Genomic DNA, 56,015 nt, shown 5'->3' on the forward strand with positions numbered 1-56,015 from the left:
CCCCCCCCCCCCCCCCCCCCCCCCCCCCCCCCCCCCCCCCCCCCCCCGCCCCCCCCCCCCCCCCCCCCCCCCCCCCCCCCCCCCCCCCCCCCTCCGCTCAGGCGAGCAGGTCGCGGGTGACGGCGGACTGCTCGGTCAGCACGCCGCCGATCACCTGCTGGGTCTCGTTGATGCTCTCGACGAGCGCGCTGATCGCCGCCAGGGCGGCGACCACGCGGTCGACCTGCTGCTGGATCGCCGTCACCCGGCCGTCGACGTCGGTGGTCGCCCGGGCGGTCTCGGTCGCCAGATCCTTGACCTCGTTGGCGACGACGGCGAAGCCGCGGCCGGCCTCCCCGGCGCGGGCGGCCTCGATCGTGGCGTTGAGCGCCAGCAGGTTGGTCTGGTCGGCGATCCCGCGGATCACCTTCACCACCTTCCCGATGTCCTGGCTGGACGCGCCGAGGCCGGCGACCTCCTCGTTGGCCTGCGCGGTCAGCCGCTGGCCGTCGGCGGCCACGGTCGTCGCCGACAGGACGTTGCGCTCCACCTCGGTGATCGACTCCAGCAGCTGCCGGCCGGCCTCCGCGAGCCGCTCGGTGGCGGCGAAGCGCTCCAGCGCCTGCCCGAGCAGGAAGGCGGCGCTGCGCAGCGCGGCGGCGCGGCCCGGGGCGAGCACGAGGGTGCGGGTGGCGAAGAAGTCCATCGTGCCCACGACCTCCCCGCCGACCAGGATCGGCAGGCAGACGCCGCTCTTCACCCCGGCCCGGCGGGCGGCCGGCGCGCGGACGCAGTCGGTCATCTCGGCGAGGTCCTCGACGAAGAACAGGTCCCGGGTCTTCCAGGCGCGGCCGGAGAGCCCCACGCCCTCCCGGAAGGACGCCGCCAGGGTCACCTCGCGGAACTCCCGGCCGGCGCTGCCGGACTCCAGCACGAAGTGCAGCGCCCGGTCGGCGGGGTCGACCGCCCAGTAGGAGCCGTACTCCCAGCCGAAGCCGTCGCGGATGGTCGACAGGGCCCGCCGCACGGCGTCCTCGCGGGTCGTCGCCGCGGTGACCTCGCGGAGCAGGTCGGTGACGGCCCGGGCGTCCTCGGCGGCCTCCGCCTGCCGGACGGCGGCGCCCATCCGCTCGAGGGCCTGGGACACCAGCACGCCGACGGCGCGCAGCGTGCCCAGGCGGGCGGGCGAGAGCTCGAGCGTCCCGGTGGTGGAGAAGTCCATGGCCCCGGTGACGACGCCGTCCTCGGTCAGCGGGATGCAGACCCCGCCGCGGACCCCGGCGCGCTGCGCGGCCGGAGCCCGGACGCAGTCGCCCAGCTGGCCCAGGTCGGCGACCGCGACGAGGTCGCGCTGCCGCCAGGCGCGGCCGGCCAGGCCCACCCCCTCGCGGAAGGTGGCCGCGCGGGTGGCCTCGCGGAACTCCGGTCCGGCGTCGCCGGACTCCTGCGCGAAGCGCAGCACCCGCTCGGCCGGGTCCACGCGCCAGTACGAGGCGTAGGCCCAGCCGAAGCGGCTGCGGACGAGGTCGAGGGCGGTGGCGACCGCCTGCTCGAGGGTGGCGCTGTCGCGGAGCGCGGTGACGACCTCGGTGACCGCGTCGACGTCGGCCTGCGCCTCCACGACGGACGGGTCGACGACGGCGGGACGACGGGCGAACGGCATGGCGAGACTCTCCTGTGAGCTGCCGGGAGGCCGGGCACACTGGTTGACCCGACACCGGGACCTTCGGCTCTGGCGCCCGCGGAGTTGAGTCCGAAACGGTTCGACTTCGCGCAGGAGAGTTGGGCGCAATGTAACGGGTACGGGCTCGTTTCGCCTGGTCAGCGCTCCGGGCGGAGGCCGGCCAGCCAGGCGCCGGCGCGCGCCACGACGCTCGTCGTCGCCCCGGCGTCGTCCCCGCCGGAGAGCTCGTCGGCCCGTGAGCCGACCGCGGTCCACCAGTCGACCGCCGGCGGCGGGGCGAGCGCGTCGAGGCGCTCGCCCGGCCGCGGGACGGCGACGCGGGCTCCCGAGCGCTCGGCGGCGGCGCACAGCCGCTGCACCGGCTCGGCCCAGCGGTGGAAGCCGAGGTTGAACGTCGCCCAGTGCACCGGCACGAGCAGGCCGCCGCCCAGGTCCCCGTGCGCCCGCACCGCCTCCTCGGGCGTCATGTGGATGAGCTTCCACGCGTCGTTGTAGGCGCCGACCGGGAGCAGCGTGAGGTCGAAGGGGCCCAGCCGGGCGCCGATGGCGGCGAAGGCGGGGGTGTAGCCGGTGTCGCCGCCGAAGAAGACCCGGTGCCGCGGGCCGGCGACCGCCCAGGAGGACCACAGCGTGGTGTCCCGGGTGAGGAAGCGGCCGGAGAAGTGCCGCGCCTCGGTGCAGGTGAGGGTGAGCCCGGCGACCTCCACCTCGCCGTCCCAGTCCAGCTCCACGACCCGGTCCTCCGGGACGCCCCACCGGCGCAGGTGGGCGCCGATGCCCAGCGGGACGACGAACGGCGCGCTCTGCTGCCGCAGCAGCTCCCGCACGGTGGGCAGGTCGAGGTGGTCGTAGTGGTCGTGGCTGATCAGGACGGCGTCGACCGGCGGGAGCTCCGCGAGCGGGGTCGGCGCCGGGTGCAGCCGCTCGGGCCCCACCAGCGGGGACGGCGACACCCGTCGTCCCCAGACCGGGTCGACCAGCACCCGCCGGCCGTCGACCTCCAGCAGCGCGCTGGAGTGGCCGAACCAGGTGACCGCCAGCTCCGCGGCCTCGGCCGGCAGGGGCGTGGGCGCCAGCGGCACCGGCCGCGCCGGGATGCCCTTGAGCCGGTCCTGGCGCACCTGGCGCAGCAGCAGCCGGCGCTCCTCGGGGCCGGGCACCGACGAGGTGGTCAGCGTGTTGCGGAACCGGCCCTCGGAGAAGTGCGGCGAGCCGGCGACGTGCGGCCGCAGCGCCCGGCGGCTCGCGCCGAGGGCCACGGGGAGGCCCCAGGCGGCGCGGGCGACCCAGGCCGCGGGGGCGGCGAGCAGGGCGGTGGTGACCAGGCGGCGGGCGCGGGGAGGCACGTCCCGAGCATCCCAGGCCTCGCGGGCCGCCGTCGGGGCATGCTGGACAGGTGCGGGAGGACGACGCCGAGCCGGCAGGCGACCCCGTCTGCTGGCTGCACCTGGTGTGCCCGGCCTGCGGACGGCTGGCCGAGGAGCAGCCGCGCCCGGAGCGCTGCCCGGAGTGCGGGGAGCCGCTGCCGGAGGAGTGACCGCCCGGTTGCTGTCCGGTCTCAGCGGGTGCCGCCGTCCCGCCGCCTACCTACAGTGACCTCGATCACATCCTGCTGATTGGAGGCCGACGGTGACAGAGCCAGAGGAACGCCGGATGCTCACCCCGGAGGAGTACCGGCAGGCGCAGGACTCCCCGGAGTTCACCGAGCTCCGGCGCCGCTTCCGCCGCTTCGCGTTCCCCATGACGGTGGCCTTCTTCGCCTGGTACCTGCTCTACGTCCTGCTCTCCACCTACGCGGACGACTTCATGGCCGAGGAGGTGTTCGGCAACGTCAACGTCGGCATCCTGCTGGGGCTCGCGCAGTTCGTGACGACGTTCCTCATCACCCAGCTCTACGTGCGGCACGCCGGGCGCAACACCGACCCGATCGCCGACGAGATGCGCGACCGGCTGGAGCACCACGAGTACGCGCGGCACACCGCCGGCGGCGCCCCCGAGGGGGCGACCCGTGCCTGAGACCGTCCTCGCGGCCGACTCCACGATCGGCGAGCCCGCCGTCAACATCTCCATCTTCGGCGCCTTCGTGCTGGTCACCCTGGTCATCACGTTCCGCGCCAGCCGCAACAACCGGACCGCGGCCGACTACTACGCCGCCGGCCGCAGCATCAGCGGCACCCAGAACGGCCTGGCCATCGCCGGTGACTACCTGTCGGCGGCGTCCTTCCTCGGCATCGCCGGTGCCATCGCGCTGTTCGGCTACGACGGCTTCCTGTACTCCATCGGCTTCCTGGTGGCGTGGCTGGTCGCGCTGCTGCTGGTCGCCGAGCTGCTGCGCAACACCGCCCGCTTCACGATGGCCGACGTCCTGGCCTTCCGGATGCGGCAGCGCCCCGTGCGGATGGCCGCCGCGATCTCCACGCTCGCCGTCTGCCTCTTCTACCTGGTGGCGCAGATGAGCGGCGCCGGCGGGCTGGTCACCCTCCTGCTCGGTGTCACCGGCGAGGCCGCCCAGGCGCTCGTCGTGATCCTGGTCGGTGCGCTGATGATCATCTACGTGCTCGTCGGCGGCATGCGCGGCACCACCTACGTGCAGATCATCAAGGCCTCGCTGCTCATCGCCGGTGCGCTGGTCATGACGCTGTGGGTGCTGACGGAGGTCGGCTTCAACCTCTCGACCCTGCTCGGCGACGCCCAGGAGAGCGCGAACACGGCGGCGGAGCCGGTGAACGTGCTCGCCCCGGGCGCCCAGTACGGCGCGACGGGGACCAGCCAGCTCGACTTCGTCTCGCTCGGCCTGGCGCTGGTCCTGGGGACGGCGGGCCTGCCGCACGTGCTCATGCGCTTCTACACGGTGCCGACGGCGAAGGACGCCCGCCGCTCGGTGGTCTGGGCCATCTGGCTGATCGGCATCTTCTACCTGTTCAGCCTGGTCATCGGGTACGGCGCCGGCGCCCTCGTCGGCCCGGCGGAGATCGCGGGGGCGCCCGGCGGGCAGAACTCCGCGGCCCCGCTGCTGGCGTTCGAGCTCGGCGGCACCGTGCTGCTGGGCATCATCGCCGGTGTCGCGTTCGCCACGATCCTCGCCGTCGTCGCCGGGCTGACCATCACCGCGTCGGCGTCGTTCGCGCACGACGTCTACGCGTCGGTGATCAAGAAGGGGGCGGTCTCGCCCAACGGCGAGGTGCGGGTCGCCCGGATCACCGCGGTCGTGATCGGCGCGATCTCGATCGGCCTCGGCATCCTGGCGCTGCAGGCCGGGCTGAACATCGCCTTCCTGGTGGCGCTGGCCTTCGCCGTCGCCGCCTCGGCGAACCTGCCGACGATCCTCTACACGCTGTTCTGGAAGCGGTTCACCACCCAGGGCGCGCTGTGGTCGATCTACGGCGGGCTCATCGTGTGCGTCGGGCTGATCTTCTTCTCGCCGGTGGTCTCCGGCCGCGGCGAGGACCACCCGAAGCCCTCGCTGTTCCCGAACGCGGACTGGTCCTGGTTCCCGCTGGAGAACCCGGGGATCGTCTCCATCCCGCTGTCGTTCTTCCTCGGCTGGCTGGGCACCGTGCTCTCCAAGGAGAAGGCCGACGTCGACAAGTACGCCGAGCTGGAGGTCCGGTCGCTCACCGGGATCGGCGCCGAGAAGGCCGTCCAGCACTAGGCCCACGGGGCCGGCGAGGCGCGCGTCCCCCGGGGGCGCGCGCCTCGCGCGTTCACGCGGCCCGGGCGGGGGCGGGGACGGCGTCCAGGGCGGCCGGGACGGGGTCGGGGACGGCGGCGAGGCGCACCGCGGGCGCGGGAGCGGCGGCCGGCGTGCGGCGGTGGCGCAGGAACCACCGGGCGGTGAGGCCGCCGAGGACGAGCAGGCCGGCGACGGCGTGCTGGCCCAGGTCGGTCACGGCCACCGCCAGCGCGGCGGCGTAGACGACCGAGAGGAGCAGGGCGGGGACGGAACGGGGCACGGCTGGGACCTCCTGGGAGTGCGTCCCGCCGGCCGGCGGCCGATCGCTTCGGACCGGCCGCCGGCGCGGCGACGGAGCGCGGGTGTGCTGAGAGGTCAGGCCCTCACGTGAGCATGTCCTTCATCTTCTGCAGCGTGGACTGGCCGGGCTGCTGCGGCGTCGGGAACAGCCGCGGGTCGCCGGGCGGGAGGATCGGCGCGTCGGCGGTCGCCTCGATCGGCCGGGCGGCGAACTCGGCGCGGCCGTCGATCGACGGACCGGAGGCCCACTTGCCCGCGGCGGCCTCGGGGCCGTCGGAGGCGTCGATGAAGGTGTAGCCCAGGTCGCCGACCTCCTCCTCGATCGGGAAGGCCTCCGGCACCGGGATGCCCTCGAGCCCGTCCTCCTTGAGCTGCTCGATCGCGGCGAGCCACATCTGCTGGTGGTAGTGGTCGCGGGTGATGAGGAACCGCAGCATGTCCTTGACGCCGGGGTCGTCGGTCATGTTGTAGAGCCGGGCGACCTGCAGCCGGCCCTGCATCTCGGCGGTCACGTTGTACTGGAAGTCGGCCATGAGGTTGCCGCTGGCGGTGACGTACGCGCCGGTCCACGGGTTGCCCATGCTGTCGATGTAGGAGGCGCCCGCGCCGTTGACGATCGGGTGCTGCGGGTTGTGCTGGCCGTAGCCGGCGGCGGCCTCCTTGGTGCGGTCGGCGGCGTCGGGCTTGAGCGGGATGTGGTCCAGCAGCCGGTCGATCATCGTCACGATCATCTCGACGTGGGCGAGCTCCTCGGTGCCGACGGCGAGGAGGAGGTCCTTGTACTTGCCGGGCAGCCGGCAGTTCCAGCCCTGCAGCAGGTACTGGGTGGCGACGGTCATCTCGCCCCACTGACCGCCCAGGACCTCCTGCATCTTGCGCGCGAAGTCCGGGTCGGGGCCGTCGGGCTTGGCCTCGTACTGCAGGGCGTGGGTGTGCGTGAACATCGGGCTCTCCCTCACTCGTCGCGACCACCGCCGATGCGGTGACACCAGGGATCTGCCCGCCCCGGGTGGCCCGCCCGTGCCGTCCCCTGGCCCCCGGGTGCCAACCTCCCGACCGCCGTGTGGCCCCCGTGCAGGGGCCCGCCGCGAGCGACTCCGCTCAGCGGTCGGGGAGCTGGACGGTGAGGGTGAGCGAGCCGTCGCGCTCGGCCGCCACGACCCGGCCGCCGAGCTCCCGGGTCTGCCGCTGCACCGACCACAGGCCCAGCCCGGTCAGGTCGACCGGGGGCACCGCCGTCCGCAGGTGGCCGACCACCCGGTCGGCGGGCACCCCGGCCTGGGTCAGCGCGAGGTCGACCCAGCCCGGCCGGCAGGAGATCGCGAGCAGCACCGGCTCGCCCCGGCCGTGCCGGTGGGCGTTCTCCAGGAGGTTGGTGAGGATCCGCTGGACGCGGGCGTCGGCGACGGTGACGTCGGCCGCGCAGCCGCTCATCCGGGTGGTCAGCTGGGCGTCGGGCAGCCCCGAGGCGGCGATCGCCGCGCGGACGACGTCCACCAGCCGCCGGCGCACGGGGCCCCGCCGCTGCGCGCCCCCGGTGGCGTCGGCGGTGCGCAGCATCGAGGACAGGTGCGCGGTCTGCGCGCGGGCCAGCTCCAGGACCTCCGCCCGCGCCGGGTCGCCGGCCCCGCCGGTGCCCAGGTGGTCGAGTGCGGCCTCCAGCGAGGCCAGGGGGCTCCTCATGTCGTGGCACATCGCCCGCAGCAGCGCCTCGCGCGGGTCGGGGGGCTCCTCCGCCGTGGGCCGGCGGCGGCGGGCGAGGTGGCTGCGCAGCACGCGGCCGAGGTCGGTGACGAGGCGGACGGGGGAGGGCGTGGTCGGGGGGTTGGCGATGACGGTCATGGGCACCTCCGGTGTTGCGGCCCGGTCAGCCCCGCCGGCCGCTGACGACCGTGTGGAGAGCCCGGGTGGATGACGCCGTTGCTGGACGTCAGGTGGAACTGGACGTCGTCCTGGTGGACGACCACCCCCTGTTCAGCCGGGGTCTGGCGCTGCTCCTGCCGGGGCTGAGCGGGGGACGCGTCCGGGTGGTGGGGACGACGGAGGACGCCTCGGCGGCCGCGGCCCTCGTGCGCCGGCACCACGCGGACGTCGCCGTCGTCGACCTGCACATGCCGCCGCCGGGCGGGACGCGCGCGATCGCCGCGATCCGCCGGGCCGACCCGATGGTCCGGGTGGTGGCGCTGTCCGGGCTGGCCGAGGCCGACGCCGCGCTGGAGGCCCTGCGCGCCGGCGCGGTCGGCTTCCTGCCCAAGACCGCCGACCCCGAGGCGCTCGTGCGGCCGCTGCTGGCGGTGCTCGACGGCTGGTCGGTGCTGCCCGAGGAGCTGCTGCGCCAGTTGCTCGACCAGTCCGCGCCCACCGGCGAGCAGGGCGTCGCCGAGCGGCTGAGCGCCGACGAGCGGCGGCTGTGGCGCCTGGTGGCCGACGGCGCCCCCACCGTGGACATCGCGACGACGCTGCACGTCTCCGAGCGCACGGCCAAGCGGCTGGTCGCCTCGCTGCTGCGGTCGCTCGGGGTCTCCACCCGCGTGGAGGCCGCGGCGCTGGCCGGCCGCGTCGGCCTCGACAGGGGCGGCAGCCCGTGACCGGGCGGACCGGTCCGTCTCAGAACGCATCGCGGGCTGGGCTACCCGGCGCAGAGATCACCACGCCGGGCGGCAGGTGAACTTCTGGAACGGTCTAGTCCGTGAGGGCGCCGGCCCAGGTCCCCGACGCCGCCCGGGTGAACGGGGCGACGTCGTCGGCGGCCAGGTCCACGGCGGCGTAGCCACCGCGGCCGGCACCGACGCAGGCGGTCACCGTGGCCACCCCGGCCCGGCGCTGGAACGGCGACTGCCGCACCTGCCAGCCGACCACCGCCCGCCGCTGCAGCACCGCCCGCTCCTGCACCAGCCAGCCGCTGCGGACGGCGAACGAGCGGGGCCCCGCCGCGTGCCCCAGCGCGGCGTAGCGGCCGAGCCCGACCGGCACGCCGAGCACGGCCAGACCCGCGCCGGCCACCAGCAGCGGCCACCAGCCGGCCAGGACCGTGGCCACCGCCCCGGCCGCGGCGAGCGCCAGCCCGGGGCCGACCGCCCGCACCAGCCGCCGCCGGCGCGCCGCCGGCGGGTGCGGCCGCAGTGGGCCGGGGTCGTCGACCAGCCGGCCGGTCAGCTCCTCGGCGGTCGCCCGGGGCCCCAGCGGCAGCAGCTGGCCGGGCCGCTGGGCGGCGCCCAGGCCGGTCACCAGCGCGCTCACCCGGGCGGCGCCGACCCACCGCATGCCCAGCCCGGCCGACACGGTGCACCCGCGGATGCGGTCGATCTCGAGCTCGGTGTGCCGGCGGGTGACCAGCCCGCGGTCGGCGATCAGCGAGCCGGCGCGCCGCACCAGCCGGAACCGCCAGTTGACCACCGCCGCGCCGACCACCGACCCGGCGGCGAGCAGCACCAGCGCCACGGGCAGCGCGACGAGGAGGACCCGCGGATCACCGAGGTCGGGCCCGGGCAGGTCCGGCCGCAGGGCGCGGGGGAGCTCCTGCGCCAGCCGGGTGAGGGCACCCACCGCGGCCAGCGGGACGGCGAGGTAACTGCCGACCAGCGGGGCGTAGAGCAGCCACCGGTGGTCGAAGCGGGCGACGACCTCCTCGGGCGCCGGCTCCGCGTCGGCGACCTCGGCGGCGGTGCCGTCGGGTAGGGCAGCGGACGGGACGGCGGGCCTGCGCCGGTCCAGCAGCGCGGCGCGCAACCGCTCGCCCTCGGCCCGCGGCACCCCGTCGAGGACGACCTCCTCGCCCTCGCCGGTGGCCGCGCCGGCGGCGGCGTCCACGCGGACCCGCACCAGCCCGAGCAGCCGGTGCAGCGGCGGGGCCTCGACCTCGACGCCGCGGACGCGGTCGCGCGGCACCGTCCGCACCGAGCGCGCCAGCAGGCCGCGGGTGACCACCACCGCCGTCGGCCCGTCGGCGTAACCGAACCGCCACCAGGACAGCGCGGCGAACGCCAGGGAGGCCAGCGTCACCGCCACCACGAGCACGACGACGGTGACCACGCCGCCGCCGAGGCCGACGGCCGCCGCCAGGGGCAGCACGACCGGCACGAGCTGCCGCGCCTGCTTGAAGGTGACCGTGTGCACGAGCACGACGCGCGGCGAGGTCCGGCGGACCGCCGGGGCCGGCACGCGCACCGGCTCGCCGGCCGGCCGGCCGGCGGGCTCGCCGGCGGGCGGGCTCACGTCGCCTCGTCGCGGACCTGGTCGGCGCGGCGCACCAGGTCGGCGGCGACCTCCTGCGCGACGTCGGCCGGCAGGTGCTGCACCCGGACGGTGCCCTGGGACGACGCGGTGAGCACGGCGATGGTGGCCAGGCCGTAGACCTGCTGCAGCGCGCTGCGGGTGACGTCGACGGTCTGGATGCGCGCGATCGGCACGAGGGTCCAGGTGCGGGTCAGCCAGCCGGCCAGCGCGTAGACCGCGTCCCCGGTGACCTCCCAGCGGTGCACGCGGTAGCGGATCCAGGGCTCGAGCCCGATCGACACCAGCGCGTAGAGGGCCAGCAGCGCAGGTCCGGCCCACGGCAGCACGGAGAACGGGGCGTCGTCGGTGGGCACGAACCGCAGGACGACGGCGAGCACGACCCCCCACAGGAGCGTCCCCGCCACCCCCTGGGTCACCCACAGCCAGATCGCCGAACGGGACAGCGGCCAGGCCGGCTCGCGCACCGGGGCGCCGGGAGGGGCGGTCATCGGTGTCATCCTCCCAGGCCGGCCGGGGTGCGCCGCCGTGCCACGATGGATGCGTGATGCCGCAGCAGGTGCCGACCGTGTCCGCCGCCGACGTCCCCGAGGACGCCGTCCTGCTCGACGTGCGCGAGGACGACGAGTGGGTGCACGGCCACGTCGACGGCGCCACCCACATCCCGATGGGCCAGGTGCCCGCCCGGCTGGACGACGTCCCCGAGGCCGACCCGCTGTACGTGGTCTGCCGCGGCGGCGGCCGCTCGGCGCGGGTGGCGGCGTGGCTCAACCAGAACGGCTACGACGCGGTGAACGTCGCCGGTGGCATGGGCGAGTGGGAGGCCGCCGGCCGGCCCATGGTGAGCGAGACCGGCCAGCCCCCCTTCGTGCGCTAGCGGAGTGCGGGAGCGCAGGGATCCTGCACTCCCGCACTCCACTCAGCTCTCGAGCTGGTACTCGGCGAACTTCGAGCGCAGGTCCTTCTTGGAGAACTTGCCGACGCTGGTCTTGGGCACCTCGTCGATGAACTCGACGGCGTCGGGCATCCACCACTTGGCCACCAGCGGCCGGATGTGGTCGAGGATCTCCTCCTCGGTGGCGTCCTCGCCGTCCTTGAGCACGACGCAGGCCAGCGGGCGCTCGTCCCACTTCGGGTGCGGGATGCCGACGACCGCGGCCTCCTTCACCTTCGGGTGGCTCATGATCGCGTTCTCGAGGTCGACCGAGCTGATCCACTCGCCGCCGGACTTGATGAGGTCCTTGGTGCGGTCGGCGATGCGGATGGAGCCGAAGTCGTCCAGCGCCGCGACGTCGCCGGTCTTCATCCAGCCGTCCTCGGTGGTGAGCGTGACGCCGGCGTCGGGGTTGTAGTAGTCCTGCGCGCACCACGGGCCGCGGACCTGCAGCTCGCCGGTGGCCTTGTCGTCCCAGGGCTGGGCCTCGAGGGTGTCGGCGTCGACGATCCGGGCCTCCACGCCCAGCAGCGGGATGCCCGCCCGGGCCCGCTGGTCGGCCTTGGTGGCCTCGTCGGCGTCGGCGTAGCGCAGCGGCAGGACGCCGGAGGAGGCGACCGGGTGGGTCTCGGTCATCCCCCACGCCTGCAGGATCGCCAGCCCCACCTGCTCGCGGTAGGCCTCGCTGAGCGCCTTGGGCACCGCCGAGCCGCCGCAGCCGATCTCCCGCAGCTTGTGCGGCTTGCCGGCCAGGTGGGGCAGCACGCCCTGCCAGATGGTCGGGACGCCGGCGGTGAAGGTGACGCCCTCCTCGACGATCAGCTTCGCCAGCGCCTCGGGCTGCATCATCGGCCCGGGCATGACCAGCGAGGCGCCGGCGGCCGGGGCGGCCTGCGCGATGCCCCAGGCGTTGGCGTGGAACATCGGCACGACCGGCATGGCGACGTCCTGGATGCCCAGGCCGAAGGCGTTGGGCTGCATCACGCCCATGGTGTGCAGGTAGGTCGAGCGGTGCGAGTAGACGACGCCCTTGGGGTTGCCCGTGGTGCCCGACGTGTAGCACATCGAGGCGGCCGAGTTCTCGTCCGTGACGTGGAAGTCGACCGGCTGCGCGTCGGCCAGCAGGGCCTCGTAGTCCAGCACCCGCGGGTCGTCGGGGATCTCGTTGTCACCGCCGTCGTCCATCACCACCACGTGCCGGACGGTGGTCATCGTGTCGACCAGCTTCCAGAACAGCGGCAGCACCGAGCGGTCGACGAAGACGACCTCGTCCTCGGCGTGGTTGGCGATGTAGGTCAGCTGCTCGGGGAACAGCCGGATGTTGAGCGTGTGCAGCACCCGGCCGGTGGACGGCGCGGCGAAGTACAGCTCCAGGTGGCGCTGGCTGTTCCACCCGAAGGTGCCCACCCGGCCGTCGGCGCTGATGCCGAGGGTGTCGAGCACCCCGCCCAGCCGCCGCGTGCGGTCGGCCCACTCGGCGTAGGTGACCCGGTGGACGCCGCCGGGGCCGGCGGTGGCGATCGTCCCGTCGCCGTAGTGCTGCTCGACGTGCCGGAAGATCGCGTCGATCGTGAGGGGGTAGTCCTGCATCAGGCCACGCATGGCGTGGATCGTGCCAGTGACCGCCCTCACCTTCTACCCGTGGGTAGCCGGTCAGCCGTAGATCTCCTCGACCGCCTCCACCAGCACGGTCAGGGCGTCGGCCGGGGAGCGCCCGGTCTGCGGCTGGACCCTCGCCGACAGCACCCAGACGCCGGCGTCGCGGGCGTCGCGGACGGCCAGCAGGAGGCGGAGGCCGATGTGCCCGTCGTCGTCCGGGCAGCCGATGAGCGCGCCCCCGCCGGGCAGCTCCGCCGCCGGGCAGAGGGCGCGGGTACCGGGGCCCCCGGGGGCGAAGGTGGTCCGCAGCGTCTCGATCGACGTCCCGTCCCGGTCGTGCACGAAGCCGACGCTGAGCACGTACGGGTAGTCGTAGGGCCCGCCCGCCGACAGCGGCGCCGGCGACGGCACCCAGGTGCAGCCGACCGGTCCCCGGGGGAGCGCGCCGGTCCAGTAGCCCATCGGTGCGTCGAGGGCGGCGGTGAGCCGGTCCGACAGCGGGGGACAGGTGCCCTCGTCCTCCTGGCCGGTCGTCCCCTGGGGAGGTCGCCCGCGGGGCAGCCACTGGTCCCACTCGGCCGGGGAGGTGAGCGCCGGCGCCGCGCCGACCCGAGCGGCGGCGTCGTCCAGCTGGGCCCGCAGGGCCGTGGCCTGCTCCGGGGTCGGGACCTCCGCGGTCGGCGCCGCGGCCGGCTCCGTGCCGGTCCCCTCGTCGCGAGGCGCCGGACCCAGCGCGGCGGGGACCCCGACCAGCAGCGCCGCGGCGGCCAGGGCCGCCCCCGAGTACGCCGTCCGGGTCCGCCGCTGCCGGCGGGCCCGGGTGGTGACCTCCTCGGCCGGCACCGTCGGGTCGAGCCAGGTCAGCTCGTCGGCGAGGGCGTGCAGGCGGGTGCGCAGCTCCTCGGTGTCGTCGTCGGGCCGGTGGGTGGCCCCGGGGGCGGGTCGGCGCAGCAGGGGCCGCAGCGCGACCACCGCCCCGCGGACGTCGGCGTCGACGCTGCCCGGCTCCGACCGGACCAGTCGCGCGGTCTCCTCGGCGGCCAGGCCCTCCGCGACGCGCAGGACGAGGGCGGCGCGCGTGCGCGGCGTCAGCCGGAGCAACGCCGTCCGCAGCGCGGCGGCCCGCGCGTACCCGGTCTCGCGCTCGGCGCCGCCGGGGGGCGCGCCCTCGACCACCTGCTCGGTGGCCAGGAGCCGCCGGCGGCGGCTGAGGTGGGTGCCGACCAGCAGCGCCCGGAGGGCGGCGGCGGGGTCGTCGGCCGACCGGACCCCCCGCCGGGCCCGGAGGACGGCGGTGAGCACGAGGTCCTCCGCCGACGCGCGGTCGCCGGTGAGCAGGACGGCGGTGCGCAGCAGCGCGGGCCCGTGGTCGCGCACGAGGTCGGCCGGGCCCCGGTGCCGCTCCCGCTCCACCCGCGCTCCCCGGTCGCCGGCCCCCGCCGGCCGCGGCGCGGGATCTGGTCCCAGTGTGCGCCGGAGCCGGCGACTCCCGCCCGGTCCGGGTGCCCCGGCCGCTACGGCGCGAGGACGACGGGCAGGTCGGCGAGGCCGCGGATGACGAACTCCGGCCGGCGCCGGGCCGGGCGGCCGAGCTCCAGGCGGGAGGTGCGCTCCAGCAGCGCGCCGAAGGAGGCCTGCAGCTCGACGCGGGCCAGCGGCGCCCCGATGCAGAAGTGGACGCCGGCGCCGAAGGAGATGTGCGGGTTGTCGGTGCGGCCGACGTCGAGGGTGTCGGGGTCGCCGAACACCGCGGGGTCGCGGTTGGCGCTGCCGAGCAGGGCGGCGACCTTCTGCCCGCGGGCGACGGTCACCCCGCCGACCCCGACGTCCTCGGTGGCGGTGCGCTCGAAGAGCTGCAGCGGCGAGTCGAAGCGCATCAGCTCCTCGATCGCCGTCGGCAGCAGGCCGGGGTCCTCGCGCAGCCGGGCCAGCTGGCCGGGGTGCTCCAGCAGGGCCAGCAGGCCGTTGCCCGACACGTTCACCGTGGCCTCGTGGCCGGCGTTGAGCAGCAGGATGCAGGTGGTGACCAGCTCGTCCTCGGTCAGCCGGTCGTCGTCGGTGTCGCGCACCGACACCAGGTGGGAGAGCAGGTCCTCGCCGGGGGAGCGGCGGCGCGCGGCGGCCAGCTCGCGCAGGTAGGCGACGAACTCGGCGGCGGCCCGTTCGGCGGCGTCCTCCACGGCCGTCGTCCGCCCGTACTCGTACATCTTCACGATGGCGTTGGACCACGGCCGCAGCAGCGGCCGGTCGGCGTGCGGCACGCCGAGCAGCTCGGCGATCACCGCGACCGGCAGCTCCTCGGCCATGCCCGACAGGACGTCGACGGGCTCGCTGCCGGCCGACCGCTCGACCAGCCCGTCGACCAGCTCGCGGGCCAGCTCCTGCACCCACGGCCGCAGCCGCTCCACGTGCCCGCGCGCGAACGCGGTGCTGATCAGCCGGCGCAGCCGGGTGTGGTCGGGCGGCTCCATCTCCAGGATCGCGTTGCGGTGGATGAGGTTGAACGCCTCGAACCGCTCCCCGGGCTCCCGGTCGCGCCAGATGCGGCCCAGCCGCCGGTCGCGCAGGACGGCGTTGGACTCGGCGTGGGTGAAGGCCAGCCACAGCCCCAGGCCCTCGTGCCACTGCACCGGCGCCTGCGCCCGGGCCGCGGCGAAGGCCGGGTAGGGGTCGGCGACGACGGAGGGGTCGGCGAGGTCGAGGGGGGTCACGACCGGAGCCTAAGGACCAGCGGCGGCCGCATAGCCTTGTCCCCATGGCCCGCTCCGCGACCCGCCGCAAGCCCAGCTCCGCGCCCGCCGCCGAGGGTGGCGTCAACCCGAAGGCGCCGTGCCCCTGCGGTTCCGGCCGCCGGTACAAGCACTGCCACGGTTCCGGCTACGCCCCGCCGGTGTCCCGCCCGTTCGAGGGCCTGCCCGGCGAGCCGGACTGGGTGGCGCTGCGCGAGCTGGTGCCCTCGGCGACGGCGCCGCTGAAGACCGCCGACGGCCGCGACGTCACGCTGGCCAGCGTGCTGCCCGGCGGTGCGCCGGCGCTGGTGCGCGCGAACGGGGAGATCCTGCTGGGCGTCCAGCTGCCGACGTCGTCCGACGACGTCAGCCGCGACCTGGGGACCGCGCTCGCCGCCGCGCTCGAGGCACCGAAGGGCGCGCCGGTGGACCCGGGCCCGGTGGGCGCCGCCGGCTCGGCCGGGCCGCGGCTGCAGGAGCTGCTCGACCTCACCGCACCGCTGGAGGTCACGGTGCACGAGGACTTCGGCTTCTGGCTGGAGGGCTCCGACCCCTCGCCGGCCGCGCAGGCCGGGCTGGAGCAGGCCAACCAGGCGGTGCTGCCCACGGTGCGGCTGCCCGGCCTCGGCGCGGCCTACTGGGTGCGGCCCAGCGGCGAGCGGGCGCACCTGCGCTGGGTGCGCCCGGAGCCGGAGGAGCAGCTGCTCGACGCGCTGGCCCGGCTGTCGGCCTCCGAGCAGATCCTGCTGGGGGAGGGCACCCGCTACGCCGGGGCGTTCCGCGCGCACGGCCTCGTCGTCCCCGTCTGGGACCTCCCGGCCGACGCCCTCGCCGACGACTGGACCGATCCGGCGACCGACTTCCAGGCCCGGCTCGAGCAGGCCCTGACGGTGACCGACCCGCTGACCGCCGACGAGCGCCGCGCCCGCGCCGGGCTGCTCTCGCGGCAGATCACCCTGCGCTGAGCCCGGGCTGCCCCGCCGCTCAGCGGCGGGGCAGCGCCCGGCCGTCGGGCAGGGTGCGCCCGGCGAGCAGCGCCACGAGCTCGCCGCTGCCGGCCCGCACCTCGGCGCCCTCGCCGGAGCTCCAGCCGGTGTCGGTCGCGGTGAGCCGGACGCCGGTGGGGTCGACGCCGAACCAGGCGCCGCCCGAGGCGGCCAGCTGGTCGAGGACGGCGGCCAGGGCCTCCCCCGGCGCGACCGGGGGCTGGCCCAGCGCCACGGTGACGTCGAGGGAGTGGACGACGGCGTGGTGTACCGCGCCCGCCGCGCCGCCGCCCGGGGGCTGCCAGGCGTGCAGCTGCGGAGAGCGGAGCGCGGCCAGGTGGTCGGCCGGCGGCCGGACGGCGTCGCGCGCGGCCACGGTGTCCGACAGGACGCCGAAGTCCCCGCCGGCCGCGGCCATCTCCGCGCCGAACCGCTCGGGCGTCAGCCGCACCGGCATCGACACGTGCGCGACCACGTGCCGGACCCGCCACCCGGCGCACAGCGACGGGGCGTCCCAGGTCGTGTCCGGCGCGGAGGCCAGCAGGTCGGCCAGGCCGTGGTAGGTGGGGGCCACCCAGGGCTGCGGATCGGTCACGGTCGTTCCTCCCGGATCAGGCGGGCGAGGTGGTGCTCGAGCTCGTCGAGGGACGTGACGAAGCCGGCGCGGGCCTCCGGTGTGCGCATCGCCTCGGGCACGCGCCGCTGGTGGATGACGACCTCGGTGCCGTCGGCGCCGAGGTCGGTGAGGGTGCCGGTGGTGTGCACCCCGCTGGCCGTCTCGACCCAGGCGAGGCGTTCGGGCGGGACGACCTGGGTGAAGGTGGCGACCATCCGGTGGCTGCCGGCGTCCCCGACCATCAGGGTCTCGAACCGGCCACCGGGGCGGAGCTCGACGACGATGCCGTCGAGCGGGGTGGTCACGCCGCTGGGGCCCCAGAACCGCGCGAGCTCCGCGGGCTCGGTCAGGCACCGCCACACCAGCTCGCGCGGCGCGCGGAACACGCGCCGGTAGGTGAGCTCGTCGGCGGCGGTCACGGCCGGCCGTCCTGCAGGCGGGTCAGGTGCGTCTCCAGGCGGTCCATCCGCTCGGCCCAGGTGCGTCGGCTCTCCTCGATCCACGACACGGCCGCCTCCAGAGCCTGCGGCTCGAGCCGCACGGGGCGGGTCTGCCGGTGCCGGCCGCGGCTGACCAGGCCGCACCGCTCGAGCACCCCGATGTGCTGCGACACGGCCTGGACGGTCATCGGGTACGGGGCGGCGAGCTCGGAGACCGTGGCCTCCCCCTGGCTCAGGCGGGCCACGATGCCGCGGCGGGTGCGGTCGGCGAGCGCGGCGAACATCGCGTCGAGCTGCTCGTCGTCCACGGCCGCCGGCATGTCGGTATTCAAGCACATGCTTTCCCAAGGCGCCACTTGAACTCAGGCGCGCGCGAGGTGCTTCCGGCGTCGGGGCGGGTGCTCTACGTTGCCGCGCCGTGGCACAGCAGCAGGAGCTCTCCCCGCGCGCGCAGCGACGCCTGGAGGCGCGACTCCGCGAGTCACTCCCGCCGTACGAGGGGCCCGAGGCGGTGTCGCCGCCACTGCGCTGGGTGCGGCGCTTCACGCCGCTGGGCATCGGCCGCCGGCGGGTGGTCCTGCGCATGGCCGGCGGCCGGCTGCAGCTCGTGCGGACGCCGCTGTTCCGTGCCGAGCGCGTGGTCGCCGAGGGCTGGCCGGGTGAGTTCCACAGCGCCGCCTCCTCGCGCAGTGGGCGGGGCCTGCACCTGTGGCACGGCGACCGGCTGTACCGGCTGACCGGCCGGTCGAGCGCCAGCCACGACGGCGGCGGCGACACGGGCACCTGGAACCTGGGCGACGACCCGGTCAGCGCGGTGATCGGCCTGATCCTGCTGCCGTTCCTCGTCGTCTACGGGCTGTGGCTGCTGCTGGGCCTGTGGTCCTCGACGCTGGACTCGGAGCGGGAGAACGCGACGCGGACGCTGCGCTGGCTCGCCCCGCTGCTGGGTGCGCCGCCCCCGGGCCGCACGTTCCGCCGGCCCCTCCCGGGTGGCTGGCTGACCCTCGGCCGGCTGGTCGTGCGGCTCGCCGTCCTCGGGGCGCTCGTCGCCGTCCCGGTGGTCCTGCTCGGGTCCTGAGCCGGTCGGCTCCGCCAGTGCCCACCCCCGCCGGGCACTGACGGAGCGCAGCGGAGCGCTCGCGCCTCAGGCCTCGCGGCGGCGGCCCAGGACCTGCAGCCCGGCGCCCAGGCCCAGCGCGGCCACCCCGCCGAACAGGTAGGGCTCGGGGTCCACGCCGGTGTAGGCGAGCTGGCCGCCCCCGCCGGTCGGACCGCCGCCGGCGACCGGGACGACGGCCGGCTGCGGCTGCTGCTGCGGGTGGACGACGGGGTGCGCCGGCTGCGGGTGCTGCGGCTGCTCGGGCCGGGGCTGCTCCGGCGCCGGGCCTGGGATCAGCGCGCACAGCTGCTCGACCAGGCCGACCAGCGGCGCCGCGTCCACGCCCAGGGCCGCGCCGCCCTGCTCGATCAGGCCGATGAGCGAGTCGCAGCCCTCCTCGAGGCTCGTCGGCAGCGCTGCCAGAAGCTGCTCCAGCAGGTCCTGGATCGCCGCGGTGGGGTCGGCCTCGGCCGCCTCGCAGAGCTGGTCGAACCCGGTGGCCAGCTGGGGGTTCAGCGCGCCCAGCCCGTCGCGGAGCTGGTCGCAGAGGCCGGCGACCGGGTTGGGGGCGGGCCCGTCGTCCTCGGGGGCCGCCGCCGGTCCGGCAGGCGGCTGGTCGGCACCGGTGCCGCCGCCGGTCCCGGTGCCGCCGTCGGTGCCGGTCCCGCCACCGGTCCCGGGGATCGCGCCGGCGCCGGGGATCGCGCCGGAGAGCTCGGCGAGGGGCCCGGGGAGCGCCGGCTGCGAACCGGTGGGCGGCTGTGCCGGGGTCGTCCCCGGCTCGGTGGACCCGCTCGGGGCCAGCTCGGTCAACGGGCGGGTGAGCTCCTCCAGCGCGCCGCCCAGGGGGCCGGGCAGCGACGGGTCCGCGGCGGCCGTGCCCGGCGCGACGACGAGGAGGGCGAGCGCTGCGGCGGGTGCGAGCAGCAGACGGGACTTGCGGGACACGGTTCCCCCGAGGAGTCGGCACCGGTTGGCGCGCTGTCCTACGAGCGGCAGAGGCGGAGGTCACGCGCCGGTTCGCCATTACTGCGCGCCGCCACGCACCGTGACGGAGCGGTCCGGGTCAGGTGATCGGATCCCGCGCCACCGGGCAGGACATGCACCGCGGTCCGCCGCGTCCGCTGCCCAGCTCCGCCCCTGCTATCCGGACCACCTCGACCCCCGCCGCCTCCAGCGCGGCGTTGGTGACGGTGTTCCGCTCGTAGGCCACGGCCAGCCGCGGCGCCAGCGCCAGGGTGTTGTTGCCGTCGTCCCACTGCTCCCGCTCGGCGGTGACCGGGTCGAGCCCCGTGTCGATGACCCGCAGCCGGTCGATGCCCATCGCGCGGGCGGCGGCGGTCAGGAACGGCTCCGGCCCGCGGACGGCGAGGTCGGTGGTGTCGGCGTCGATGCCCCCGGCCTCACCCCGCCCCGGCTCGTCGGCGGTGACGGTCCAGGCCACCAGCGTGTCGGCCACCGCGGGGTACATGACCATCGTGTCGGCGTCGACCATCGTGGCGATCGTGTCCAGGTGCATCGTCGCCCGCTGCTGCGTGATCGGGACGGCCAGCACCGTGTGCGCCAGCCCGCGGGCGAACACCCGGCGGGCCAGCCGCTCGGCCCCACCCGCCGTCGTCCGCTCGCCGACGCCGACGGCGACCACCCCGGGTGCCAGCAGCAGGACGTCGCCGCCCTCGAGGTGCTCCAGCGACGGGTCGTAGAGCCGGTCGACGCCGGCGAAGCGCGGGTGGTGGGCGTACAGCGCGCCGGTGATCGTCGTCTCCCGCCGCCGGGCCGGCATGGCCAGCGAGGTGACCGCCACCTGACCGCCGACCCACACCGACGAGTCCCGCGTGAACAGCAGGTTCGGCAGCGGCGGGACGACGAACCCGCCCCGCCCCATCAGCTCCCAGCCCAGGCCGCGCGCGCCGGGCAGCTCGTCGTGCGCGAGCCCGGCGATCAGCGTCGCCGCCAGCTCGGTGGCCGGCAGGTCCGACAGGTGCGCGGCCGCGGTGCGGCGCAGCGTCGCCCCCAGCCGCGGGTCGTCGACGGCCGCGTCGACCAGCTCCGCCCGCGCCGCGGGCAGGTCGAGCACCTCGGCCAGCAGCCGGTCGACGTACAGCACCTCCACGCCGCGCGCGGTCAGCTCGGCGGCGAAGGCGTCGTGCTCCTCCTGCGCCCGCGCCAGCCAGGGGACGCCGTCGAACAGCAGCTCGTCGTTGTTGCGCGGGGTCAGCCGGCGCAGCTCGGCGCCGGGCCGGTGCAGCAGGACGGTGCGCAGCGGGCCGACCTCGCTGGTCACGCCCAGGCCCCGCCGCAGGGGCCCACCGCGGGTCTGCGAGGGGTCGGGGGCGGTCGGGTCCTCCATCACCTCCCGAGGCTGTCACCGGCGCGCCGCGGGCGCTCGGTAGCGTCGTCCGGCCGGGGGACACCGAGGTCCCCCCGGGGATGCGGAGGTACGGCGTGGACCTGTTCGACCTGACCGGGAAGGTCGCCGTCGTCACCGGCGGCACCCGCGGCATCGGGATGATGATGGCCCGCGGGCTGCTGCAGGCCGGCGCCTCGGTCTTCATCAGCTCGCGCAAGGCCGACGCCGGCGAGGCGGCGGCCGCCGAGCTGGCGCAGTTCGGGCAGGTGGAGTCCATCCCGGCCGACGTGTCCACCGAGGCCGAGTGCCGGCGGCTGGCCGAGGAGGTCGGCCGGCGCACCGACCGGCTGCACGTGCTGGTCAACAACGCCGGCGCCACCTGGGGAGCGCCCTACGAGGAGTTCCCCGCCTCCGCGTGGGACAAGGTGCTCGACCTGAACCTCAAGGCGCCGTTCTTCCTCACCCGCGCGTTCACGCCGCTGCTCGAGGCCGCGGCCACCCCCGACGACCCGGCGCGGGTGGTCAACGTCGGCAGCATCGACGGCCTGCACGTGCCCGCGCTGCCCACCTACTCGTACTCGGCGAGCAAGGCCGGCGTCCACCAGCTGACCCGGGTGCTGGCCAAGGAGCTCGGCCCGCGCGGGATCACGGTCAACGCCGTGGCCCCGGGGCCGTTCGAGTCGAAGATGATGGCCGCCACGCTGGCCGCGCACGGCGACGAGATCGCCGCCTCCGCCCCGCTCAAGCGCATCGGCCGGCCCGACGACATGGCCGGCGTCGTCGTCTACCTCTCCAGCCGGGCCGGCGCGTACGTGACCGGCGCCGTCATCCCCGTGGACGGCGGCCGGGCCACCACGCTCTAGGCCGACTCGGCGGCCGGGCGGCGACGGCGGGCCGGGCGCCGGGCCGCCGACTCCGGCACCCGCGCCAGGTGCGCCTCGGCGAGCGCGACCTGGTGCGGGGAGCCGACGGCCTGACCCTGCCGCCGGGCGGCCTGCCACCACTCGCGGGCGGCGACGGTGTCGCCCTGGTGCTCGGCGACGCGGCCCAGCAGCTCGTCGTAGGCGCCGAGGCTGAACGACGGCGTCCCGAGCACCGCCTGCCGGCCGCGGAACGGCAGCAGCTGCACGACGGCGACCTCGACCTCCGGCTCGTCGCCGAGCAGCAGCGCCGTCTCGGCCTCCAGCAGCACCGCGACGTCGCTGGCCCAGTCGCGCACCTGCGTCCGGCCCCAGCGGCGGCGCAGCCGGCGCGCCTCGGTCAGGTCCCCGGACTCCGCCGCGGCCAGCACGGCCATCAGCTGCAGCAGCGGGTTGCCCTCGTCGCCGGTCTCGACCAGCAGGTCGATCGCCTCGGGCAGCCGGGCGTCACCCCGGCGCAGCGTGAACTGGTGGGCGGCGAAGGCGTGCCGCGCGTGCGGGGTGACCCGCCGGTACAGCTCGTACGCCTCGGTGGTCAGCTCCTCGGCGCGGACGGCGTCGCCGCGCAGCCACGCCGCGCCGGCCTGCTGCCACAGCACGTGCGGACGGACCTCCGGGCCCGACAGCGAGATCGACAGCCGGCGGGCGGCGTCCAGGTCGTCCTCGAAGCCGCGCCGGTCGGCCAGGTGCAGCCGGATCGCGGCCCGGTGCAGGCGGGCGAAGAACTCCGTGCGCCGGGGCAGCCCGCGCCCGGCGAGCGCGAGCGCCTCGTCGGTGGCCGCCAGCCGCTGCTCCGCCGCCCCCGGCCGGCCCCACACCGCCAGGGAGAAGTTGTTCAGCGCCCGCCCGAGCAGCTCCGGGTCGCCCACCCCGCGGGCCAGCTCGACGGCCTGCTCGGCGTAGCGCGGGCCGCGCTGCAGGTCCTCGCTGAACGCCAGTTCGACGCCGAGGGTGCCCAGCAGCCGGGCGGCCAGCCGGTCGCGGTCGGCGTCGGAGGCCGTGCCGTCCCCCAGCCCACCCAACTCGTCGCGGTGCTCGAGCAGGTCCTCCAGCAGCGCGACCATCTCGTGGTCGACGACGCCGTGCGGCCGCCAGTTCCACAGCGTGGGCGAGCCCCACACCGACGCCGCCTCCAGCAGGCACCGCCGGTCGCCCAGCTCGCGGGCGACGGCGATCGCCTCGGCCACCACCTCGCGGGCCTCGGTCCGCTCGCCGCTGCGCAGCAGGTCGTCGCCGAGGGCGGTGAGCAGGTCGTGCCGGGTGCGCGCCGCGTCGGGCTCGGCCGGGTCGATGAGGCCCAGCGCGCGCCGGGTGTGCGCCGCCGCCTCGCCGTGGGCCAGCCGGGCGCGGGCCGCCTCGGCCGCCGCCGTCGACCAGCGGCGCGCCGGCCCGGGCCCGGCCACCGGCACGGCCTCGACGAAGTGGTGCGCCAGCCGCTCCAGCAGCGTGTCCTCGCGGGCGCCGCCGGCCAGCCGCTGCTCCAGCGCGGCGCCGAGCCGGGCGTGCAGCCGCGCCCGGCGCAGCACGCCGAGGTCGCCGGCGAGCACCTCCTGCACCAGGGCGTGGGCGAAGCGCCAGCTCCACGCGCTCTCGCCCTGCACGACCAGGCCCAGCGCCATCGCGGAGTCCAGCGCGTCCAGCGCCTCGTCGGCGGGGGTGCCCGCCGCCTCCAGCAGGTCCAGGGTCACCTCCCGGCCGGCGAGGGCGGCGAGCTCCAGGACGCCACGGGTGCCCTGCGGCAGGCGCTCGAGCCGCGTCCGCAGCACCGCGCCGACCGAGGGCGGCACCGGCACCCGGTCGAGGTCCTGGGCGCCGGCCATCCAGCGGGTCAGCTCGACGACGAAGAACGGGTTGCCGGCGGTGCGGTCGTGCACCGTCTCGGCCAGCGCGGCGTCCCCGGCCGACCCCAGCTGCGCCGCCAGCAGCGCCGCCACCTCGTCGGTGTCCAGCCCCTCGAGCCGCAGCCGGCTGGCCACCGGCTCGCGGCCCAGGCGGGCCAGGCAGTCGGCGACCGGCGCGGGCAGCTCCTCGCCGACGTCGCGGACGGTGACCAGCACCAGCAGCGCCAGCCGCGGCAGGTGCCGGGCCACCAGCGACAGCAGCTGCACCGACGTGGTGTCGGCGCCCTGCAGGTCGTCGAGGACGACGAGCAGCGGCTGCCGGGACGCGGCGGCCGACAGGCGGGTGCGCAGGTCCTCGAACAGCCGGAACCGGGCGGCGTCGGGGTCCTCCTCGGCCATCGGGGCCAGCCGCTCCTGCCCCAGCGCCTCGAGCACCTGGGTCCACGGCCACAGCGCGGGGGCGCCGGCGTCGTCGGCGCACCGGCTCCAGGCGACGGCCCAGCCGGCCGACCGGGCCACCTCGGCGGCCGCCTCGGCCAGCCGGGTCTTGCCGATCCCGGCCTCGCCGCCCACGACGACGACGGCGGGCCGCCCGCCGGCGGCCAGGTCCAGCGCGACCCGCAGCTGCGCCAGCTCGATGGCGCGCCCGACCAGCGACTCCGCGCCGGGCAGCGGCAGCGGCGCGGCGGCCGCGGGGGACGGGACGACGGCGAGCTGGGGTCGCGGCACCCGCTCGGTGAGCCTGGGGTCCTGCCGCAGCACCGCCTGCTCGAGGTCGCGCAGCTCCGGGCCGGGGTCGATGCCCAGCTCCTCGCGCAGCAGCTCGGCGCAGCGGCGCAGCGCGTCGAGGGCGTCGGCCTGCCGGTCGGCGGCGTACAGGGCGGTGACCAGGCGCGCCCACAGCCGCTCGCGCAGCGGGTGCTCGGCGACCAGGCGCTGCAGGTCGGGCACCGCCGCCTCGGGCCGGCCCGACGCGAGCAGCGCGTCGCAGCGGCGCTCGCGGGCGCGCACGTACAGCTCGGTCAGCCGCAGCCGGTCGGTGGCGGCCGAGGGCTGGTCGCCGAGCTCGGCCAGCGGCTCGCCCCGCCACAGCTCGAGCGCCTGGTCGAGCAGCGTCCCCCCGCGGACGGCGTCCCCGGCCTCGACGGCGCGGTCGCCCTCCTCGACCAGGTGCGCGAAGCGCAGGCTGTCCAGCTCGTCGGCGCCGACCTGGATCAGGTAGCCCGGCGCGCGGGTGAGCAGCACCTCGGGGGGCTTGCGCGGCCCGCGGTTGGGCTCGAGCACGCGGCGCAGGTGCGACACGTAGGCCTGCAGCGTGCCGGTGACGGTCGGCGGCGGCTCGTCGCCCCAGAGCGTGGCGATGATCCGGTCGAGGCCGACGGCCCGGCCGGGCTCGGAGAGCAGCAGGGTGAGGAGCGCGCGGGGCTTGGCGCCGCCGACGTCCAGCGGCCGACCGTCGGGAGCCGTGACCTCGAGCGGTCCGAGGACGCGGTAGTGCACGACGCGGGATACTCGCAGGCGCGCGCCCGGATCGGGAGGCTTCCGCGCGCGGGAGGCCCAAGTCGCGTCCAAGTCGGGGTCAAGTCCGGGCCAAGTGCCGGTCAAGGCGGGCCCGCGAGGGTCTGCGCCGGCCCCAGTTCCCGACGCCCCCGAGGACCCCTCCCATGAGTCTGACCCAGGACCCCCAGTCCCTGCTCGACGAGACCGCGCTCGCCACCCTGGCCCCGGCGCTCCCCGCCGCCGACGTCGACGGGCTGCGCGCCCGCGTGCACGGCCCCGTCTACGCCGCCGGGGACGACGGGCTGGCCGCCGAGGTCGCCGCGTGGAACGTCGCCGTCCAGCACACGCCGGCCCTCGCCGTCGGCGCGACCTGCGCCGCGGACGTCGTCGCGGCGGTGCGGTTCGCCGTCGCCCACGACCTGCCGGTCGCCGTCCAGGCCACCGGTCACGGCCCCGTGCGCAACGCCGCCGGCGCGGTGATGATCACGACCCGCCGCATGCAGGGCGTCGTCGTCGACCCGCAGCGCCGCACCGCCCGCGTGCAGGCCGGCGTCCGCTGGTCGACCGTGCTGGAGGCCGCCGCCGAGCACGGGCTGACCGGCCTGTGCGGGTCGTCGTCGGACGTCGGCGTCGTCGGCTACACCCTCGGCGGCGGGCACGGCTCGCTCGGCCGGCGGTTCGGCTTCGCCGCTGACCACGTGCAGGCCGTCGAGATCGTCACCGCCGACGGGGCGCTGCGCCGCGTCGACGCGACCACCGAGCCGGAGCTCTTCTGGGCGGTCCGCGGCGGCAAGGGCGCCTTCGGCGTCGTCACCGCCATCGAGATCGGGCTGGTACCGGTGCGCTCGGTCGTCGGCGGCGGCATCTTCTTCGCCGCCGAGGACGCCGCCGCCGTCCTGCACGCCTACCGGGAGTGGGCGCCGACCCTGCCCGAGACCGTGGCCAGCTCGGTCGCCGTGCTGCGGCTGCCCCCGCTGCCCGACCTCCCGCCGCCGCTGCAGGGCCAGACGGTGGTGCACCTGCGCTACGCCTACTCCGGCGACGACCCGGCCGAGGGCGAGCGCCTGGTCGAGCCGATGAAGGCGGCCGGCCGGATCGTCCTGGGCGCGATCACCCCGCTGCTCACCACCGAGATGGACGCCGTCCACATGGACCCGCGCGACCCGATGCCCGGCTGGGAGAAGGGCATGCTGCTCGCCGAGCTCACCGAGGAGACGGTCGACGCCTTCCTCGCCGCCGCCGGGCCCGACGTGCCCGTGCCGCTGGTGATGGCCGAGATCCGCCAGCTCGGTGGGGCGCTGTCGCGGCCGGCCGCCGTCCCGAACGCCGTCGCGGGGCGGTCCGGCGCGTGGTCGGTGCTGGTGCTCGGCCCGATGGTGCCGGAGCTCGCCGAGGTGCTGCCGCAGGTGGGCCGGGGCGTTCTCGAGGCGCTGCGGCCGTGGGCCGCGCCGGGCTGCATGGTCAACTTCCTGGGCGACGTCTCCGGGCCCGAGGAGGTCCTCGCGGCCTACGACCCGGCCGACGCCGAGCGGCTGCTCGCGGTCAAGCGGGCGGTCGACCCGGACGACGTGTTCTCCCACGGCCACGCGCTCCGTGCCCGCGCCCGCTGACGAAGGACCCCCTCCTCCCCACCCCTCGCACGCTCGGGGCGGGCCCCGGGAGGGGGCCGACCGGCGGGTGCCGAGAGGCGGCCGGGAAGCAGGTCCTAGTCGGGCAGCAGGACGCCGGGGTTGCAGATGCCCGTGGGGTCCAGCCGCTGCTTGACCGCCCGCAGCACCTCCACGCCGAGCGGCCCGACCTCGCGCTCCAGCCAGGGGCGGTGGTCGGCGCCGACGGCGTGGTGGTGGGTCAGCGTGCCCCCGGCGGCCAGCAGCGCGTCGGTGGCCGCGCGCTTGGCGGCCAGCCACTGCTGGATCGGCAGGTCGTCGTCCCGGTCGGCGAGCACCGTGACGTACAGCGAGGCGCCGGTCGGGTAGCCGTGCGACACGTGGCTCATGACCAGCGGACGGCGCCCGCCCCGGGTCAGCGACCGGCCCAGGGCCCGCCGCACCGAGTCGTACACCGTGGGCAGCGCGGCCCAGGTCGCCGCCGTCTCGAGGGTCTCGACCAGCAGCCCCGAGTCCATCAGCCGGTCGCGCAGGTAGGGCGCCTCGAACCGGTGCTTCCGCCACGACTCGCCGACCTGCCGGCCGACCCGGATGGCGCCGCCCTCGCGCAGCACCGACGCCGCCGCCCTCCGGCGGGCGCGCACCAGCGAGGGCAGCCCCTCCCACCCGACCACGAGCAGGCAGCCCTCGCCGTGCCGGCGGGCCCGCAGCGTGGTGCGGAGCGCGCGGGCGCCGGTCCCGGAGGCCATGAGCAGGTTGGCCCGCGTCTCGTCGGGGTCGGAGAGCCGGACGACGTCGGGCAGCAGGTCGTGGCGCGCCAGCCGCTGGAGCCCCGCGAGACCCGCCGCCCAGCTGCGGAACGACCAGCCCTCGTACCGCGTGGCCCGCGGCTTCGGGCGCACCCGCAGCCGCAGCTCGGTGATCACCCCCAGCGCCCCCTCGGAGCCGAGCGCCAGGCCGAGCAGGTCGGGGCCGGCGGCGCTGGCCGGCGGGTGCCCCAGCTCCAGCACGCCGGTCGGCGTGGCCAGGGTCAGCCCGGCCACGAGGTCGTCGAACCGGCCGACGCCCGTCGAGGCTTGCCCGGCGGAGCGGGTCGCGGCGTAACCGCCGAGGGTGGCGAACTCCCAGCTCTGCGGCAGGTGGCCGAGCGTCAGGCCCTGCGGCGCGAGCGCCTCCTCCAGCGCCGGCCCGCGCATGCCGGGACCGACGGTCACCAGCGAGGAGGGGACGTCGACCTCGGCGATCGAGGCCATCCGGCGCAGGTCGAGCGCGACCGCGGGGCGGTCGTCGGGGTCCATCCCGGACAGGCCGCCGACCACGCTGGTGCCGCCCCCGAACGGGACGACGACCACGCCGTGCTCCGCGCACGCCGCCAGCACCGCCGCGGTCTCGGCGGTGTCGCCGGGGGTGAGGACGGCGTCGGGCGCGTCGGAGGCGTCGCCCTCGCGCCGGCGCAGCAGGTCCAGGTAGCTCTTCCCGCCCGTGCGGCGCAGCCGCGACTCCCGGTCGGTGGCCACGTTCTCCTCGCCGAGCAGCGCGACCAGCGCCGCGCGCGCGGCCTCGGGCAGCCGGCTGGGCGCGAGCCGGATGTCGGCCACCCGGACCCCCGGCGTCGGCCGCGGCGTCCAGCTCAGCTCGCGGGCGAGGTGCCGGCGGGCCGCGCGGGGCAGGTCCGGGTCGCGGGCGAGCTCGAGCGAGCCCTCCGCCGCCTCTCCGGGGCCGGCCTCGACGGTGGCGACGCGGGAGCCCCCCGGGCCCCATCCCTGGATCGTCAGTTCCGGCTGCTCGGGCACGGCTACAGTCTGCCGGTGCCCCGGAACGCCCTCGTCCCCGGCGCGCTGACCGCCGCCCGGCGCGCCGCTGACCTGCAGGTCCTCGCCGGCGGAGCGGTCGACGTGGTCGTCGTCGGCGGCGGCGTGACCGGCGCCGGGGTGGCCCTGGACGCCGCCGCGCGGGGCCTGTCGGTGGCCCTGCTGGAGCGGGCCGACCTCGCCTCCGGCACCAGCCGCTGGTCGTCCAAGCTGGTCCACGGGGGCCTGCGCTACCTCGCGCACGGCGAGATCGGCCTGGCCCGGGAGTCGGCCCGCGAGCGCGCCGTCCTCATGGGCGCGACCGCCCCGCACCTGGTCCGGCCGCTGCCGTTCCTGGTGCCCGACGTCGCCGGACGGGACGTCACGGCCCTGGCCGGGGCCGGTGGCCGCCTGGGCGACGCGGTGCGCGTGTCCGTGCCGGGCGGGCGGCGGTCGCTGCCGTCCACCGCCCGGGTCGGCCCGGCGGAGGTGGCGCGCGCGACGCCGGCGGTGCGCGCCGGTCGCGGCGGCGTCGTCTTCTGGGACGGGCAGCTGGCCGACGACGCCCGGCTCGTCGTCGGCCTGGCCCGGACGGCGGCCGCGCTCGGCGCGCGGGTGGTGACCGGTGCGGCGGTGACCGGGGTGTCCGGCCGGACCGTGCACGTGACGCCGGACGACGGGGCGCCGTTCGAGCTGCGCGCCGGTGTCGTGGTCAACGCGGCAGGGGTGTGGGCGCAGCGGCTGGCGCCCGGCGTCCGCCTGGTGCCCTCGCGGGGGTCGCACCTGGTCGTGCGCGCGGAGCGGCTGGGCTCGCCGTCCGCGGCGCTGACGGTGCCGCTGCCCGGGTCGCGCTCCCGCTACGTCTTCGCGCTGCCGCAGCCGGACGGGCTGGTGTACCTCGGCCTGACCGACGAGCCGGTGGCCGGGCCGGTACCGGACGACGACCCGGAACCCTCCGACGCCGAGGTGGCGCAGCTGCTGGAGACGGTCAACCGCGTGCTCGCCGAGCCGCTGACCCGTGACGACGTCGTCGGCTCCTACGCCGGGCTGCGGCCGCTGGTCCTGCCGGCCTCGGCGGGCGCCGGGCCGGGCGACGCGACCGCCGACCTCTCCCGCAAGCACCTCCTCTCGTGGGAGGGGGACGTGCTCACGGTCGTCGGCGGGAAGCTGACCACCTACCGGGCGATGGCCGAGGAGACGGTGGACGCGGTCGCCGGGCGGCTGGGGCGCGGCGCCCGTCGGTCGGTCACGGCGCGACTGCCGCTGCTGGGGGCCGCGCCCCGGCCGGCGCTGGTCCGGGTCGAGGCCCCGGCCCGGCTGGTCGCGCGGTACGGCACGGAGGCGCCGGCGGTCGCGGCGCTGGGGGCCGAGCCGGTGGTGGAGGGCCGCCCGGAGACGGTGGGGGAGCTGCGCTTCGCCGTCCGCGCGGAGGGGGCGCGCACCGTCGCCGACCTGCTGGACCGGCGTACCCGCATCGGCCTGGTGCCCGCCGACCGGGCGCGCGCGGTCGCCGCCGCCGAGGCCGTCCTCGCCGAGTGACCGCGGCCACGATCAGGTGTCCTGATCATGGCGCCTCCTCCCTCACCGCACACCGTGAGGGAGGACGCGCTGTGGCGAGGGAGGACGGCGGCGTCTCATCGTGTGGGAAGGCTGTTCCGTTCTGTGGGATGCCGGGTCCATGATCGGCGGCATGGACACCTACACGCACGGGCACGCCGAGCCGGTCCTGCAGTCGCACCGGTGGCGCACCGCGGAGAACTCCGCCGGCTACCTGCTCCCGCACCTGCGACCCGGCTTCGACCTGCTCGACGTGGGGTGCGGGCCCGGCACGATCACCGTCGACCTGGCCCGGCGGGTGGCGCCCGGGCGCGTCGTCGGCCTGGATGTCTCCGCCGACCCGCTGGACGAGGCCCGCGAGCTGGCCGCGCGGGAGGGCGTCGCCGTCACCTTCGCCGTCGGTGACGCCTACGCGCTCGAGGCGGCCGACGCGTCCTACGACGTCGTCCACGCCCACCAGGTGCTCCAGCACCTGACCGACCCGGTCGCGGCGCTGCGCGAGCTGGCGCGGGTCTGCCGGCCGGGCGGGATCGTCGCGGTCCGGGACGTCGACTACTCCGCCACGACGTGGTTCCCGCTGGACGAGGGGCTCGACCGCTGGCTGGACCTGTACCGGCGCGTGGCCCGGGCCAACGACGCCGAGCCCGACGCCGGTCGCCGGCTGCTGTCGTGGGCGCACGCGGCGGGGCTGCGCGACGTCGTCGCCACGACGTCGTCCTGGTGCTACGCGACCCCCGCCGAGCGCGAGTGGTGGGGCACCTCGTGGGCCGGCCGGGCCACGGCGTCGGCCTTCGCCGAGCAGGCGGTGGCCTACCGGCTGGCCACCCGCGAGGAGCTGCAGGAGGTCGCCGCGGCGTGGCGGCGCTGGGCCGCGGCCGACGACGGCTGGCTGGGCATGCTGCACGGGGAGCTGCTCATCCGCGTCTGATCCCGCGAGATCTGCACACTCGTCACCACCAGGCGCTCATGGCGACGAGTGTGCAGATCTCGTCGAGGGGGATCAGCTCCCCTGGCGGGCGGCGTTGGCCTGGACGGCGGTGCTCACCCACTGCGCGAGGCCGGGGGCGACCGCCTCGTAGGTGGCGGTGAACCGCTCGTCCTCGACGTACATCCGGCCCAGGCCGGCGTGCATCTCCGGCGGGCAGTCGTAGAAGTTGCGCGCGATCTGCTGCCGGTGCTCCTCGGCGAGGTCCATCGCCGGCGGCGAGTCGGGCGCGACGCCGCCGCGCAGCGCGTCGGCCATCCGCCCCATCAGGTCCTCGCCCTCGGCCTTGATCCGCAGCCAGTCCCCCTTGGTGTAGCCGCGGCTGCGCTCCCGCGACTGCCGGTAGGCGTCGGTCTCGCCCCAGCGCTCCTGCACCTCGGCCTCGTACTGCGCCGGGTCGTGCTCGCCGAAGACCTCGAACCGCTCCTCGGGGGTCAGGGAGATCCCCATCTGCCGTGCCTCCATCTCCTTCTCGACGGCCGCGAGGAGCTGCCGGTCGGCCTCGAGCCGGTCCAGGAGCAGCCGGTGCTGCCGGCGCAGGTGCTCCAGGGGGTCGGCGTCGGGGTCGTCCAGCAGGGTCGCGACCTCCTCGAGGCCGAACCCGAGCTCGCGGTAGACCAGCACCTGGTGGAGCCGGTCGAGGTCGGCCGCCGAGTACCGCCGGTACCCGGCCGCGCTGCGCCCGGACGGCGACAGCAGCCCGATCCGGTCGTAGTGGTGCAGCGTGCGCACCGTGACCCCGGTCAGGGCCGCGACCTCTCCCACGTTCACGGGTCCTCCTCTCTGTGACGCGCCCAGTGCACGGCCTGACGTCGCGTCAGGGTCAAGCGGGATCGGCGGGGAGGTCGGCCGCCAGCAGCTTGGCGAGCAGCCCGGAGAGCTGGCGCCGCTCGCCGTCGGTCAGGCGGGCGAGGCGTTCGGCGGGGAAGCCGAAGGCCTGCCGCACCTCGCGGTGCACGCGGCGGCCCGCCGGGGTGATCGAGACCCGCTTGACCCGCCGGTCGGCCGGGTCGGGTGCGCGGGTCACCCACCCGCGGGCCTCGGCCCGCGCCACGAGCTGGGTCACGTTCGAGGCGTCGCAGAGCAGGTCCGCGGCGAGCTCGCCCATGGCCCGGCCGCCGCCGGTCAGGCTGTCGAGGAGGCAGGCCTGGGCCGCGCTCAGCCCGGCCTGCTGGGCCGCGCGGTCGTATGCCGCGTCGTAGGCGTACACGAGGTCCCACAGCTGCTGGTCCAGCGCACCCGCTCCCTCGGTCATCCCCCGAGATTAGTTGACCCACTCAGGTAATGGTGCTTGCATCGGCCAGGTACTTCAGTGACTCAAGTATCTGGAGGAGAGCCATGACCCGTGTCCTCGTCACCGGTGTCCGCGGCAAGACCGGCGTCCCCCTGGCGGAGCTGCTCGCCGCCCGGGGCGCCGAGGTGCTCGGCGGCAGCAGCGACCCGGCGGCGGTCGACCTCGACGGCGTGCGGCCGACCGGCTTCTCGTGGGACCGCCCGGCCGGCTGGCCGGCGGCGACCGAGGGCGTGGACGCCGTGTACCTCGTCCGCCCGGACCGGGCGGACGCGCCGGAGCTGGTGGCCGCGCTCCTGGAGGTCCTGCCGAGCGCGGCGCGCGTGGTGCTGCTGTCCGAGCAGGACGCGGACTCCACAGGGCCGGACGGCTGGGCGCCCCGGGTCGAGCGCGCGGTGCGCGGCGGCCGGCACGCCTGGACCGTCCTGCGGCCGAGCTGGTTCATGCAGGTCCTCACCGACCCGCGCTTCGGCCTGGACCGGGCCGTGGCCGGCGGGGAGCTGCCGTTCGCGAGCGGCGGCGCGCGCATCGCCTGGATCGACGCACGTGACATCGCCGCGGTGGCCGGGCGGGCGCTGCTCGACGACGGGCATGCCGGCGCCGTGTACGAGCTGACCGGGCCCGAGGCGCTGTCGCTGCCGCGCACCGCGGAGCTGCTGTCCCGTGCCGTGGGCGGCCCGGTGGCGCACCGCGAGCTCGCGTCCGCCGAGGCCGTGGCCGGGGCCGAGGGCTTCGACCGGGAGCTCCTCGCGGTGACGTACGAGCGTGTGCGCGACGGCAGCTTCGCGACCGTGACCGACGCCGTCGAGCGGGTGACCGGGCGGCCGCCCCGGACGCTGGCCGGCTTCCTCGCCGACGCCGGGCCGCGACTCCGCCGCGCCGGTCAGGCCGTGCCGAGCGCCTGAGGAACGGCGGCGTCGACGGTCGGGGCCACGCCCGCCGTCCCGGGCAGCGACACGTTGTCGAAGCCCGACAACCGCGGGTGCCACGCCCGCATCGCGCCCCGGTGCGGCTCGGCGCGGGCGAAGGCGCGCACGGCGTCGTCGTCGTCCCACCACGAGACGGTGGTGAACGTCTTCGCCAGCGGCTGGGCGCGCAGCTGCAGCGACCGGGCGCCGGGTGAGCGCGCCACCTGGCGGCGGATCGCCAGCGACGTGCGCAGGAAGGCCGGCACGTCGCGGAACCGGCGCAGCCGGAGCCGGGTGACGAGGACGACGCCGTCGCTGAGGGTGTCCCGGTCGGCGGTCCACGGCAGGTCGGGGATGAGCGGCACGACGTCCTCCTCCATCGACTTAACAGGTGTAAAGCGAGCGTAGACCCGCTCCTTAACAGCTGTAAAGTCACCTGCGTGACGAGGACGGCGGGGCAGCTGCGCGGCGAGCTGGTGCGGGCGGCGGCCGCCCTGCTGGAGCGGACCGGCGCGGTCGAGGCGGTCACCCTGCGCGCGGTGGCGCGGGAGGCGGGCGTCAGCGCACCGGCCGTGTACGGGCACTTCGCCGACCTGGAGGCGCTGCTCGACGCGGTCGTCGACGAGGGCTTCGACCGGCTCCGCGCCGCGATCGCCGAGGCCGTGGCCCCGCTGGACGACGCGGGGGAGCGGCTGGTGGCCGGCTGCCGGGCGTACGTGGAGGCGGGACTGGCCGCGCCCGCCCGCTACCGGGCGATGTTCGGTCCCCGCCGGGTGCGCGGCACGGAGGCGTTCGGCCTGCTCGTGGACGCCGTCCGTGCCTGCGTGGCCGCCGGGCGCTCGGACAGCACCGACCCGGCCGCCGACGCCGCCCTGCTCTGGACGGCGCTGCACGGCCTGGTGACCCTGCGCGCCGCCGGACCCGACCCCGCCTGGCCCGACCTCGACGCGCAGGTGCAGACGCTGGCCGCGCGCCTGGCGCGGGTCAGGAGCAGGAGCGGCGGGAGCGCTTGACCGCGTACATCGCCTCGTCGGCGCGCCGGAGCAGCGACTCGGCGGTGTCCGTGGGTCGGGAGAGTGCGGTGCCGCAGCTGGCCCGCACCCCGGCGTCCCCGGCGGCCAGGGCGGTCCCCATGCGCGCGACCAGGTCCTCGGCGTCCCGTGCGGTGCCGATGCCCGAGCACACGACGACGAACTCGTCGCCCCCGATGCGGCCGACGGTGTCCCCCGGGCGCACCACCGAGCGCAGCGCCCGGGCGGTGTGCAGCAGCGCCGCGTCCCCGGCGGCGTGGCCGGCGGAGTCGTTGATGGCCTTGAACCCGTCGAGGTCGCAGTAGACGACCACGGCCGGGCGGTGCTCGCGGCGCTGGGTGCGCAGGGCCTGCCCCAGGCGGTCGAGGACCAGGGCCCGGTTCGGCAGGCCGGTCAGCGGGTCGTGCAGCGCCGCGTCGCGCAGCCGCTGCTCCAGCGCCCGCTGCTCGGTGATGTCCCGGATCGTGAGGACGGCGCCCAGGACGCCGCCGTCGACGTCCCGGATCGGCTCTCCGGTGGCGAGGGTGATCCGCCGCGGGCCGCCCGGGGGGCCGGCGACGAGCTCGACGTCGCGCACGTGCTCGCCGGCCACCGTGCGCACCAGCGGCGCCCGCGCGGGGTCCAGCGGCGTGACGCCGTCGGCCAGGTAGAGGTCCTCCATCAGCGGTGCGTCGACCAGCTGCTCGCCGTCCCAGCGCTCCCCGGCCCACTGCGCGACGACGCGGTTGGCCCGGGTCGGCCTCCCGTCGGCGTCGGAGGCGATGACACCCACCGACAGGGCGTCGAACAGAGCCCGGTCGAAGGCGTGGGCCTCGTCGGCGGCGCGGGCCAGCGCGACGGCGTCGCGCGCGGCGCGGTGGCGGTCGACCAGCGCGAGCGCGACCTCGGCGAGGTCGGCCAGCCGGTCCTCCTGCTCGGGGGTCAGGACCCGCACGTCCTCGTCCCAGGCGCAGATGGTGCCGATCACGTCGCCGTCTCCGGTGCGCATCGGCGCGCTGGCGAAGAAGCGCAGCCGGGCGAACCGGCCGTCGACGAACGGGTTGTCCGCGTAGTCGGGGTCGGCGCTCAGGTCTGCCCCCCAGAACACGCCGGGGCGGGCCGAGGTCCGGGCGCACAGCGACGCCACGCGCGGCACGCTGCACGGCTCGGCACGGACGGCGAGGAGGGTGACCTGCTGCTCGTCGTCCAGGAGGTTGACCGCGGCGTGCGCGGCGCCGGTCACGGTCGTGGCCAGGCGGAGGACGGCGAGCAGCTCCGCCTGCTCCGGTGCCGGGCCGGCACCGAGCTCGCGCAGGGCCGCGCGCTGCACCTCGGAGCGGGTGGCGGGCGGTCGCAGGGTGGCGGTCACGTCGTCCTCGTCCTCGAACGGCCGGGTGGTCAGGGAGGACAACGGCCACAGGGGACGCTGTCTGGACCCCGCCGTCCCCCGTCCGGGTGACCGCTCAGGCGCTCGCGGGCGCGAGCCCGATCCGGCGCAGGGCCTTCACCCGGTACATGGCGGCGTCGGCACGGGCGAGCAGCGAGGCGGGGGTGTCGCCGGCCTCGCCGAGGGCGACGCCGACGCTCACGCCCACGCGGTGGCTCGTCGCGTCGGCCAGGCACAGCGGCTCGGTGAAGGAGGCGGTGACCCGCTCGGCGACGACGCGGGCGGCGTCCTCGTCCTGGGCCCCCGGGCACAGGAGCACGAACTCGTCCCCGCCGATCCGCGCCACGGTGTCCCCGGGCCGGACGGCGGCGCGCAGCCGGCGCGCGGCCTTGCGCAGGACGATGTCGCCGGTCGCGTGGCCGGCGACGTCGTTGACCGGCTTGAAACCGTCGAGGTCGCAGTAGAGGACGGCGAACCCCTCGCCCGTGCGGCCGGCCGCGACCAGCAGCGCCGCCACCCGGTCGAGCAGCAGCGTGCGGTTGGGCAGCCCGGTCAGCGGGTCGTGCAGGGCCGCGGTCCGGAGCTCCTCCTCCAACGCCCGCCGCTCGGTGACGTCGGCCATGGCCACGACGGCGCCCAGCAGCGCGCCGTCGGGTGCGTGCACGGGCTCGCCGGAGACCTCGACCAGCCGCAGCCGCCCGTCGGGGCCGGCGATGGCCATCGGGACGTCGGCGATCCGGCCCTCGGCCAGCACGCGGAAGAGCGGGACCTCCGACACCTCCAGCGGCCGGCCGCCCGGCGTCACCACGGCGAACCGGGCCGGGACGTCGGGCATCGCGACCGACGGGTCGGCGTCGAGGCCGTGCCAGGCCCGGCTCACCCGGTTGAAGAGGTTGACCCGGCCCGAGGCGTCGGCGGCCACGATGCCGACCGGCAGGGCCTCGAGCAGGGCGGAGGTGAAGGCCGTGGAGGCGGCCAGCTCGGTGTGCGCCACCTCCAGCTCCTGGCGGGCGAGCTCGCTGGCGGTGGCGAGCTCGGCGAGCTCGTCGGCCTGCCGCCGCCGCTCCAGCAGCGCCCCCAGGACGGCGGCCAGGTCGGTCAGCCGGTCGGCCTCGGCGGCGGTGAAGGCGTGCGGCCGCTCGTCGAAGACGCAGAGGCTGCCCACCGTGTGCCCGTCCAGGACGAGCGCCGCGGTGGCGTACGCCCGGACGCGGCCGAGCTGGCCGTCGACCCAGGGGCTCCCGGTGAACCGCGGCAGGGTGGCCACGTCGTCGGCGGTGGCCACGGTGACGCCGCCGGCGAGCAGCCCGGCGCACAGCGAGTCCGCCAGCGGGCTCGTCGTCCCCGGGAAGCCGTGCGGGGCCAGCTGCCGCTGCACGTCGCCGTCGAAGAGGTTGACGGTGGCGCACGACAGCCCGGTCAGGGCGGCGGCCACCCGGACGACGCCGTCGAGGTCGTGCTCGGCCTCGCGGACGGCATCGAGGAGGGCGACCGGCCGTGCCGGCCCGCCTGGCGTGGACGCCACGATCCGCCTCCCTCCCGAGACCTTCGAGTCCGGTCTCGGCGCGGCGCGCCCGCGGCTTGAGGGCCGCGGGCGGCGCCTCATCCGGGAGGGGGGCGTCAGGCGGCCAGCGTGCGCACGGTCTCCACCACCGCCAGGACGGCGAACACGACGAACAGCGCCGCTGCCACCCGCCGGATGAGGGCGACCGGGAGCCGGTCGGCCAGCTTCTTGCCCAGGAACACCGCCAGCCCGGAGACCACCAGGAGGGCGGCCCACGCCCCGAGGAACACCGACAGCGGCTCCTCGTAGCGCGCCGCCAGGCCCGCCGTGGCGAGCTGGGACAGGTCACCCCACTCGGCGGCGAACAGGACGCCGAAGGAGATGGCGGCCGCGCGCAGGAACGAGGTCCCCTCCCGCGTGTCGGCGTCGACGTCGTCGTCCTCGGGACCGCTGCTCGCGCTGCGCCACAGCACCACGGCGCCGACGAGGAACAGCACCGCCACGACGCCGCTCACCAGCGCCTCGGGCAGCAGCGTGAGCAGCGACCCGGCCGTGACCGCGATGGCCACCTGCAGGCCGAACGCCGCGCCCACCCCGACGAACACCGGCAGGGGAGCGAACCGGGTGGCCAGCACCAGGCTGGCGAACAGCGTCTTGTCCGGCAGCTCCACCGGGAGCACCAGCACGAACGCGGCCGCGACGACCGACAGCACCACCACGAGATCCCACTTCCGCCCGGCGCACGGCCGGGCGGGGGTGCGGGCAGCCCTCGACCGGCAGCGCGCAGTCCACTGCCCAGTCGAAGGTCTCGCCCACCCACGCCGTGGCCGGCGCGGGCCCGCTGACCGGGAGCCACCTCGCGGCGGCGCCAGCATGTCGACCAGCGGTCGGGGGGCTACTCCCCTTCTCCTCGGGAGACCCTAGCCGACCGCCGCCCGGGAATCCGCGTGCGCCCGGTCACAGGTCGCCGCTACCGTCCGGGCATGCCGTTCCGTTGACGCCCGTACCGCCCCCGCCCGGCTCCGCTGCCGGCCGCCGCCCGGCCGCTGGCCCGCCTCGCCGTGGGCTGGACCGCCCTGGCCGGGCTCGTGCCGTACTACCCGCTGTACGCGCTGCTGTTCCTCGACACCGGGCTGACCCAGGCCGAGGTCTCGGCGCTGTTCGCGCTCTGGTCGGTGACCGGCTTCCTGGCCGAGGTGCCCGCCGGCGTGCTCGCCGACCGCTGGTCCCGGCGGGGGGCGCTCGTGCTCTCCGGCGGGCTCGAGGCCGCGGCGTTCGCGCTGTGGACGGCGTCGCCCACGCCGGCGTCCTTCGCGGCCGGCTTCGTCTTCTGGGGCGTGGCCGGCGCCCTGGTCTCCGGGACCGCGGAGGCGCTCGTCCACGACGGCCTCGCGGCCCGTGGCGCGGCGGAGGAGTTCCCCCGCGTGCACGGCTGGACGACGGCGGCCGAGCTGCTGGTGCAGGTGCCCACCGCGGGGCTGGCGACGGTGCTGTTCGCCGCCGGCGGGTACGAGCTGGTCGGCTGGGTCAGCGTCGCGATCTGCCTGGCCGCGGCCGCGCTGGCGCTGCGCTTCCCCGCGGCGCCGCCCGCGGACCCCGACGACGGGGAGGACGCCGTCCCGCTGCGCCGGGCGCTGGGCGTGGCCCTGCGCCGGCCGGGACTGCGGCTGGTCGTCGTCGCCGTCGCGGTGCTGGGCGGGCTCGACGCGCTGGAGGAGTACCTGCCGGTGATGGCCGGGGACTGGGGTGTCCCGGCCGCCGCGGTGCCCACCGTGGTGCTCGCGGCGGCGATGGCCGGAGCCCTGGGTGCGGCCCTCGGCGGCCGGGCGGCCCGGCTGCCGGCGACCGCGCTGCTGTGGATGCTGGCCGCGGCGGCGGTGCTCCTGGCCGGCGCGGCGGTGTGGGCCCGGCCGGCGGCGATGGTCGCCGTCGCCGCCGCCTACGGCCTCTACCTGTGCGTGCTCGTGGTGGCCGAGGCACGGCTGCAGGAGCGGATCACCGGCCGCTACCGGGCGACGCTGACCTCGGTCGCCGGGCTCGGCATCGAGCTGACGTCGCTGCTGGTGTTCGCCGCGTGGGCGCTGGGCGGGGCGCTGGCGGTCGCCGTCTTGGTGCTTGCCGCCGTGCCCCTCGTCCCGCGCTCCCCGCGGACCGCACCGCGGCCGGGTGCCGTCCCCGACCTGCGCTGAGCCGCCGGCGCCGGTCCGCCACCGCTATCGCGAGGAACGTCTGGCTATCCGGGCCGCGAAGACCCCGGCGGCGTGGCCGTTGTCGATGTTGCTCACCACCACGCCCGGCGTGGAGGAGTTGAGCATGGTCAGCAGCGCGCCGAACCCGCCGAACGACCCCGGCTGGCCGGTGGAGGTGGGCACCGCGACGACCGGGACGTCGGTCGTGGCCGCGACCAGACCGGCGAGGGAGGCGTCCAGCCCCGCGACGACCACGAGGCAGTCGGCGTCGGCGAGCACGGCCGGGTCGGGCAGGCCGCTGTGCATCCGGGAGCCACCGAGGTCGGCGACGCGGACGACGCCGGTGCCGGTGACCCGCGCCGCGAAGGCGACCTCGGCCGCGACGGCCGCGTCCCCGCCGCCGGCGGAGAGGACGACGACCTGCCCCACCGGCTCCGGCAGCGGGCCGACCGCCGCGGACATGGCCGTGGCGTCCACGGTCGTGTAGGCGTCGTGCTCGGCCGCGAGGGCGACGAGGGTCTCCGCGGTCGCGCGGACGACGACCGCCGGCCGGTCCGGGTGCTCCCGGCGTGCCTCGCGGACCAGCGCGAGCACCTGCTCGGTGCTGCGCCCCGTCGCCCAGACGACGTCGGGCTCGGGCGTGCGCCCGCGGACCCGGTCCGCGCCCGGCGCGGGGACCGCCGCCGCCTCGGGCCGCGGCCCGGCCAGCGGGACGTCGGCCGGGTCGGGCTCGAGCAGCAGCGGGGCGAACCCGCCGGAGACCGCGGTGGGCCCGTCGGTCACCGGGAGCGAGGCGGCCGGCAGCGATGCCGTGGGTCCGGCGGCGGACGGGGCGGGCACGGTGGGCACGGTGGGCACGGTGGGCGCGGCGGACTCGGCCGGGGCCTCGGGGGGCGGGCCGAACAGGGCGTCGAGCGGGGCGCCGGTCCGCTGGGTCACCGCCGACAGCCGGACGACGCGGTCGCGGCCGCTGCGCTTGGCGTCGTAGAGCACGCCGTCGGCCGCGGCGAACAGCGTGCGCCGGTCGTCGCCCCGGGTGGCCGAGGCGATCCCGACGCTGATGGTGACCGGGCGCTCCAGCCCGACCGCCGTCCAGTCGTGCGCGGCCACCGCGCGGCGGATGCGCTCCAGCGCCCGCTCGGCCTGCTCGGCGGTCGTCTCCGGCAGCAGGACGACGAACTCGTCCCCGGCCCAGCGGCACACCTCGTCGGTGTCGCGGCAGCCCTCGATGAGCAGGTCGGCCACGACGCGCAGCACGGCGTCGCCGCCCGGGTGACCCACGGCGTCGTTGATCGACTTGAACCGGTCGACGTCGACGACGGCCAGCGCCGGCATCGCGCCGGCGGCCAGCAGGCCGTCGAGCCGCGCCTCGGCGTACCGGCGGTTGGGCAGGTGGGTGAGCGGGTCCTCGTACGCCTGCCGGCGCAGCTGCCCGGCGGCGCGCTCGGTCTCCAGCAGGCTCTTGCGCCGGCCGAACAGCTCCACCCAGCGGGTGCGCCGCTCGTCGACGCGGTCCAGCTCGTCGGCCAGGTACGCCTGCAGGTACGGCAGCGCCCGGCCGGCGTCGTCCAGCTCGGCGTGCAGCGTGCACAGCTCGCGCAGCGCCGCGCGGCGCAGCCGAGGGAGGCCGTGCTCGGTGGCCAGCGCCAGGGCCTTGGCCAGCTGGTCGTCGGCGCCGCGGCCGTCGCCCTGCCGGCGCAGGGCCCGGCCCAGCGCGAGCAGGGCCGCGGCCAGCAGCGCGCGGTCACCGGTGGCGCTGGTGATCCGGACGGCGGCGCGCAGCGGGCCGGCCGCCGCGGCGTGCTCACCCAGGCCGACCAGGGCCCAGCCGTGCACCACCTGCGCGCTGACCACGGCGTCCCCGGCCTCGGGCGGCAGCAGCGCGAGGGCGTCCTCGGCCAGCCGGCGGGCCTCGGCGAAGTGCGGCGCCGCGGAGTCGGGCACGCCGTCGTCGAGCAGGCCCTCGCCGAGCTCGGCGCACAGCTCGCCGAGCCGGGTGGCGGCGCGGGCGACCAGCACCGCGTCGTCTCCCGCCGACCGGCCGTCCTCCGCCGGCAGCGCCTCCGGGGCGGCCGCGGCGGCCAGCGCGGTCTCGTGCGCCCGGCGCTGGTAGTCCAGCGCGAGCGGCATCAGCTCCAGGTCGGCGAGGACGCCGGCGAGCGTGGCGAGGGTGTCGACGAGCAGCGCCGAGGGCGGCAGCGCCGGGTCGAGCAGGCTGGCGGCCTCGACCGCCTCGTCCATCGCGGCGTCGATCCGGCGGGAGAGCAGCTCGATCCGCGCGTGCCGGGCGAGGCCGGCGGCCCGCTGCAGGTCGTCGTCGGTGGCGTCGAAGGCGGCCTTCGCCGACCGCACGAGGGCGATGGCCAGGGCGGCGCGGGAGGCCGGGCCGGTCTGCGCGTCGCCGTCGCCGTCGGCCCGGTCGAGCAGGCCGGCCACGCCGGCGTGCAGGTCCAGCGGCGCGGCGGCCGGCTCGCCGTCCCCGGGCTCCACGGGGTCGCCGACGAGCGTGAATCCGGCCATCCGCAGCCGGCGGACCAGCAGCTCGGCCCGCAGCGTGTCGGCCCAGGCGCGGCCGAGGGTGGCGCTGGCGGCGGGGTCGGCCTCGCCGGGCAGCGCGTAGGGGGACGGGTCCCCCTCGACGTCGGCGAGCAGCTCCTCGGCGTCGTCCAGGCGCCAGTCGGAGAGGGCAGCGGTCACCCGGTGGTGCAGGGCTCCCGGTGGCACGAGCGCACTGTGCACGCCGCTCCGGTGCGTGTCACGCACCGTCCCGGGGGCGCGCCGAGCGGGGACGAGGGCGTCGCCCGTTTCGTCACAGGAGTCCCAGCGGGGGGAGCTGCTCATCCGGCCTCCCCGCCGCCGGCGCCGGGGGCGCGCACCCGGTTGCGCCCGCCGCGCTTGGCGCTGAACAGGTGCAGGTCGGCGGTGTCGAACAGCGACCGCCAGCCGGAGGGGACGGCGGCCTGCTCGGCGTCGCGGCTGGGCGCGGTCGCCACCCCGATGCTGACCGTCACCGGCTCGGGCAGCTGGAGGTCGCCCCAGTCGGCGGCGGCGACGGCCGCCCGCAGCCGCTCCATCGCCATGAGCGCCTGGCTCTCGGACGCCTCGGGCAGCACGACGAGGAACTCGTCGCCGGCCCAGCGGTACACCTCGTCGCCGGTGCGGCAGTGCTCGCGCAGCAGGTCGGCCACCCGCCGCAGCACCTCGTCGCCGTGCGAGTGGGAGGTGTCGTCGTTGACCTCCTTGAACCGGTCGACGTCGACCACCGCCAGCGACAGCGGCGCGTCGCCCAGCGGCATGCTGCCCAGCCGGCGCTCGGCGCTGCGCCGGTTGCCCAGCCCGGTGAGCGGGTCCTCCATGGCGTAGCTGCGCAGCACCGCGGCCTGCCGCTCGGCCTCCCGCAGCCGGCTGCGGCGGACGAACATCTCCGCCCACAGCTCCCGGCTGCGCGCGTGCGCCCGGCCGGCCTCGGCGCGGTAGGCCTCCAGCCAGTGCAGCGCCTCGGCCGGGCGGCCCTGGGCGGCGGTGGCCTGGCCCAGCTCCAGCAGGCACTGGCGGTAGCGGCGGCGGTCGCCCGTGGCGGCGAAGGCGCCGGCCGCGTCGACCAGCAGGTCGGTCGCCTCCTCCGCGTGCCCGCCGCCGGCCCGCTCCTGGGACAGGCGGGTCAGCAGCCGGGCCAGCGCGAGGTCGGTGTAGCCGCGCAGCCACACGCCGCCGTCGCGGTGCACCCGCCGGTGCGCCCGCCGCAGCGGCCCGAGCGCGCCGTCGAGGTCGCCGGCGCAGGCCATCGCCCAGGCCTGGACGACGTCGAGCAGGTCCTGGTCGGCGGGGTCGGGCTCGACGTCGAGGCCGCGCGCCTCCGTGGCGCAGCCCAGCGCGACCGCGGCCAGCTCGCCGGCGCGCACGTCCTCGCCGCGGCGGCAGCGGGTCTGGGCGAGCTCCACGTGCTGCTGGGCGCACAGCCGCAGCAGCTGCCAGCGGTCGCCGAGGTCGGGGAGAGCGGCCGCGATCCGGGAACCCTGCAGGGCCTGCGCCACCGCGAGCTGCTCCAGGTCGAGGGCGCCGAGGGTCAGCGACAGCCACACGTGTGCCTGGGCGGAGGCGCGGCTCGGCGTCCCGCCCGGGGCCCCGCCCGAGGCCTCGGCCAGCAGGCTGGCGTCGACGGCCAGCAGCATCGCCGAGTCGACGTGGTCGGCGGTGGCCTCGACGTGCCCGAGGTAGGCGAGGGTAAGCGCGGTCAGCGCCGAGGGCGGGCAGCCGCCCAGCGCGGTCCGGGCGGCGCCGGCGGCGGCCGCCGCGGCCTCGCCGTCGGCGTCGACCAGCGCGCGGCGGGCGTCGAAGGCGTGCCGCCACGCCACCCAGGCCGGGTCGGTGGTGGCGGCCAGCAGCTCGGCGGCGGCGTCGTGCTCCCGGGCGAAGACGACGGGGTCGACGCGGTCGCTGGCGGCGAGGAGACGCCAGAGCGCAGCATCCAGATCACGCTCAGTGACGCGGATGGTGCCGGGGGTCACGCATCCCTCCACTCCGCGAGCTGGCGGCCGGCCGCTGCGACCGGCGGCGAGGCGGTTCCCCCGGGGCCGACGTCCCGTCGACCCCGCCCGCACTACCCTCGTCGGATGCCCGCGATGCCCGTCAGCACGCAGACCAGCACGTCCCCGACGCGGTTCGCCTACCTGGGCCCCGAGGGTACCTTCGCCGAGTCGGCGCTGAGCAGGGCAGTCGGGGACTCCGCCCCGCGGTCGCCCCGGCCCACGGTCGCCGCCGCGCTCGCCGCCGTCCGGTCCGGCGAGGTCGACGCCGCGCTGGTGCCGTTCGAGAACAGCATCGAGGGCTCGGTGCCGGCCACCATGGACGGGCTGGCCGACGGCGATCCGCTGCTGATCACGCGCGAGGTGTTCCTCGAGCCGACGTTCGTGCTGGCCGCGCGCCCGGGGACGGCGCTGGCCGAGGTCCGCTCGGTCGCCAGCCACCCGCACGCCCTCGCCCAGACCGCGCGCTGGCTGGCCGAGCACCTGCCCGGCCTGCCGCCGCAGTCGGAGAGCTCCACCTCCGGCGCCGCCGCGGCCGTGGCCGAGGGCCGGTACGACGCCGCCGTCTGCGCCCCGATCGCCGCGCAGCGCTACGGGCTCGAGCCGCTCGCCGAGGACATCGCCGACCACCGCGGCGCGGTCACCCGCTTCGTCGTCGTCACCCGGCCCGGGCCGCTCCCCGAGCCGACCGGCAACGACAAGACCTCGCTGGTGGCGGTCGTGGCCGACCGGACGGGCGCGCTGCTGGAGGTGCTGCGGGAGTTCGCCGTCCGCGGGATCAGCCTGACCCGGATCGAGTCGCGGCCCACCCGCGAGCGCCGCTGGGTCTACTCGTTCTCCCTCGACTGCGAGGGGCACGTGGCCGAGGCGCGGGTGGGGGAGGCGCTCGCGGCACTGCACCGGGTCTGCGAGGGCGTCCGCTTCCTCGGCTCCTACCCGCGCGCCGACGACCGCGAGAACCGGCCGGTCGCCGACGAGGCGACCGACGCGGCGTTCACCGACGCCGAGGCCTGGCTGGCCGAGGTGCGCGCCGGCCGCGTCTGACCGGTCAGGCCCGCCGGGCGAGCCGGCCCGGCCACCACACGCGGTCGCCGAGCAGCCGGACGGCGGCCGGGACCATCAACGTGCGGACGACGAAGGTGTCGAGCAGGACGCCGGAGCCGACGAGGAACCCCAGCTGGATGAGGAGCACCAGCGGCAGCACCGTCAGCGCGCCGAACGTCGCCGCCAGCACCAGGCCGGCGCTGGTGATCACCCCGCCGGTGACCGTCAGCGCCCGCAGCACGCCGTCGGCCGCCCCGTGGCGGGACGACTCCTCCCGGGCCCGGGTCATGAGGAAGATGTTGTAGTCGATCCCCAGCGCGACCAGGAACACGAACCCGATGAGCAGCAGCTGCGGGTCGCTGCTGGGGAAGCCGAAGAGCGGGTCGAACACCAGCGCCGCGACGCCGAGGGTGGCGGCGGTGCTCAGCACGGTGGTCAGGACCAGCAGCACCGGGGCGACCAGCGAGCGCAGCAGCAGCGCCAGCACGGCCGTGATCACCAGCAGCACCAGCGGCACGATGACCGCGAGGTCGCGCGCCGCCGTCTCCTGGGTGTCGAGGTCCTGGGCGGTGGAGCCGCCGACCAGGGCGTCCGGGTCCGCGTCGCGCACCGCCTCCCGCAGGTCGGCCACGGTCTCCTGGGCCGCCGTGCTGTCCGGGGCGTCGGCGAGGGTGGCGTCGAGCCGGACCAGCCCGCCGACCTCGAGCGGCGCGGCGTCCTCCCCGGGCGGTCGGCCCGGCTGCCCGGTCCAGGGCTCCACGGCCGCCACGCCGTCGACCGCGGCGGCGGCCCCGGCCACGTCCTCCCAGCCCTCGGCGGGGGTGACGATGCTCGCCGGCGTGGCCGCGCCCGCGTCGAAGTGCCGCGCCAGCGCCACCTGGCCCTCGCCCGACGGGGACCCACCCCGCACGGCCTCGGACAGGGGGATGCCGTCGGCGTCGAAGGTCGGCACGAACGCGGCCAGCACGACCAGCAGGCCGACGCTGCCCAGCAGCGCCCGCCGCGGCCGGCGGCCGACCGCGGCGGCGACCCGCTCCCAGCCGCGGCCGTGCGCCTGCTCGCTGCCGTACCGGGGGCGGAACGGCCAGAACGCCGCCCGCCCGAGCAGGGCGAGCGCCGCCGGCAGGAAGCTCAGCGCGGCGAGCACGGCGACGCCGATCCCGACGGCCGAGATCGGGCCCAGGCCGCGGTTGCTGCCCAGGTCGGAGAAGAGCAGGCAGGCCACGCCGAGGACGACGGTGCCCCCGGAGGCGGCGATCGGCTCCCACGACTGCCGCAGGGCCGCCCGCGCGGCGGTGAACCGGGACTCCTCCCGCCGCAGTTCCTCGCGGTAGCGGGCCACCAGCAGCAGGCCGTAGTCGGTGGCCGCGCCGACGACGAGGATCGAGGCGATGCCCTGGCTCTGCCCGCTGACCTCGATCCAGCCACGGTCGGCCAGCAGGTAGGCGATGGCGAGCGTGACGGTGAGCGCCAGGCCGGCGGTGCCGATCACCAGCAGCGGCAGCAGCGGGCTGCGGTAGACGACCAGCAGGATCACGAGGACGACGCCGAACGCCGCGAGCAGCAGCAGACCGTCGATGCCGGAGAACCCCTCGGCGAAGTCGCTGAACAGCGCGCCGGGGCCGGTGACGTACCCGGTGGCGCCGTCGACCGCGGGCAGCGCGCGCAGGTCCTCGACGACCGGCCCGAGCGCCTCGCCGAGGTCGGGGGAGAAGGGCAGCACCGCCTGCACCGCCGCGCCGTCCTCCGACGGGATCGGCGGGGACGGCTCGCCGTTGAGCGCGCCGGCCTCCTCGGCCAGCGCGACCGCCTCGCCGACCCGGGCGGTGACCTCGTCCAGGGCGGCGGTGCCGAGCGGGCCGTCGTCGCCCTCCCAGAGCAGGACCACCGGCAGCGAGCGCTCCGTGTCGAACTCCCGCAGCAGCTCGGAGACCCGCGTCGACTCGGCGCTGTCGGGCAGGAAGTCGGCGGAGTCGCTGGTCTGGACCTCGCCGAGCCGGCCGCCGAGGGGCCCGAGGGGCGCCGACAGCGCGAGCCAGGCGAGGACGGCGAGGGCCGGCAGCAGCCAGCGGGCGGAGCGGCGCACCAGACATCCTTCGATGGACGAACATCTCGATGATCGAGAGGATATCGGGGTGCGGGAGGATGGGCACCTCGGGGACGGAGGGGCGATGGCGTCGCGGGCGGGGGAGCGGCCGGGGAACGACCCGGCGACGGCGGCGCGCCGGGAGGTCGGGCTGCTGCTGCGCCGGCTGAACGTGGAGCTGGACGCGGTGACCGCCCGGTTCGCCACCGAGCACGGGCTCAACCGCACCGACGTCCGGGCGCTCGTGGCGATCATGGACGCGGCGCGGCGGGGCGAGGCGCTGACCGCCGGAGGCCTGGGCGCGGCGGTCGACCTGCGGTCGGCGTCGGTGACCGCGCTGGTCGACCGGCTGGAGCGGGTCGGTCACGTGCGCCGGGTGCGCGACGCCGACGACCGGCGCCGGGTGTCGCTGGAGATGTCCGAGCAGGCGATGGCCGCCGGTGCCGAGCACTTCGGCGGGCTGGCCGCGGACCTGGTCGAGGCGATGCGGGACTACAGCGACGAGGAGATCGCGGTGGTCACGCGGTTCCTCACGGACATGACGGAGGTGGTCGCCCGGCACGCCCGCACGGGGGAGCCGGGGTGAGACCTCAGAGGTAGAGGCCGGTGTTGGCGTCCTCGATGCGCTCGGCGGCGACGGCGTGCACGTCGCGCTCGCGGAGGATCACCAGGTCCTCGCCGTGGACCTCGACCTCGTGCTGGTCCTCGGGGGAGAACAGCACCTGGTCGCCGACCTTCACCTGGCGGACGCTGCTGCCGACCCCGCGGGCCTCGCCCCACACCAGCCGCTTGGCGACCTGGGCGGTGGCCGGGATCAGGATGCCGCCGGTGGAGCGCCGCTCGCCGTCCTCCTTGCGCAGGGAGACCAGCACGCGGTCGTGCAGCATCTTGATCGGCAGCCCATTGCCCTTGACGTCGGCCACGTCGGTCCACGTTACGCGGCGCTCCGACGAAGGCCGACGAAGGCCGACGAAGGCCGACGCCTCCGGTCCTCCTCGCAGGGGCCCGCACCGCGCGGAGCGTGGGGTGGGGAGCAGGCGGGTCCTTCGACTAGCCCCAGCCGAGCTCGTGGAGGCGGGCGTCGTCGATGCCGAAGTGGTGGGCGATCTCGTGGACGACGGTGATCGTGACCTCCTCGACCACGTCGTCCTCGGTCTCGCAGACGTCGCAGATGGCCTCGCGGTAGATCATGATCCGGTCGGGCAGCTCGCCGCCGTAGTGCCAGCCGCGCTCGGTCAGCGCGAACCCCTCGTAGAGCCCGAGCAGGTCCGGCTCGTCGGGGTTGCGGTCCTCCACGAGGACGACGACGTTGTCCAGCAGCCGCATGAGCTCCTGCGGGACCTCGTCGAGCGCGTCGGCGACCAGCTCCTCGAACTGCTCGCGCGGCAGTGCCCTCACCAGCTGGTCGGCAGCGGCCGGCCCTCCTCGTAGCCGGCCGCGCTCTGCACCCCCAGCACCGCGCGCTCGTGCAGCTCGTCGACGGTGCGGGCCCCGGCGTAGGTGCAGGAGGACCGCACCCCGGCCACGATCTGGTCGATCAGGTCCTCGACGCCGGGACGCGCCGGGTCCAGGTACATGCGCGAGGAGCTGATGCCCTCCTCGAACAGCCCCGCCCGGGCCCGCTCGAAGCCGCTCTGCGCCGACGTCCGGGCCTTCACCGCGCGCGCCGAGGCCATGCCGAACGACTCCTTGTACAGCCGGCCGTTGCCGTCGTCGTGGATGTCGCCGGCGCTCTCGTAGGTGCCGGCGAACCAGGAGCCGACCATCACGTTGGCCGCGCCGGCGGCCAGCGCCAGCGCGATGTCGCGCGGGTGGCGCACCCCGCCGTCGGCCCACACGTGCTTGCCCAGCGCCCGGGCGGCCGCGGCGCACTCCTCGACCGCGGAGAACTGCGGCCGGCCGACGCCGGTCATCATCCGCGTGGTGCACATGGCGCCGGGGCCGACGCCGACCTTCACGACGTCGGCGCCGGCCTCGACCAGGTCGCGGGTGCCCTCGGCGGTGACCACGTTCCCGGCCACCACCGGCACGGAGCCGGCCACCGAGCGCACCGCGCGGACCGCCTCGACCGCCTTCTCCTGGTGGCCGTGCGCGGTGTCGACGACGAGCACGTCGACCCCGGCGGCGAGCAGCGCGCCCGCCTTGCCCGCGACGTCGCCGTTGATGCCGACGGCGGCCGAGGTGAGCAGGAGTCCGTCGGGGCCGGTGGCCGGCTGGTAGAGCGCCGAGCGCAGCGCGCCCTTGCGGGTGATCACGCCGACCAGCCGGTCGCCCTCGACCACCGGGGCGGCGCTGACCCGCTCGTCGGACAGCACGTCGAAGATCTTCGGCAGGTCGGTGCCGGCCTGGATGGTCAGCGGGTCACGGGCCATGACCTCGGACAGCTGGGTGAACCGGTCCACGCCCTGGCAGGCGCCGTCGGTGACCACGCCGACCGGGCTGCCGCCCTCGACGACCACGACGATGCCGTGCGCGCGCTTTGTGAGCAGCGACAGCGCCTCGCCGACCGTGGAGGTGGGGGAGAGCGTGATCGGGGTGTCGTAGACCGGGTGCCGGGCCTTGACCCAGCTGATGACCTCGGAGACGACGTCGACCGGGATGTCCTGCGGGATCACGGCCAGCCCGCCGCGCCGGGCCGCGGTCTCGGCCATCCGCCGGCCGCTGATGGCGGTCATGTTGGCCACGACCACCGGGATCGTCGTCCCCACGCGGTCCGGCGTGGTCAGGTCGACCTCGAGCCGGGAGCCCACGGTGGAGTGGTTGGGCACCATGAACACGTCGGCGTAGGTGAGGTCGTGCGAGGGCCGCTGCAGGAACCGCATGCGTCGATTGTCGCCCCACCGGGCCACACCGCGGTCGGGCGCCGTGCTCACGTCACCGGCGCCGTCGCGGGGGCGGCTCTCGTTACCCTCGGCTGGTGATCGACCTGCGACTCGCGCGCGAGCACCCCGACGCCGTCCGTGCCAGCCAGCGCGCCCGGGGAGCCGACGAGTCCCGCGTCGACGACCTGCTCGCCGCCGACGCCGTCCGCCGCGAGGCGGTCAAGCGGGCCGACGACCTGCGCGCCGAGCAGAAGTCGGCCTCGCAGGCGGTCAGGAAGGCCACCCCGGAGGAGCGCCCCGCCGTCCTGGAGCGGGCCAAGGCGCTGGCCGCGCAGGTCAAGGAGGCCGAGGAGGCGCAGCGCGCGGCCGACGCCGCGCTGCGCGAGGCGCACCTGCGGATCGCCAACGTCGTGCACGACGACGTCCCGCCCGGCGGGGAGGACGACGCCGTCACCCTCCGCACCGTCGGGGAGGTGCCCGCCTACGACTTCCCGGTGCGCGACCACCTCGAGATCGGCGAGGCGCTCGGCGCGATCGACATGGAGCGCGGGGCGAAGGTCTCCGGCGCCCGGTTCTACTTCCTCACCGGCCCGGGCGCGCTGCTCGAGTTCGCCCTGGCCCAGCTGGCGATCAGCCGCGCCGTCGCCGCCGGGTTCACCCCCGTGGTCGCACCCGCGCTGGTGCGGCCCGAGGCGATGGAGGGCACCGGCTTCCTCGGCGAGCACGACGAGGAGGTCTACCGGGTCGAGCGCGACGACCTGTACCTGGTGGGCACCTCCGAGGTCGCGCTGGCCGGAATGCACAGCAACGAGGTGCTCGACCTGTCGGCCGGGCCGCGCCGGTACGCCGGCTGGTCGTCGTGCTTCCGCCGCGAGGCCGGCTCCTACGGCAAGGACACCCGCGGCATCATCCGCGTGCACTGGTTCGACAAGGTCGAGATGTTCAGCTTCTGCCGGCCCGAGGAGGCCGCCGAGGAGCACCGCCGGCTGCTGGCCTGGGAGGAGGAGTTCCTCCAGGCCCTCGAGCTGCCCTACCGGGTGGTCGACATCGCCGCCGGGGACCTGGGCACCAGCGCCGCGCGGAAGTACGACATCGAGGCGTGGTTCCCCAGCCAGGGCACCTACCGGGAGCTGACCAGCACCTCGGACTGCACCACCTTCCAGGCCCGCCGGCTGGCCATCCGCTACCGGGACGCCGACGGGAAGCCGCAGACGGCGGCCACGCTCAACGGCACCCTCTGCGCCATCGCCCGCACCATCGCCTGCCTGCTCGAGGTGCACCAGCGGGCCGACGGCTCGGTGCACGTGCCGACGGCGCTGCGGCCGTGGCTGGGCGGGCACGAGGTGCTCACCCCGGGCATGACGCTGGCCGCCCCGGTGCCGGTGGGGTCATGACGTCGGGGACGCCGGGGCCGGTGCGGGCGCACGGCGTCCTGGCCGGCTACGACGAGGTCGTCGAGCTCGGCGACGTCGGCCCGTGGCGGCCGAAGCTCGTGGCCAGCGACCTCGACGGCACGCTGCTCGACGGCGACTCCGAGGTCAGCCCGCGCACCCGCGCCGCGCTGGAGGCCTGCTGGGACGCGGGCGTGCCGGTCGTCGGCGTCACCGGGCGCGGGCCGCGGCTGCTCGACAGCGTCCGCGCCGCACTCGACGGCCGGGGCATCGCCGTGCTCGCGCAGGGCGGCTTCGTCGTCGACCTGGAGCGCGACGAGGTGCTGCGGACGGTCGGCCTGCCGCGCGCGCAGGCGCAGGCGGTCATCGAGCGGATCGAGCACGTGGCCGGCGAGCTCGTCGTCGCGGTGGAGGACGCCGCCGAGCAGGGCGAGGTGCACACCCAGCTGCGGGTGCAGCACGGCTTCGAGTGGCCCTACCCCGAGCCCGCCCACCTGCTGCCGCGGCACCAGGTGCTGCCGCCGGGCGCGGTGCTCAAGGTGTTCCTGCGCTCGTCGTCCCTCGGCCAGGACGAGCTGCTCGCCCGCGCCCGGTCCGCGGTCGACCCGCGCGACGCCGAACTGACCCACGCCGGGCTCGGCTTCATCGAGGTGCTGCCGCCGGGGATCACCAAGGCCACCGGGCTCGCGGTCGCCCTGGAGCGCTACGGCGTCGACCTCGCCGACGTGCTGGTCTTCGGCGACATGCCCAACGACCTGCCGATGATCACCGCCGTCAACGAGGCCGGGGGCCGCTCCGTCGCCGTCGCCAACGCGCACCCGGCGGTGCGGGCCGCGGCGCAGACGCGCACCAGCGGGCACGACGTCGACGGTGTCGCGCAGTACCTGGAGGCCGTCTTCGGCCGGGAGGCGTCCGGTGTCTGACTGGCGGCCGCGGCTCATCGCCAGCGACATGGACGGCACCCTGCTGCGCGGGGACGACACCGTCAGCGCCGAGACGGTGACCGAGCTCGAGCGGTGGCGCGCCGCAGGCGTCCCGGTGGTGCTGGCGACCGGCCGCCCGCCGCGGTGGATGGTCCGCATCCGCGAGCAGCTGCGGCACGGCACGGCCGTGTGCTGCAACGGCGCCGTCCTGCTGGACCTGGAGAGCTTCACGATCCTCGACGAGGACGTGCTCGCCCCCGAGGTGCTCCAGGAGCTGACGGCGGAGCTGCGGCGGCTGCAGCCGGACACCTGGTTCGCGGTGGAGTACGGGCTGGAGTTCCGCCACGAGCCGATCTACCAGCCGCGCTGGGACGCCGACGCCCCCGGCGTGGCGGTGGCCACGCTCGACGAGATGGTCGCCGCGCCCGTGGCCAAGCTGCTGGCCCGGCACGAGTCGCTGCCGCGCGACGAGTTCGTGGGCCTGGTCGAGCGCGTCGCCGGCTGCCGCGCCACGGTCACCAACTCCTCCACCGACGCGCTCGCCGAGATCTCCGCCCCCGGCGTCACCAAGGCCAGCGGGCTGGCCAAGGTCGCCGGGCAGCACGGGGTGGACCCGGCCGACGTCGTCGTCTTCGGTGACATGCCCAACGACATCGCGGCCTTCGAGTGGGTGCGTGCCGCCGGCGGACGGGCGGTCGCGATGGCCCACGCCCACCCCGACCTGCTCGCCGTTGCCACCGACGTCACCGGCACCAACGAGGAGGACGGCGTGGCGGCCTTCCTGGCCGCTCTCTGAGCCGACCCCGACGGCCCCGCCTCGGCTCAAGCCGGGCACCCGGCTGCCGAGACTCCTGCCGGTGCCGCCGCGGAGGAGCGGCGGACGACAGGAGCAGGTGGGGGTCGGGCATGGATGCCACGCAGTCGGGAGAGTCGGGGGGCGTCGCGCGCGCCAAGGGGTGGGGGCTGCGCAGCCGCGTGCTGGGGGCGGTCCTCGTGGTCGCCGTGACCACGCTCGGGGTGGGGGGCTTCGGCATCACCCGGATGGCCACCCTCGACGACAAGGCCACCGAGGTCCACACCGACGGCGCCGAGCCGCTCGACGCCCTCCGCCAGCTGCAGGTCGACTGGTGGCAGATGGCGGCCAACACCGCACGCGCCAACATCCCGACCCTCCCCGCCGACAGCATCGCCCGGGCCGCGCAGAACCAGGCCGCGCTCGCCGAGGAGCTCGCCGCCGACACCGAGGTGGTCGCCGGCATGACGCTGCCGCCGGAGGCGCAGGCGGCGTTCGCCGAGTTCCAGGCGGCGGTCGGCACGTACCTCAGCACGCTGGCCGAGCTGCAGGCCGCCGGGACGGGCAACACCTCGCCGGCGCGGCTCGGGCAGCTCGTGCAGGCGCTCAACGAGAACGAGGAGATCATCCAGCAGTCGCTGGTGACGGCCACCGAGGCCGCCGCCGCCAACGCCGTCCGGGTGACCGAGGAGGCGCACGACGCCTACACCTCGGCCCGCACCGTGACCGTCGCGATCATCGTCGTCGGCCTGCTGGTGGCCGTGGGCCTGGCCCTGCTGGTGGCCCGCAGCGTGACGCTGCCGGTGCAGCGGATCCGCCAGGTGCTGGCCCAGGTGGCCGCCGGCGACCTGCGGGTGCGCGCCGGGCAGACCGGCGGCGGGGAGCTCGCCGAGGTCGCCGAGTCGCTGGACCACACCCTGGACGCGCTGGGCTCGGTGCTGCACCTGGTAGGCGACTCTGCGCAGAAGCTCGCCGACGCCTCCCGCCAGCTCGACACCGCCTCCGGCGCCATCGCCGACAACGCGCGGACGGCGGCCGGCCAGGCCGACGCCGTCGTCGCCTCCGCCGGGGACGTCGCCTCCAGCGTCGACACGGTCGCGGCCGGCTCGTCGCAGATGGAGTCCGCGATCCGCGAGATCGCCACGAACGCCACCCAGGCGGCGCGGGTCGCCGGCCAGGCGGTGACGGTCGCGGAGAACACCACCCGCACCGTGGGCAAGCTGGGCGACTCCTCGCAGGAGATCGCCACGGTCGTGAAGCTGATCAACGGCATCGCCGAGCAGACCAACCTGCTCGCGCTCAACGCCACGATCGAGGCCGCGCGCGCCGGTGAGGCGGGCAAGGGCTTCGCCGTCGTCGCCAGCGAGGTCAAGGAGCTGGCGCAGGAGACCGCGCGGGCCACCGAGGACATCTCGCGGCGGGTCGAGGCCATCCAGGCCGACACCGCCGGCGCGGTCGAGGCGATCGGTCAGATCAGCTCGGTCATCGGCGAGATCAACGACTTCCAGGCGACCATCGCCGCGGCGGTCGAGGAGCAGACGGCGACCACCAACGAGATGAACCGCAACGTCGCCGAGGCGGCCAACGGCAGCCAGCAGATCGCCAACGCGATCTCCGGTCTGGCCGCGGGGACGCAGGAGACCAACTCCCGCGTGGAGGACGCCCAGCGTGCGGCCGCCGAGCTGGCGCGGATGAGCGGGGACCTGCAGCAGGCGATCGGCCGCTTCGCGGTCTGAGCCCACCACGCGACGGCGCCGTCTCCCACGGGGGGAGACGGCGCCGTCTCGCGTTCCGGGGCTGGGATCAGGTGACCTGATCGTGGAGCGTCCTCCCTCGCGGTCTGCCGTGAGGGAGGACGCGCTGCGGTCAGGGAGGACGTCGTCGGGCGTCAGGCCACCGCGTCCGCGGTAGGACTGCCGGGCTCCGGTGTCCGGACGGCGCGGAAGCGCCGGGGGCCGGTCAGTGGGTGGGCCAGCAGGTCGCGGAGCCGCGCCGCCACGGGCTGAAAGCGGGGCAGGTCCTCCTGGGCGACCCGGACGACGCGGACGTCCAGGCCGCGGACGTGGTCCTCGCGACGCTTCTCGTCCCAGGCCACCTCGGCCGGTGTCCGCCCGCCCCACGGCTCGGTGTACTTGACCGCCCCGTCGAACTCGATCGCGACCGCCGCGTCCTCGTACCAGGCGTCCACCCGGCCCACGAAGCCCTGGGAGCCGTGCAGCTCGACCTGAAGCTCGGGTCGGGGGAGTCCCGCGGCGAGGAGGGCCTGGCGCCCGTACGACTCGAGGGGTGACTCCGCCCGACCGTCGGACAGGTCCAGGGCCCGGCCGGCGGCTCCGATGTTCACCCAGTGACTCTGCTGCAGAACCTCGGCCGACAGGTCGGCGCGGCAGGTCTTCCGCAGGAACATGGCCCGGTCCATGGCGGCGACCGCATCGGCGAGGGGCCATTCCCGGGCACAGTCCACGAGCGTGCGGGCCACCGTGGTCACCTGGAGCGCGCCGGCCTGGACGACGTCCTCAGGGGGAAGTGCAGCGGCCGCGATCCGGTAGCCCTTGCCGGTCCGCCACTGGTCCGGGTGGGTCAGGCGGACGACGTCGTCGACGCGGCGTGGCAGGACGAAATGGTGGTGGCGCGCCGCCGAGGAGTGGCTCAGCACGGGGCCGGGGCCCAGAGCGGTCAGGACCGCGGCGGCGACCAGGAGATGCCGTGCGCGGAGGTCCCCGGCCGCGGCGACCCACCGTGCCTGCGTCACGTAGATGCCCCGCCGCAGCCGATGCCAGGCCCCGGAGGCGACGGCGGCACGGATCTGGTCGGGGCGGTAGCCGGCCCCGCGGGCGTCCTCGACGGTGAAGACGCCACCGCGGGACCGCTCGGCGAACTCGAGTCCGGGGTGCATGCCGCGAGTCTCGGGACGGCGGCCGGCTCGGGGAACGGCTCGGCCACATCTGTGGACGAGGGGCGTCCTCGCTCAGCGCAGCGCGTCCTCCCTCAGCGCAGCGCGTCCTCCCTCACGGCAGACGGTGAGGGAGGACGCTCCACGATCAGGTCACCTGATCCCGGCCAGGCGGGCGTCACAGGTACTGGCCGCCGCCGGGGCGGAGGTCGGGCTGCTGCGGCGCGCCGGCGGCCGGCCCGCCGGGCAGCGCGCGGCGGCGCATCTCCTCCAGCTGCGCGCGGGCGGCCATCTGCTGGGCGAACAGCGCCGTCTGGATGCCGTGGAAGACGCCCTCCAGCCAGCCGACGAGCTGCGCCTGGGCGATCCGCAGCTCGGCGTCCGACGGCGTGGAGTCCTCGCTGAAGGGCAGGGTGATCCGCTCCA

General features: G+C 76.5%; 51 protein-coding genes (1 of these 51 running past the window's edge). 20 read left to right on the forward strand and 31 right to left on the reverse strand.

Annotation, left to right across the window (positions count from 1 at the left end; translation table 11 throughout):
- Positions 1-97: 97 nt before the first annotated feature.
- Both ACI8AX_RS11235 and ACI8AX_RS11240 read right to left on the reverse strand, forming a co-directional pair.
- On the reverse strand, positions 98-1,642 hold the full coding sequence (locus ACI8AX_RS11235; protein ID WP_456549893.1) for a GAF domain-containing protein: 1,545 nt from the start codon (positions 1,640-1,642) through the stop codon (positions 98-100).
- A 158-nt stretch (positions 1,643-1,800) separates the two neighbouring features.
- Positions 1,801-3,009: an MBL fold metallo-hydrolase gene (locus ACI8AX_RS11240; RefSeq protein WP_456549894.1), complete on the reverse strand. Its 1,209-nt coding sequence runs from the start codon at positions 3,007-3,009 to the stop codon at positions 1,801-1,803.
- A 50-nt stretch (positions 3,010-3,059) separates the two neighbouring features.
- Here ACI8AX_RS11240 and ACI8AX_RS11245 point away from each other — a divergent pair, with 50 nt between their 5' ends.
- The 3 genes from ACI8AX_RS11245 to ACI8AX_RS11255 all read left to right on the forward strand — a co-directional run bounded on the left by ACI8AX_RS11245 (position 3,060) and on the right by ACI8AX_RS11255 (position 5,315).
- Positions 3,060-3,200 (forward strand): hypothetical protein, encoded by a 141-nt coding sequence (locus ACI8AX_RS11245; protein ID WP_456549895.1) that lies wholly within the window; start codon positions 3,060-3,062, stop codon positions 3,198-3,200.
- 116 nt (positions 3,201-3,316) lie between these two features.
- Positions 3,317-3,679, forward strand: coding sequence for a DUF485 domain-containing protein (locus tag ACI8AX_RS11250; RefSeq protein ID WP_456549896.1), 363 nt, complete (start codon positions 3,317-3,319; stop codon positions 3,677-3,679).
- Positions 3,672-5,315 (forward strand): solute symporter family protein, encoded by a 1,644-nt coding sequence (locus ACI8AX_RS11255; protein WP_456549897.1) that lies wholly within the window; start codon positions 3,672-3,674, stop codon positions 5,313-5,315. Before ACI8AX_RS11250 ends, ACI8AX_RS11255 begins: the two co-directional genes overlap by 8 nt.
- 52 nt (positions 5,316-5,367) lie before the next feature.
- On the opposite strand, the gene ACI8AX_RS11260 is transcribed toward ACI8AX_RS11255, so the two are convergent.
- From ACI8AX_RS11260 to ACI8AX_RS11270, 3 genes are all read right to left on the reverse strand, one after another.
- Positions 5,368-5,616 (reverse strand): hypothetical protein, encoded by a 249-nt coding sequence (locus ACI8AX_RS11260; RefSeq protein WP_456549898.1) that lies wholly within the window; start codon positions 5,614-5,616, stop codon positions 5,368-5,370.
- 103 nt (positions 5,617-5,719) lie between these two features.
- Positions 5,720-6,580: a manganese catalase family protein gene (locus ACI8AX_RS11265; protein WP_456549899.1), complete on the reverse strand. Its 861-nt coding sequence runs from the start codon at positions 6,578-6,580 to the stop codon at positions 5,720-5,722.
- A 157-nt stretch (positions 6,581-6,737) separates the two neighbouring features.
- Positions 6,738-7,478, reverse strand: coding sequence for a sensor histidine kinase (locus ACI8AX_RS11270; protein WP_456549900.1), 741 nt, complete (start codon positions 7,476-7,478; stop codon positions 6,738-6,740).
- Between the two features lie 92 nt (positions 7,479-7,570).
- Here ACI8AX_RS11270 and ACI8AX_RS11275 point away from each other — a divergent pair, with 92 nt between their 5' ends.
- Positions 7,571-8,224: a response regulator gene (locus tag ACI8AX_RS11275; protein ID WP_456549901.1), complete on the forward strand. Its 654-nt coding sequence runs from the start codon at positions 7,571-7,573 to the stop codon at positions 8,222-8,224.
- A gap of 94 nt (positions 8,225-8,318) precedes the next feature.
- Here the strand turns inward: ACI8AX_RS11275 and ACI8AX_RS11280 are convergent, their stop codons facing one another.
- Both ACI8AX_RS11280 and ACI8AX_RS11285 read right to left on the reverse strand, forming a co-directional pair.
- The gene (locus tag ACI8AX_RS11280) at positions 8,319-9,851 is read right to left on the reverse strand and encodes a PH domain-containing protein (protein ID WP_456549902.1); all 1,533 of its coding nucleotides are present in this window, start codon (positions 9,849-9,851) and stop codon (positions 8,319-8,321) included.
- On the reverse strand, positions 9,848-10,360 hold the full coding sequence (locus ACI8AX_RS11285) for a PH domain-containing protein (protein ID WP_456549903.1): 513 nt from the start codon (positions 10,358-10,360) through the stop codon (positions 9,848-9,850). The genes ACI8AX_RS11280 and ACI8AX_RS11285 overlap by 4 nt, the downstream gene beginning before the upstream one ends.
- Before the next feature lie 56 nt (positions 10,361-10,416).
- Between ACI8AX_RS11285 and ACI8AX_RS11290 the strand changes: the two genes are divergently transcribed.
- Positions 10,417-10,746 carry a rhodanese-like domain-containing protein gene (locus tag ACI8AX_RS11290; protein WP_456550003.1) on the forward strand — a complete coding sequence of 110 codons (330 nt, stop codon included), beginning with the start codon at positions 10,417-10,419 and terminating at the stop codon, positions 10,744-10,746.
- 42 nt (positions 10,747-10,788) lie between these two features.
- Here ACI8AX_RS11290 and ACI8AX_RS11295 read toward each other — a convergent pair whose 3' ends face one another.
- From ACI8AX_RS11295 to ACI8AX_RS11305, 3 genes are all read right to left on the reverse strand, one after another.
- Positions 10,789-12,405 carry a long-chain fatty acid--CoA ligase gene (locus ACI8AX_RS11295; protein WP_456549904.1) on the reverse strand — a complete coding sequence of 539 codons (1,617 nt, stop codon included), beginning with the start codon at positions 12,403-12,405 and terminating at the stop codon, positions 10,789-10,791.
- Positions 12,406-12,456: 51 nt separating this feature from the next.
- A complete protein-coding gene (locus tag ACI8AX_RS11300) occupies positions 12,457-13,815 on the reverse strand; it encodes a hypothetical protein (protein ID WP_456549905.1) in 1,359 nt (452 codons plus the stop codon).
- A gap of 101 nt (positions 13,816-13,916) precedes the next feature.
- Entirely contained in the window at positions 13,917-15,113 is a 1,197-nt protein-coding gene (locus ACI8AX_RS11305) for a cytochrome P450 (protein WP_456549906.1), read from the reverse strand.
- Positions 15,114-15,157: 44 nt separating this feature from the next.
- Here ACI8AX_RS11305 and ACI8AX_RS11310 point away from each other — a divergent pair, with 44 nt between their 5' ends.
- Positions 15,158-16,096, forward strand: a complete 939-nt coding sequence (locus ACI8AX_RS11310) for a DUF5926 family protein (RefSeq protein ID WP_456549907.1) — start codon at positions 15,158-15,160, stop codon at positions 16,094-16,096.
- A gap of 19 nt (positions 16,097-16,115) precedes the next feature.
- On the opposite strand, the gene ACI8AX_RS11315 is transcribed toward ACI8AX_RS11310, so the two are convergent.
- Genes ACI8AX_RS11315 through ACI8AX_RS11325 form a run of 3 tightly spaced genes read right to left on the reverse strand, consistent with a single transcriptional unit; the run spans position 16,116 to position 17,493 of the window.
- Positions 16,116-16,712, reverse strand: coding sequence for a maleylpyruvate isomerase family mycothiol-dependent enzyme (locus ACI8AX_RS11315; protein ID WP_456549908.1), 597 nt, complete (start codon positions 16,710-16,712; stop codon positions 16,116-16,118).
- Positions 16,709-17,152: an SRPBCC family protein gene (locus ACI8AX_RS11320; RefSeq protein WP_456549909.1), complete on the reverse strand. Its 444-nt coding sequence runs from the start codon at positions 17,150-17,152 to the stop codon at positions 16,709-16,711. Before ACI8AX_RS11320 ends, ACI8AX_RS11315 begins: the two co-directional genes overlap by 4 nt.
- Entirely contained in the window at positions 17,149-17,493 is a 345-nt protein-coding gene (locus tag ACI8AX_RS11325; RefSeq protein ID WP_456549910.1) for an ArsR/SmtB family transcription factor, read from the reverse strand. Before ACI8AX_RS11325 ends, ACI8AX_RS11320 begins: the two co-directional genes overlap by 4 nt.
- A gap of 98 nt (positions 17,494-17,591) precedes the next feature.
- On the opposite strand from ACI8AX_RS11325, the gene ACI8AX_RS11330 reads away from it, so the two are divergent.
- Positions 17,592-18,251, forward strand: coding sequence for a hypothetical protein (locus ACI8AX_RS11330; RefSeq protein WP_456549911.1), 660 nt, complete (start codon positions 17,592-17,594; stop codon positions 18,249-18,251).
- A 66-nt stretch (positions 18,252-18,317) separates the two neighbouring features.
- On the opposite strand, the gene ACI8AX_RS11335 is transcribed toward ACI8AX_RS11330, so the two are convergent.
- Together ACI8AX_RS11335 and ACI8AX_RS11340 are read right to left on the reverse strand one after the other, a co-directional pair.
- Positions 18,318-19,220, reverse strand: a complete 903-nt coding sequence (locus ACI8AX_RS11335; protein WP_456549912.1) for a hypothetical protein — start codon at positions 19,218-19,220, stop codon at positions 18,318-18,320.
- 118 nt (positions 19,221-19,338) lie between these two features.
- The gene (locus ACI8AX_RS11340; RefSeq protein WP_456550004.1) at positions 19,339-20,622 is read right to left on the reverse strand and encodes an arginine deiminase; all 1,284 of its coding nucleotides are present in this window, start codon (positions 20,620-20,622) and stop codon (positions 19,339-19,341) included.
- 95 nt (positions 20,623-20,717) lie between these two features.
- On the opposite strand from ACI8AX_RS11340, the gene ACI8AX_RS11345 reads away from it, so the two are divergent.
- Positions 20,718-21,485: an SDR family oxidoreductase gene (locus tag ACI8AX_RS11345; protein WP_456549913.1), complete on the forward strand. Its 768-nt coding sequence runs from the start codon at positions 20,718-20,720 to the stop codon at positions 21,483-21,485.
- Here the strand turns inward: ACI8AX_RS11345 and ACI8AX_RS11350 are convergent.
- Positions 21,482-24,883: a BTAD domain-containing putative transcriptional regulator gene (locus ACI8AX_RS11350; RefSeq protein WP_456549914.1), complete on the reverse strand. Its 3,402-nt coding sequence runs from the start codon at positions 24,881-24,883 to the stop codon at positions 21,482-21,484. The two genes, ACI8AX_RS11345 and ACI8AX_RS11350, sit on opposite strands and share 4 nt — an antisense overlap.
- A 164-nt stretch (positions 24,884-25,047) precedes the next feature.
- Here ACI8AX_RS11350 and ACI8AX_RS11355 point away from each other — a divergent pair, with 164 nt between their 5' ends.
- Positions 25,048-26,493, forward strand: a complete 1,446-nt coding sequence (locus tag ACI8AX_RS11355) for an FAD-binding oxidoreductase (protein WP_456549915.1) — start codon at positions 25,048-25,050, stop codon at positions 26,491-26,493.
- A 95-nt stretch (positions 26,494-26,588) separates the two neighbouring features.
- Here the strand turns inward: ACI8AX_RS11355 and ACI8AX_RS11360 are convergent, their stop codons facing one another.
- Positions 26,589-28,283: an FAD-binding oxidoreductase gene (locus ACI8AX_RS11360; protein WP_456549916.1), complete on the reverse strand. Its 1,695-nt coding sequence runs from the start codon at positions 28,281-28,283 to the stop codon at positions 26,589-26,591.
- A gap of 15 nt (positions 28,284-28,298) precedes the next feature.
- Between ACI8AX_RS11360 and ACI8AX_RS11365 the strand changes: the two genes are divergently transcribed.
- Together ACI8AX_RS11365 and ACI8AX_RS11370 are read left to right on the forward strand one after the other, a co-directional pair.
- Complete coding sequence (locus ACI8AX_RS11365; RefSeq protein WP_456549917.1) at positions 28,299-29,819, forward strand: glycerol-3-phosphate dehydrogenase/oxidase; 1,521 nt, start codon at positions 28,299-28,301, stop codon at positions 29,817-29,819.
- A 151-nt stretch (positions 29,820-29,970) separates the two neighbouring features.
- A complete protein-coding gene (locus ACI8AX_RS11370) occupies positions 29,971-30,765 on the forward strand; it encodes a methyltransferase domain-containing protein (RefSeq protein ID WP_456549918.1) in 795 nt (264 codons plus the stop codon).
- A 72-nt stretch (positions 30,766-30,837) separates the two neighbouring features.
- Here ACI8AX_RS11370 and ACI8AX_RS11375 read toward each other — a convergent pair whose 3' ends face one another.
- Positions 30,838-31,593 carry a MerR family transcriptional regulator gene (locus ACI8AX_RS11375; RefSeq protein ID WP_456549919.1) on the reverse strand — a complete coding sequence of 252 codons (756 nt, stop codon included), beginning with the start codon at positions 31,591-31,593 and terminating at the stop codon, positions 30,838-30,840.
- 52 nt (positions 31,594-31,645) lie between these two features.
- Positions 31,646-32,077, reverse strand: a complete 432-nt coding sequence (locus ACI8AX_RS11380; RefSeq protein WP_456549920.1) for a MarR family winged helix-turn-helix transcriptional regulator — start codon at positions 32,075-32,077, stop codon at positions 31,646-31,648.
- A gap of 83 nt (positions 32,078-32,160) precedes the next feature.
- On the opposite strand from ACI8AX_RS11380, the gene ACI8AX_RS11385 reads away from it, so the two are divergent.
- On the forward strand, positions 32,161-33,018 hold the full coding sequence (locus tag ACI8AX_RS11385; RefSeq protein WP_456549921.1) for a nucleoside-diphosphate sugar epimerase: 858 nt from the start codon (positions 32,161-32,163) through the stop codon (positions 33,016-33,018).
- Here the strand turns inward: ACI8AX_RS11385 and ACI8AX_RS11390 are convergent.
- On the reverse strand, positions 32,997-33,386 hold the full coding sequence (locus ACI8AX_RS11390; RefSeq protein ID WP_456549922.1) for an antibiotic biosynthesis monooxygenase family protein: 390 nt from the start codon (positions 33,384-33,386) through the stop codon (positions 32,997-32,999). The two genes, ACI8AX_RS11385 and ACI8AX_RS11390, sit on opposite strands and share 22 nt — an antisense overlap.
- 75 nt (positions 33,387-33,461) lie before the next feature.
- Between ACI8AX_RS11390 and ACI8AX_RS11395 the strand changes: the two genes are divergently transcribed.
- On the forward strand, positions 33,462-34,034 hold the full coding sequence (locus tag ACI8AX_RS11395) for a TetR/AcrR family transcriptional regulator (protein WP_456549923.1): 573 nt from the start codon (positions 33,462-33,464) through the stop codon (positions 34,032-34,034).
- On the opposite strand, the gene ACI8AX_RS11400 is transcribed toward ACI8AX_RS11395, so the two are convergent.
- The 3 genes from ACI8AX_RS11400 to ACI8AX_RS11410 form a co-directional block, all read right to left on the reverse strand.
- The gene (locus ACI8AX_RS11400; protein ID WP_456549924.1) at positions 34,006-35,442 is read right to left on the reverse strand and encodes a diguanylate cyclase domain-containing protein; all 1,437 of its coding nucleotides are present in this window, start codon (positions 35,440-35,442) and stop codon (positions 34,006-34,008) included. The genes ACI8AX_RS11395 and ACI8AX_RS11400 overlap by 29 nt on opposite strands.
- 52 nt (positions 35,443-35,494) lie before the next feature.
- Complete coding sequence (locus tag ACI8AX_RS11405; protein WP_456549925.1) at positions 35,495-36,943, reverse strand: diguanylate cyclase domain-containing protein; 1,449 nt, start codon at positions 36,941-36,943, stop codon at positions 35,495-35,497.
- A gap of 95 nt (positions 36,944-37,038) precedes the next feature.
- Positions 37,039-37,638: a TMEM165/GDT1 family protein gene (locus ACI8AX_RS11410; RefSeq protein WP_456549926.1), complete on the reverse strand. Its 600-nt coding sequence runs from the start codon at positions 37,636-37,638 to the stop codon at positions 37,039-37,041.
- A gap of 345 nt (positions 37,639-37,983) precedes the next feature.
- Between ACI8AX_RS11410 and ACI8AX_RS11415 the strand changes: the two genes are divergently transcribed.
- Positions 37,984-39,111, forward strand: a complete 1,128-nt coding sequence (locus ACI8AX_RS11415) for an MFS transporter (protein WP_456549927.1) — start codon at positions 37,984-37,986, stop codon at positions 39,109-39,111.
- A gap of 24 nt (positions 39,112-39,135) precedes the next feature.
- On the opposite strand, the gene ACI8AX_RS11420 is transcribed toward ACI8AX_RS11415, so the two are convergent.
- Together ACI8AX_RS11420 and ACI8AX_RS11425 are read right to left on the reverse strand one after the other, a co-directional pair.
- On the reverse strand, positions 39,136-41,835 hold the full coding sequence (locus ACI8AX_RS11420) for a diguanylate cyclase domain-containing protein (protein ID WP_456549928.1): 2,700 nt from the start codon (positions 41,833-41,835) through the stop codon (positions 39,136-39,138).
- A gap of 113 nt (positions 41,836-41,948) precedes the next feature.
- Entirely contained in the window at positions 41,949-43,619 is a 1,671-nt protein-coding gene (locus ACI8AX_RS11425; RefSeq protein WP_456549929.1) for a diguanylate cyclase, read from the reverse strand.
- 105 nt (positions 43,620-43,724) lie between these two features.
- Here ACI8AX_RS11425 and pheA point away from each other — a divergent pair, with 105 nt between their 5' ends.
- On the forward strand, positions 43,725-44,681 hold the full coding sequence (gene pheA / locus ACI8AX_RS11430) for a prephenate dehydratase (protein ID WP_456549930.1): 957 nt from the start codon (positions 43,725-43,727) through the stop codon (positions 44,679-44,681).
- 4 nt (positions 44,682-44,685) lie between these two features.
- Here the strand turns inward: pheA and ACI8AX_RS11435 are convergent, their stop codons facing one another.
- Positions 44,686-46,767 (reverse strand): MMPL family transporter, encoded by a 2,082-nt coding sequence (locus tag ACI8AX_RS11435; RefSeq protein ID WP_456549931.1) that lies wholly within the window; start codon positions 46,765-46,767, stop codon positions 44,686-44,688.
- Positions 46,768-46,852: 85 nt separating this feature from the next.
- Between ACI8AX_RS11435 and ACI8AX_RS11440 the strand changes: the two genes are divergently transcribed.
- Positions 46,853-47,353 (forward strand): MarR family winged helix-turn-helix transcriptional regulator, encoded by a 501-nt coding sequence (locus ACI8AX_RS11440; protein WP_456549932.1) that lies wholly within the window; start codon positions 46,853-46,855, stop codon positions 47,351-47,353.
- Positions 47,354-47,357: 4 nt separating this feature from the next.
- Here the strand turns inward: ACI8AX_RS11440 and ACI8AX_RS11445 are convergent, their stop codons facing one another.
- From ACI8AX_RS11445 to ACI8AX_RS11455, 3 genes are all read right to left on the reverse strand, one after another.
- Positions 47,358-47,690 (reverse strand): GroES family chaperonin, encoded by a 333-nt coding sequence (locus ACI8AX_RS11445; RefSeq protein WP_456549933.1) that lies wholly within the window; start codon positions 47,688-47,690, stop codon positions 47,358-47,360.
- 127 nt (positions 47,691-47,817) lie between these two features.
- Positions 47,818-48,165 carry a metallopeptidase family protein gene (locus ACI8AX_RS11450; RefSeq protein ID WP_456549934.1) on the reverse strand — a complete coding sequence of 116 codons (348 nt, stop codon included), beginning with the start codon at positions 48,163-48,165 and terminating at the stop codon, positions 47,818-47,820.
- Positions 48,162-49,589, reverse strand: a complete 1,428-nt coding sequence (locus ACI8AX_RS11455; RefSeq protein ID WP_456549935.1) for a GuaB1 family IMP dehydrogenase-related protein — start codon at positions 49,587-49,589, stop codon at positions 48,162-48,164. The genes ACI8AX_RS11450 and ACI8AX_RS11455 overlap by 4 nt, the downstream gene beginning before the upstream one ends.
- A gap of 95 nt (positions 49,590-49,684) precedes the next feature.
- Between ACI8AX_RS11455 and serS the strand changes: the two genes are divergently transcribed.
- The 4 genes from serS (at position 49,685) to ACI8AX_RS11475 (ending at position 54,432) form a co-directional block, all read left to right on the forward strand.
- Positions 49,685-50,983: a serine--tRNA ligase gene (gene serS / locus ACI8AX_RS11460; RefSeq protein WP_456549936.1), complete on the forward strand. Its 1,299-nt coding sequence runs from the start codon at positions 49,685-49,687 to the stop codon at positions 50,981-50,983.
- Complete coding sequence (locus ACI8AX_RS11465; protein WP_456549937.1) at positions 50,980-51,903, forward strand: HAD family hydrolase; 924 nt, start codon at positions 50,980-50,982, stop codon at positions 51,901-51,903. The genes serS and ACI8AX_RS11465 overlap by 4 nt, the downstream gene beginning before the upstream one ends.
- Positions 51,896-52,699, forward strand: coding sequence for a Cof-type HAD-IIB family hydrolase (locus ACI8AX_RS11470; RefSeq protein ID WP_456549938.1), 804 nt, complete (start codon positions 51,896-51,898; stop codon positions 52,697-52,699). Before ACI8AX_RS11465 ends, ACI8AX_RS11470 begins: the two co-directional genes overlap by 8 nt.
- A 110-nt stretch (positions 52,700-52,809) precedes the next feature.
- Positions 52,810-54,432, forward strand: a complete 1,623-nt coding sequence (locus ACI8AX_RS11475; RefSeq protein WP_456549939.1) for a methyl-accepting chemotaxis protein — start codon at positions 52,810-52,812, stop codon at positions 54,430-54,432.
- Between the two features lie 152 nt (positions 54,433-54,584).
- On the opposite strand, the gene ACI8AX_RS11480 is transcribed toward ACI8AX_RS11475, so the two are convergent.
- The gene (locus ACI8AX_RS11480) at positions 54,585-55,592 is read right to left on the reverse strand and encodes a type IV toxin-antitoxin system AbiEi family antitoxin domain-containing protein (RefSeq protein WP_456549940.1); all 1,008 of its coding nucleotides are present in this window, start codon (positions 55,590-55,592) and stop codon (positions 54,585-54,587) included.
- Positions 55,593-55,767: 175 nt separating this feature from the next.
- Positions 55,768-56,015 carry the end of a bacterial proteasome activator family protein gene (locus tag ACI8AX_RS11485; RefSeq protein ID WP_456549941.1) on the reverse strand. Its footprint extends 313 nt past the window's final position, so only the last 248 of its 561 coding nucleotides appear in the window; the start codon falls outside the window, past its right edge — the gene reads right to left on this strand; it ends in the stop codon at positions 55,768-55,770.

The organism is Blastococcus sp. SYSU D00813 (assembly GCF_054050735.1).

What these genes read in the sequence shown, in the direction of transcription:
- ACI8AX_RS11235 (WP_456549893.1), bottom strand. Translation starts at nt 1,642, where the DNA reads ATGCCGTTCGCCCGTCGTCCCGCCGTCGTCGACCCGTCCGTCGTGGAG.
- ACI8AX_RS11250 (WP_456549896.1), top strand. Translation starts at nt 3,317, where the DNA reads ATGCTCACCCCGGAGGAGTACCGGCAGGCGCAGGACTCCCCGGAGTTC.
- ACI8AX_RS11265 (WP_456549899.1), bottom strand. Translation starts at nt 6,580, where the DNA reads ATGTTCACGCACACCCACGCCCTGCAGTACGAGGCCAAGCCCGACGGC.
- ACI8AX_RS11270 (WP_456549900.1), bottom strand. Translation starts at nt 7,478, where the DNA reads ATGACCGTCATCGCCAACCCCCCGACCACGCCCTCCCCCGTCCGCCTC.
- ACI8AX_RS11285 (WP_456549903.1), bottom strand. Translation starts at nt 10,360, where the DNA reads ATGACCGCCCCTCCCGGCGCCCCGGTGCGCGAGCCGGCCTGGCCGCTG.
- ACI8AX_RS11290 (WP_456550003.1), top strand. Translation starts at nt 10,417, where the DNA reads ATGCCGCAGCAGGTGCCGACCGTGTCCGCCGCCGACGTCCCCGAGGAC.
- ACI8AX_RS11295 (WP_456549904.1), bottom strand. Translation starts at nt 12,405, where the DNA reads ATGCGTGGCCTGATGCAGGACTACCCCCTCACGATCGACGCGATCTTC.
- ACI8AX_RS11310 (WP_456549907.1), top strand. Translation starts at nt 15,158, where the DNA reads ATGGCCCGCTCCGCGACCCGCCGCAAGCCCAGCTCCGCGCCCGCCGCC.
- ACI8AX_RS11325 (WP_456549910.1), bottom strand. Translation starts at nt 17,493, where the DNA reads ATGCCGGCGGCCGTGGACGACGAGCAGCTCGACGCGATGTTCGCCGCG.
- ACI8AX_RS11340 (WP_456550004.1), bottom strand. Translation starts at nt 20,622, where the DNA reads ATGGAGGACCCGACCGCCCCCGACCCCTCGCAGACCCGCGGTGGGCCC.
- ACI8AX_RS11355 (WP_456549915.1), top strand. Translation starts at nt 25,048, where the DNA reads ATGAGTCTGACCCAGGACCCCCAGTCCCTGCTCGACGAGACCGCGCTC.
- ACI8AX_RS11370 (WP_456549918.1), top strand. Translation starts at nt 29,971, where the DNA reads ATGGACACCTACACGCACGGGCACGCCGAGCCGGTCCTGCAGTCGCAC.
- ACI8AX_RS11380 (WP_456549920.1), bottom strand. Translation starts at nt 32,077, where the DNA reads ATGACCGAGGGAGCGGGTGCGCTGGACCAGCAGCTGTGGGACCTCGTG.
- ACI8AX_RS11385 (WP_456549921.1), top strand. Translation starts at nt 32,161, where the DNA reads ATGACCCGTGTCCTCGTCACCGGTGTCCGCGGCAAGACCGGCGTCCCC.
- pheA (WP_456549930.1), top strand. Translation starts at nt 43,725, where the DNA reads ATGCCCGCGATGCCCGTCAGCACGCAGACCAGCACGTCCCCGACGCGG.
- ACI8AX_RS11440 (WP_456549932.1), top strand. Translation starts at nt 46,853, where the DNA reads ATGGCGTCGCGGGCGGGGGAGCGGCCGGGGAACGACCCGGCGACGGCG.
- ACI8AX_RS11455 (WP_456549935.1), bottom strand. Translation starts at nt 49,589, where the DNA reads ATGCGGTTCCTGCAGCGGCCCTCGCACGACCTCACCTACGCCGACGTG.
- ACI8AX_RS11465 (WP_456549937.1), top strand. Translation starts at nt 50,980, where the DNA reads ATGACGTCGGGGACGCCGGGGCCGGTGCGGGCGCACGGCGTCCTGGCC.
- ACI8AX_RS11475 (WP_456549939.1), top strand. Translation starts at nt 52,810, where the DNA reads ATGGATGCCACGCAGTCGGGAGAGTCGGGGGGCGTCGCGCGCGCCAAG.
- ACI8AX_RS11480 (WP_456549940.1), bottom strand. Translation starts at nt 55,592, where the DNA reads ATGCACCCCGGACTCGAGTTCGCCGAGCGGTCCCGCGGTGGCGTCTTC.